The following is a 57,671-nucleotide window of genomic DNA, read 5'->3' on the forward strand; positions in this document are numbered from 1 at the left end:
CTTGCATCAAAACTCATTCCTTACCTACGTGAAAATTACCTTGATGCCGCGAGTAAATCGCGGCACGTAGACGAAGGGGGAATGAAACCAGCATTAAAACTTATCCTTGCATCAAAACTCATACCTTGCCTACGTGAAAATTATCTTGATGCCGCGAGCAAGTCGCGGCACGTAGCCGAAGGGGAGTGAAACCAGCATTAAAACTTATCTTTGTCATCAAAACTCATTCTTTGCCTAAGTGAAATTACCTTGATGCCGCGAGTAAATCGCGGCACGTAGATGAAGGGGAGTGAAACCAGCATTAAAACTTATTCCTTGCATCAAAACCCATACCTTGCCTACGTGCCGCGACTGGTTCGCGGCATCTATTAGCGCTAGGTAAAGGCGGTTATCTTCGATAGCACTTCTATCGAATTATGTCAAAGTAACTAAAGAAGTATTCACCTATGAACATTGCCTGGATGCGCGAATTAGTCGCGGCACGTAGGTGAAAAGGATTGGGATTTTGGTAATGCATTAATACAATCTTCAAAGAAGATTTGAAAATTAAAAAAAGTAAAAATTACTCTTTAAGATCTTTTTGCTCTTTTTTAAACCCACCTTTACAAACAGGAGATTGAGAAACCACTTCACCCCTGTCTTCCCATTCCTTGGGAGTAAATAAGTGCATAGTTAAAGCATGTAATCCCAGTTCAAACTCTTCTTTGAGCATTTGGTTTAACAGTCTATGCCGTGATATGCGGGACAAGTCAGTGAATCTCGTTGAAACAACAGTCAGTTTAAAATGAGTTTGTGCGCCCTCAGGTACATGGTGGTTGGCCGATTCGTCTTCAACTTTTAAATAAACCGGGGTTAACTCTTGACTCACCAACTCTTCAATACGATCTCGACGCGACATATATCAACTCTTTTTAGATAAAAATTATATAATGAATAAAAAAGCCGCTTTTGAAAAGCGACTTTTTTCGAGATAAGATTAGATTCTGCAGTTTGCCGGGACATATCTATCATCTGCAGCATTACTCACGGCACAAGTCCAGGTTATGGGTGCAGTGGGTGGGGTTCCTGCTACAAGTGGGGCTCCGTTAGATTGTGGGGTTAACGTTAAAACCACATTATTTGCTAAATTACTGTAAGTCACTGTGATTATTCCTGTATTCTGATCTACATTAACACTGTTTACATTCGGAGTGCCTGGCGGTGGAGTCCAACCCAAGTCTAACCGAGCTGCCCCAGAACTTGCATTTTCAGAAATTGTTGTTTGTGCTGAGGAAGCGAGACTTAAGCCTTCAGTAACGCGAGCTCTGACAACATAATCTTGATACGCTGGGATAGCTATAGCTGCAAGAATACCAACTATTGCAACAACTATCATTAATTCAATTAAAGTAAACCCTTTTTCTTTCATTATCTGCTCCTAAAAATTGGTACAACATCTATGCTAAATAAATGGCATTTATAATAAGTACAACAAAAATAGGCCAAAACAATGATACAACCTGCCATGGCAAGAAAAGGAAGTCCTCTTTACTCTCTTTCCTTAATGATATTGTAGCAGATGAACTCCAAGGTTGCTTAATAACTTGTATTAAAAAGACAGCTTTAGAATTCTTATCTAAATACAATGTCTTGGGCTATGGTTTAAATTAAGTCCATGTTGTTCATCTAAATGAAACTGTAACATAGATGAACTTAATTGCAGCACAGAAATGGATGCTCTATTCCTCACCCAATCGCTGCAATTGGTTCAAGCCAAGTTATTTTACCTACGCACTTCTTGGCCTTAGGACTTTTGGAACTAATTGGTTTTTTAAACGGACATAATCAGGTAATCCATTGACATAGTCTGGATAAGCCTCGCCTTGGATAAGAGGGGATAAGTATTTTCTGCAAGTATCTGTAATGCCCATCCCATCTGCAGTAATGTATTCTGCAGGCATCGATTTTTCTTGATTGGCTACTTTTTCTAAGTCAACATGTCCTATAGACCATTGATAAGGTTCATCATGTTCGCGAATGATGATGGGCATAATGGCATTATGACCTTTCATAGCATATTCTACTGCAGCCTTACCGAGCGCATAGGCTTGATCCAGATCAACTTTGGAAGCGATGTGCCGAGCCGCGCGTTGTAAATAATCAGCAACTGCCCAGTGATATTTTAAATTTAACTCAGATTTGACGAGCTGTGCGATGACGGGGGCAACACCACCTAATTGAGCATGGCCAAATGCATCCCTTATTCCTGCATCACTTAAGAATTTACCCTCTGTAGTACGTATGCCTTCTGAAACGACAACAACACAATACCCATAAGATCTCACACATTCATGCACTTTATCTAAAAATTTTTTTTGATTAAAAGGAACTTCGGGAAACAAAATAATATGAGGGGGCTCATCCGGTTTTTGGCTTGCCAACCCACTTGATGCTGCAATCCATCCTGCATGGCGACCCATCACTTCAAGTATAAAAACTTTAGTTGAAGATGCGGCCATAGAGGCGACATCAAAGCCTGCTTCTTTGGTAGAAATAGCAACATACTTCGCTACAGAACCAAAACCTGGACAAGTATCTGTATAAGGTAAATCATTATCCACTGTTTTGGGAATACCGATACATGTAATTGGATAACCCATTTTAGTACCAATTTGGGATACCTTATGAGCTGTATCTTGTGAGTCTCCACCTCCATTATAGAAGAAATAACCAATATCATGTGCTTTAAATACCTCTATAAGCCGTTCATATTCATCCCCATCATTTTTTAATTTATAACGGCATGAGCCAAATGCTCCTGAAGGTGTTTCTATTAACTTGGCAATATCTGCATCGCTCTCCAGTGATGTATCGATTAGTTCTTCATCTAAAGCACCTATAATGCCATTTTTTGCGGCATACACTTTGCCGATATGTTGAGGATATAGTCGAGCTGTTTGAATGACAGCACAAGCTGAAGCATTAATTACAGCGGTTACACCACCAGATTGGGCGTATATTGCATTTTTAATAGACATTCTTTCTCCTGTATTAAAGATTACTGCGTGTGTTTCAGTCAAACCTTACAAAAGATAAAAAGTATTTAAATTCTTACCTTGAGATTTTCGTACTCACTAATTACGGCATCGATACTTTGAATTAATTCTGCAAAAGGAGTCGCTAATTCTTCAATCGATGCAGCATGTGTCGCTAATTTTTCTACGTGGACCACTTTTTTCTGTAAGGTGGGAACCCCAGAAAAACAACAGGCTCCGTGAAGTTTGTGTGCCGCTTCCCCCAGTTTTTTAATATTTTTATTATGCATTAACTGGATGAATTCCTCACGATTTTTATGTAACTCTTCGACAAGACGGGAAAGAAATTCTTCTGCAAGTTACTTGATTTCCAGAAACTTTCTGTACGCATAATTGCCAATCTATTGCCGCGTGTTTCGCTTTATCCGCAATACGAATAATTTGCGAGAGTAATTGTTTTTCATCTATGGGCTTTTGCAAACAAAAGTCTACGCCGCATTTTTTTAGTTCTATGCTATTCACATCACTACCGTTCGCGCTTATTAAAACAATAGGCGTATGGCGGTTCAGTTGGGATTTTTTACGAATAAGACGTGCTGCTTCCAATCCATTTATTTTTGGCATTTGTAAATCGAGTAAAATTAAATCATATTTTTTTTCATTGCATGCAGATACTGCCATTTCTCCATCATCAACTGAAGTCATATTAGCATGAGTTCCCAGTAGAGAGTCCAAAAGCATTTTATTGACAGGATTGTCTTCAGCAATCAGTAAATCGGGTCGCATAAAACGTAATTGGTCCCTTAGACTATCTAACTCATGATTTACCGGTTTTTCTACATTTTCTTGGCTGGTGAGTAACTCAATGACGTCTTGCAGTTTTTGAATACTAATGGGTTTATATAAAAAGCCTTGCGCTCCAAGTGCGGTGTAGTCATTAATAAGCCATTTAGAAATCAAAACATAAGGAAAATAATTATATTCGGAGATGATTTTTGCAATCTGTTGCTCATAACCTTTATTGATATTGAGAAAAGCAATATTACAGTCTTTATTTTTCTTCAGTGCTTTGGTCAGTTGATTAAAGGAACTCACTGCCACACATTGGATGCCCCAATAACCTAATCCATTGCAAAGCGCTTCTAAATGAAGTGTATTGTCATCGAAGCACAACATTTTAAAATGTGCGAAGGGATGTATTTGATTTTTCTCAATTTCATATGCAAGCAGTTTTTCTACTTTAACATAAGCAGTAAAACTTGATCCTTTATTGAGTTCACTAGTAAAAGTAATACGTCCATGCATCTCTTCACATAGTTTTTTGCATATGACTAAACCTAGTCCAGAGCCGCCATAGCGACGAGTGATGCTGGTATCTGCCTGATTAAAGGCGGTGAATAATTTGCCTTGATCTTCTGGAGAAATCCCAAGGCCAGTATCAGTAACGGAAATACATAATGTATAATCCTTGTCTGTTTCCTGTTCTACCTTAGTTCGGACCAGCACGTAGCCATGATCCGTAAATTTGACGGCATTTGTAACTAAATTAGTAATAAATTGTTTAATTCTAAAGGGATCACCCAAAACTATTTTGGGGACATTAATATCGGTAATTGGGATTAAATCAATTCCCTTTTTATGAGCGTTTGGTGCCGCAAGAGTAAGAACTTCATCGATACAATGACGTATATTTAATGGAATGCAATCCAAGTGAAGTTTTCCTGCATCGATTTTGGAAAAATCCAAAATGTCATTAATAATGCCTAATAAATCTTGTGCAGAAGCTTTAATTGTTTTGACATAATCCAATTGGAGCGGATCAAGTTTGCTTTCTAATAATACATTAGTAAAACCAATGACTCCGTTCATTGGCGTTCGAATTTCATGGCTCATATTGGCAATGAATTCGGATTTTTGCCTGCTTTTTTCTTCAATTTTTTTCTTCTCGAGTGATAGCTCAATATTTTTTTCTTCTAATAATTCAAGACTTTGCTGTAAGTCTTCAGTAGCTACCTCTATATGCTGGTTTAGATCATGAATGGTTTCCAAATATTTTTTTTGTAAGTGGGCGCAACCTTGCTCAATGATGCCCAGCTCTCCTGGACTTGTTGTTTTAATTTCTGTTTCGAACTCGTTGCGCAAAATTTGCTTCATGCTTCGTCGTAAACGTGAGATAGGCAAATAAATACGTTTGGAGAGGAAATAGTGAATTGTTAAACCCATGAGTAAACCAAATAAAGTAATAAAAATGGTTACAATGAGCATTTGGTATCTTTTGATGATCATGGAACGTGTATCAATGTCAATGGATAGCCATCCCAGGATATCATCAGCTCGAGTGGTCATCGGACTTAATAAACTTTTAAAGGGAGAGTTGGAATAAAGATTGAATTTAGGGATGGTCACGGGTGCAATGAAATTGATTGTAAAAGGATTTATCTGCTTGCTTTCAATATAATCCCCCGTAAATTTAGGAGGGCTAAAGGGCTTGTTTAGAGAGTGTTTTCCTCCGCGATATGCGAGTAACTGTCCATCACTGTTGTAAAATGCCAAGGCTATGACTTCTGGATTTATAGTAGACGCATTGATTAATCCTTGCAAAGTGCGATCATCGCCGCGAAGCATTGCATATTGGGCTGCTGGTAGTAACTGTCGAATGTATGCCTCTCCTAACCGGGACATATGCTGTTTTAAGTCATTACCAAAGAGTCCATTATAAAAAATGGCGAGAAGCAGGGCGACTAAAAAGGCTGGAATCAGGGTGGTAATTCTTAGTTGATACTTAATACCAATGCTTTTCAAAATAACTCACCAAATAGTTCGTATAATACTTTTATTTTAGCCTGAGTAACGAATCGTGTAACCTGGTATGATTTATACAATTTACATTTTTTAAAACGCTACATTAAGGCAAATTACTTCATCGATGTGATGCTCGATTCTCCATGTACTGTCAGTACACTCCTGTTCTGCGCTCTGTTGATACTCTTAAAAAGGTTCAGTTCAGTGAGTTATAAAGAAGTCGAAATTCTCAAGAGAGTTGCTTCACCCAAGATGCAAAGTCAGTTATTATAGCCCGATTATTTTATTCCTTACAATGTGGAAGATATTATGACAGTTAGAACCCGATTTGCCCCCAGCCCTACTGGATTTTTACATGTGGGTGGCGTGAGAACTGCTTTATTTTCATGGCTTTATGCAAAACATCATCATGGTCAATTTATTTTGCGTATTGAAGACACAGATCAAGAGCGTTCCACTAAGGAATCGGTTCAGGCTATTTTAGATGGTATGTCCTGGCTGGGGATGGATTACGACGAAGGTCCATTTTATCAAACAGAGCGCTACGATCGGTACAAGCAAGTTGCTCAGCAATTTATGGAAGAAGGTAAAGCATATCGATGTGAATGCAGTAAAGAACGTTTAGAAGAATTAAGGACAGCACAGTTAGCTGCAAAAGAGAAGCCCCGGTATGATGGCCACTGTCGTGATAAAGATTTGCCTCAATCCGATAAACCTTTTGTTATTCGTTTTAAAAATCCCCAAAACGGAACGGTCTCTTTCCATGATGAAGTTTATGGTGAAATCCATGTAGAAAATAGTGAATTGGATGATTTGATTTTGGTTCGATCCGATGGACATCCTACCTATAATTTTGCTGTAGTTATCGATGATATAGACATGAAAATCACTCATGTGATTCGCGGCGATGATCACATCAATAATACACCGAGACAAATTAATCTTTTTCAAGCACTAAGTGCGCCCATTCCCATTTTTGCTCATTTACCCATGATTTTAGGTGAGGATGGTAAGCGTTTGTCTAAAAGGCACGGTGCTGTGAGTGTATTACAATTTAAAGAAATGGGAATATTACCTCATGCGCTATTGAATTATTTAGTACGGTTGGGTTGGTCTTGTGGTGATCAGGAAATTTTCAGCATGGATGAAATGATTGCGCTTTTTGATCTCAAAAATGTGAGTCGAGGAGTTTCCAGTTTTAATTATGAGAAGTTATATTGGCTTAATCAACATTATCAAAAAAATGATCCAGAAGAGGATGTTGCCCAAGCGCTACATTGGCACTTCGAACAGAAAAATATAGATGTATCTCAGGGACCTAAGCTAACCGATTTGGTTTCCATTCAAGCAGAACGCTGTAAAACTTTAGCAGAAATATGTGAGATGAGTTTATATTTTTATACAGATTCTATCGAATATGATGAAGATGCTGTAAAAAAACATTTACGCCCTGTGATTTTAGAACCATTAACTGCACTTTACGAACGATTACAATCGGTTGCCACTTGGGAAAAAGACCATTTACAAGAGTGCATCAATGATATCAGTGCTCAATTTGATATAAATATGGGTAAAATAGCCCAGCCGTTGCGCGTTGCTGTAACAGGATCAAGTATGTCACCATCAATTGATATGACTTTGACCTTATTGGGTAAGGATAGAGTGATAAAACGTCTCAAAAATGCTTTAGAAAAGATCCAAATCAGAGCTCAAGCTACTGGTTAATTTTAGCACTGCGGGCCACAAGGCCCTGCAGATTAAGCTCATCGAGAGCAGGGTTAATATCAAAATGATTAAACAAGGATGATAGTATGAAACTTAGATCACATCTCCTGGGATTTGCTTTTATTCTCTTTTATACCTCACCAGTACTTTATGCCAATGCCAATGATTCATTCCTCACATCACAATTACAAAAAGAAATAGAAGACTACTATAAAAAATACAGCAAAAAGGAAAAATTTACTGCCATTTCGGCATCGGTTTTAATACCTCAGAATCAAACAAATTTCAAAAAAGAAATAAAAACAGTCGTATATGGTACTCTAGGTTTCCCTCCTTTATCACAACCTGTAACCACAAAAAATTTGTATGATATTGGTAGTATCACAAAGTCTTTTACCGCATTAATTCTGCTGCAATTACAAATCGAAAATAAAATATCTTTAGATGACCACTTAGGGAAATGGCTACCGCAGTATCCAAATTGGAAAGATGTATCTTTAAGACAATTATTGAATATGACGAGCGGTATTCCGAATTACTCTGCTGATGATGAGTTTTCAAAGGAGATGGAGGCGCATTTGGACAGGATTTGGACTGATGAAGAATTACTTAAATACGCCCATCCTGAAAAAACACTTAAAAAGGAAAATGGCAATTCTTTTGAATATTCCAATTCAAATTATATTTTAGCTGCTTTAGTTATAGAGAAAGTGACTCAAGATACTTTTGCCAATCAATTAAAATTGCGAATCATGAATTCACAAAATGGATTAGACAATTCATTTTATCCTGCGGGACCTGATGGCCAAACGGTTGGAAAGTCAATTGAGCAGCGAAGAGTCCATGGATATTTTTATAATGAAGAGGATAATCGTTTAATAGATACCCTTTCTAATGACTTATCTTGGGCTGGTGCTGCAGGGGCCATAGTTGCTACGACCGAGGATGTCGTTCGTTGGGTTCAATTGCTTTATCATGGAGCTTTAATAAAACCCCTTTTTAGGGAACAAATTCTAGCTGAACTTGAATCGGTAGTTTCGATGAAAACGGGCAAGTCGATTCCTACGGTTACAAAAGAAGATCCCCATGGTTTTGGTTTGGGTGTAGGTTATCTTTATGATGAAGATCTCCAGCAACGCTTTTGGGTTTATAAAGGAAGTACGTTAGGATTTCGTGTCATGTATTTTTGGCAACCGTGCAATAATGTGGTTACTGTAGTTGCATTAAATAGTAAAGGAGGCGAGGGTAATCCTGATTCCAAATTGGGAGATGAAATCATGAAAGTAAACCAAAATTTATACAAAGTCATTTTGAAAAATTATCCTGAATTACAATGTATGTCCTGAAGTTTATAGGATGGGATCAACTTGTACTGCAATTAAATAATCATCAGGTTGTTTATTTAATATCATCGTGATAATATTTTCCACTTTGGATTAAATAGGTACATCATGGCAAGTGAAAAGAGACCATCCAATCTATCTGAAGAAGAGTACCAGCCTCCTGTCTCATTAGTAGTCAATAAAAAAACGGATCATTTTTTCATTTCGATTGTCAAGAAGGAAGGACATTCATTCATTATGCTGGGGGTATATGATAATACCAGAATTCGTCACGTACTTTGCCGAGTGGGTAAAAAACTAGATTGTGGACCTAAAAAAGATGCCGGATATTGTCATGATATAAGCATGCTCGGTAAAGCACTTTTTTCAGCAGCGGATGCCTTCATACAAGATGAAGGCGTTTCTCGTGAGAAAGCCGGTCACTTTCCAATTACATACCAAGCCTACGATATAACCTATGATCAATATTTAGAATTTGTAAGCGTTTTAGAATCCTTGAAAAATCATGACAGCTACAAATGTTATAAACCGGAGCTATCCTATGATGATGAGGAAGCCCAGAAAAGCCACATTCCTTCGTCCTCAGATGAAGAAATGGATCCTGATACAGTGCAATTAAAACTCAGTGAAGAAAAAAAATTGAATGCAGTTGATGTCAGTCAATTGAATCATCTCAATAAGTTAAATTTAGGAAATACATGCAGGCATTCAGCAATAAAGCTCGTCGAAGATGTGCTTCATGCCCCTGTTCCTTCTTCGGTTTCTTCCTTTTTTTTAATGAACCTCCCTTGTGAAACTCTATTAGAATATGGTTGTCCCAGCAAGAAACGGAATTTCTATGTGCTTCCTCCTCCGCCAGCCTGTTTTCATGAGTCAGATGCTGCCAAAGAAAAAGTATTGATGAAGCTTTATTCTCGAATGGAGGATATGCTTCTTCTTGAGCCTGAATCCCCTTCCACTCAAAAAAAATTTTTAAAATTAAAAGAATTATATTTAAAAATTGAAGGGCCAGATAAAAATTTAACATTAGATCAATTGTTATTGAGTATCCACGACTGGAAAAATACTAATGAATCGACTTTAAAAGTCCTCAGAAAAGAATACATTTGGGATTCTCTTTCTTTCATTAAAAGGGAATCTTCAACCATGAAATTATTCGCTGAAATAGAAGATTATTTAGATAAGGAAAGTACAAAAAGGCGCCAAAGCACGATAATGTGATCTCAGTAGTGTTCAATTGCCTACAAAAAGAATATGATATCTAATTGTTTTTTCCACATATAAGATAACCTTAACAAATTAAACCAAAGGAGTGGTTATGAAACTATATTATGCCAGATCAGCATGTTCCTTGGCGGTGCGAATTGTTTTAAATGAATTAGGGCTTCATTTTGAAGAAGAAGAAGTTGATCTGAAAGACAAAAAAACTCATTCCGATGAAAATTATTTATCCATAAATCCTAAAGGATCCGTACCTGCACTCCATCTCGATAATGGAGATTTACTCACCGAAAATCAGGTTATTTTACAGTATCTTGCAGATATTACTCCAAGCCAAAAACTATTAGCACCCGTTGGGAATTTACGAAGATACCATACTTTGGAATGGCTAAATTTTATTGCTACTGAATTGCATAAAACAGTAGGTATATTTTTCCATGCCAATTTAAATGAAGAAACAAAAAAATTGTTTACATCTATGGTTCATACAAAGCTTAAGTTTATTAATGAGCACTTATCACAAGGACCTTATTTAATGGGTAGCGAGTTGACACTACCTGATGCTTATCTTTTTGTCATTCTCAGATGGACCCATCATTTTAAAATGGATCTTTCTTCTTATAAAAATATAGAATCATTTATGAACGAAATGGCAGAACGTCCCGCTGTAATGGCCTCTTTGCAACAAGAAAATTTGTAATACTTTTTATTTATATTTCTATTATTTAGAACGTTAGTATTTTGCTTTGTTATTGAGCGTTAATACAGCGTTCTTTTATGTCCACTAAAGATTATCATTCTGTTCTTTTTAATAGAAGGAGCATTAGATATGCCTATAAAGCCTGCTTTTCAGGGAGGTTTAGAACTTAATTTTTCATCACAACGTGAATTCGAAACGATTGATGGGGTACCTTCAGACAAGCAGGCTCCTATTATAGCCCGGAATGCGGTACGGTTTTTAATGATGGGATGGACGGAGCAGTGGACAGAGTTTCTAACCCCCGCTGTGGTTCATGCTATTTTTGTGGCACGTGATTGGTCATTATTAAAAGAATTACGTGGTGCTTTTCAACAAGGTTTCATAGAACTATTCGAACAGTTAAAAGAAAAAGAATTAACAAGCCATCAAAAAGAACAAGCAAATCTTTACTTGAGCAATTGTTTAACACTTCTTCCATATGGAGATTTAACTCCTTATGAATCATTTAAAATACCACAATGCATTGAGGGACATTGGGAACTTATTGAGTATCAAGTAAAACCAATCGAATTAACCAATAGGTCAGGGTGGCGCCGCTTCTTCATACAAGATAAAGATCGTGTTTTTGCATATGGCCTTGAGCCAATTAATAATGAGAAAGCAGAATCTCACTTAATATTTATGGGCACAACTTATCCAGCCGGGCAAGGGTTCATACCTCAAATTAACGCTGACGCGAAAGGACTCGAAACCGTAGGAGAAACACTTTATCGGACGGGCCGAAAAAAAATACACAGTTGGTTAAGGCAACAGAAAAACAAAATTCACGTATGTGGTGTAAGTCTAGGTGGATCACTAAGTTTATTACTGGCAATTGATAAAGGAAATTATACGCTTTCACGTGTCGATGCATTAAATCCTGCCGGACTGCAGAATGAAGGATTCAAAAATCTGTTCGATCATTGGGACGAGTTGCAGCATAAACCAGAAGTGATGGTGCAAAAACAGGGTAGTGATCCTGTATCTGCCTTTGGAGTATGGAAAAATGACTGGTATATTATCCACGTGGCTCCACCAAAAAATAAACAAGGACCTAATGGTTTTTTAGATCATTTTTTAAACTATGCTGGTTTTGCTGATACAACTTTTACCTATCTTGAAGCAGCACAGGATAATGCCAAGAGGGAAGCGCGTAATTTCTGGATCTATACAATAGGTAGGAGCTTGGTTTATGGATTCTGCTTGGCTCCTTACACTTATGTTTTTAGACCCGTTTATTATTTTTTACTTAATAATTGGAAAATTGCTGTTCCATTCTTGGGAATTTTAATGAGTGCATCACTTATCGTATTAGGCATGATACCCGCACTCACTTTTTTAAGTGTTGCCGGCGGCATATTTCTAGGCATGTTGTTATTATCCAATAACAAATCCTCGAAACTTTCACCTGCTCAAGCTGAATATATGAGAAGGGAGGATCTTGCGCAAATGTATGATCCTTCACTTCCCCGTAATCAAATGATGGATATTTATAATGAAGAGGAACAAATGAATCTGAATATCACTTTTGAACAAATTCATACCTATTATTATGTCATGCGTTGTTTGGTCAAAGAAAAAAATTTTATTCCTGTAGAAGAAATAAATTCCAAACATGTTCGTGGAATTTCAAAAAAATTACTGCTGGAAGAATGCTCAAAAAAGGCGAATGCGGATCTGAATGTGACTTTTAAAGTTACTCGCGCAAAAGCAGCTCATATACGACATACATTAACTTTGGTTCAACAATTAGGTGTCGAGAATGAATCGCTTAAGTCATGCCTGGAAAAAGACTATGGCGAATATTGGATTGGTAAACATCAATCTCATTAATGAGTTGAAAGGGGGATCAATTATAAATAAAGTATTTTGTCTTGCCAGGAAAAAACAACTCAGATATTAGCATAAATCTGAGTTATGTCATTTCCATATTATTTTAAGAATTAAAAACGAAAAATGAGATGGGCAGCAACTGAATAGAGGAAAGGATAATAGGTGTCTGTAGGATTAAGTTGCGATTCTCCATAGCCTGCAGTAAAGGTTCCTGCAATTTCACCCATGAGCCTTTCTGTAAGTTCAGAATTGATTCCTACACTAAAAGTTGGACCTGGTCGCCAATCATCCACCACAATATCTTTACGATGTACACCGGCAACCCCAACTCCGGAAAAAATTTTCATAGAGGAATGAGGAATAGGCACCATCAGTTTTCCTATGATACTAATTGTCTCTGTTTGGGTCGTTAAAGTTTCTAAGCCATCATGATCGAAGCTGAATAAACTTATTGAATCAAAATGGATATTCGCTTCAGGTAAACGCATGTAATTCATTTCTAAGGCAAAAAAGTGAGTAAACTCAACGCCACCTAAAACACCCCAGACACTTCCACCCTCATCCACATCTATTGGTGTCGAGAGCATAAGGGCCACATTTTGATTTTCTTTCGTCGGTACTAAACCTTTCCATGTAGTCGATCCCCATCCACCAATTGCTCCGATATAAAAAGGATGCTTTGGCAAGCTATCAGTTTCTGAAAAACAAAATGAAGATGAAAGAAATAGGAATGAGAATATAAATAATTTTGATTTTTTATTATACACAATAATTCTCTACTAGGGTAGCTGTATACATTAGAACTATGTTGGGTTATCACCCAACATAGAAGCTATTTATTTGAAACGAATTAATCTACTGACAGGGTTTTTTAGTTGAACTACAGATTCTGCCACGAGAATCTACACCACCTAAACGGTAACAATTCCAATTATCGAGACAATCTTGCTTTGTAGTATATGGTTGGGCAGCACATGCCTTATCCAGGGAACCATACACGCTTACCATTCGTGCGTAGAGCATGTTCATATCTTGACACATTCCAGCAGGTAGACCAGAAGAGGTACAGTAACATGTCGCCACAACTTTAAAAGAAGAACAAAAATTTAAATCATTTGTAGGTAATGCAACGCCACAAGAATTACCGTAAGAAAAAACAGAGAAACTAAGCAAACACATTAACCCTGCAAAAAATCCTCGTATCATTTTTAACATCCTCTCTTTATTTAGGCATGAAATTTTTCAAATAACTCTATCAGAAAATTGATTCATCTGCAAAAGAGATGGCGATTATTATTCGCAATAAAATGGAGGAAATTTTCAAAATGCATCACTGTGTGTCAAACATTACCAATGTCAATTTATAAACTGGAGGGATTCTGCCTGTTCAGACTTTGTTTTGGTAGATTCAACAGAATGGTTATCTAATTCTAGTGTATTCATAATTTGAATCACTTCTTGTGTAATTTTTTCGCGAAAGACCGGTTTCAGATTCGCTGAAATAACGAGATGTCGTATATTTGTGTTCGCATCACGAATAAAACTCGCTTCAAAAATATAGTCGATGGATAATAAATCATACTTATTACCATCAATAGATTTCGTACTAAGCCCACAAAATTCTAAACTTTTATTCGAGGAATCAATAAAATTGCTACGGATATTGATGTTAATAAGGAATTCATTGTTCCTTTTAAATGAAATCATGCGACTTCCGCAATGTTGCAAGATCTTTCGATAAAGGGAGGGTATTTTAAGGAGTTTCATATAAAGCGGCGTGAGAAAATAAGCCAAAGCTTTTTTTATTTTTGTGGGTTTCAAAGAATTAATAGAACATAGTTTTACCAAGTTGGGACAATACTGATAACTGCTTGTATCAATCATCGCATTACGTATTTGCTGGGATAAGTGAATCAACGAAGTCTTTGCATCCAAAACAATTTTAGTAGGTTCTATCCTTAGAAAACAGCCAATCGTATTATCATAATTCGAATTATCCCGTGTGGACTGAATCCTATTTAAAAATGTACTGGGATTACCTTGATAACAATGGCCACAACAATTTCTTAAAGCCAATGCAATGATTGCGCATAATGCATTGTTCATACTGATATGGTTTCTTTCGCAAAAAAGTTTAAGACGCAGTAGCGATTCTTCCGGCAATATGGAATATGTTGAATAGGGCACGCCTTCAGCTTGCATGTTGGGGATGATGTGCTCCTCTGGGAAAGTAAATAAATTAGCATCCTGCAGATACTTTTCCCAAAATTGTATGTCTTCCTCTAAATGCATTTTCATTGCGGTTCGTTCATTAAAAATATGCTCTTTGAAGTGAGAATCTGTTTTAATTTCATTGATCGATAATTCGTTGTACTTTAAGTAAAATTGAGATAGCTCAGAGAATAAAATATCCGTACAGTGATCATCTGATATAAAATGCGGCATACAAATCTGGAGTTCAGATTCGTTATCAGGCAAGAAAAATAATTTGGCAATGACGAGTGGTGTTTTTTTCGGCCAAGGATAAAAGTTTATCAAATGAGCCATTGATTGCTGGAGTTCCATATCACTCTGATTAGAAGACAAGGTTGTTAAATCAACAACATCAAGGTTAAAAGACCAATTTTTTTGTATTTTTTGCGCTGGTTGTAACTTTAAAATTTGGAAAGTAAGGGCACGATGTTTTTTTAAAACAGCTTGAAAGGCAAATTCTAAAGCTTTCTCATTAAGATAACCTTGAAGCCGCTTCCTGTCTACAATATTCAATTTTCGTGCTCTGGGTTCAAATGTATTGGTCATCCAAAGCAAAAATTGAAAGTCACTCAGAGGAATATTTCTGGTTTTATAGTAATCGAAATGTTTGTTTCTTTTCCTCATATTTTTATTTTTGGTTTTTTTAATTTTAGATGCCAGCGTTGCGATGTTAGATGCTTTATAAAAATCCGAGATACGGATGTTTCTGGATAATTCAGCATTTATTTTGGAAATGATACGTGCTGCTGATAGTGAATGTCCGCCTAAATCAAAAAAGTCATCATAAAGACCAATAAGCTGAACGCCTAATTCCTCGTACCAAATTTGGGTAAGTTTTTTCTCTAAAACAGTGACCGGTTCGACATAATTATGATTTGTAGCCAATAAGGGCACGGGAAAAGCAGACTTATCCAGTTTACCATTTGCAGTAAGTGGAAATGACTCCATCCTTACAAATCCTGTAGGTATCATGTACTCAGGTAAATCTTTCTGCAAATACCGGCGTAACTGTGTGGTATTGATAACTATTGAATCTTTTTTGGGTATGTAATAAACAATGAGTTTTTGCTCACCGAAAGTATCTTTTTGTGCGAGAAGCGTTACTTCTTTAATGTCTGGGTGAGTCCATAAATGTTTTAAAATTTCATTGGGTTCAATTCGAAATCCTCGTATTTTGACTTGGTCATCCATACGTCCTAGATATTCGATCATTCCATCAGTACGTTTCTTGCATAAGTCTCCAGTTTTATAAAAACGGGTATCGTTGATAAAAAGGAAATGTTCCTGGGAAAATTGCACTTGGTTGAGATAACCACGAGCAAGACACTTTCCACTAATAAATAATTCACCTTCGTCTCCATCTGCTACGGGTTGGTGATTGGCATCAAGAATGGTAAAGCCCATGTTGGTACCTGCGATGCCAATTGGTACATTTCCCTCTAAAAGATGGCAATTTAAACGGTTTACCCCATATGCTGAAACCGCTACAGTTGCTTCTGTGGGACCGTATTCATTAAATAAAATATGGTTCGGGTACAAGTCCAGCCAAGATTGGCATTCTGAAGCCGATAAATTTTCTCCTCCTAAAATAATGGTGTTAAGATGAGGCAAGGGCATTGGCTCGTTTTTAGCTCCATGTAATAACACCTTAAAAAAGCTGGGTGTCAATTTCATGATATTAATGCGTGATTTTGCTAGATATTGCAAATAAGAGGAAATTTCTTTCTTTGTATTATCCTCACAAATAACCACTGTCAAACCCAGCATGAGCGGAACAATGGAAGTTGTCACCGACATATCAAAAATTGGATTGGCAGAAAAATCGATCCGTTGTTGGGGTTTACACTGTGAATAATCTGCAAACCAAAGGCAATAATTAACAACGGAATGATGTTCAATGAGTACACCTTTGGGTGTTCCAGTTGAACCCGATGTATAGATTATGTAAGCCAAATTCTCTGGTGTATTGTTTGATATAGGGTTTTCTGCAGCATAATTGTTGATACTTGTTCTCTCTTTATCCAATATAATCACATTTCCCTGAAAAGACGCAAATTGGTCTTGATACACAGAATGAGTAATGAGGATAGGGCATTGGCTATTATGGAGCAGAAATAATAAACGTTCTTGGGGTTGTGATGCATCTAGTGGCAGGTAACCACCGCCAGCTTTCAAAATGGCCATGAGTGTAATGAGAAAATCAAAGGAACGTTCTAAACAGAGCGCAACAGGAGTATCTGGTTTTATACCTCTATTTAATAAATATTGGGCCAGTTGGTTTGCTCGGTGGTTTAGGTCGCTATAAGTCAATCTTTCAGTCCCGCATTGGGCGGCGATATGATGAGGGAAGTCAGATGCATATTCTTCAAATAAGCCTTGTATTATTTTATTCGCCATTTTTCATCCTAAAGTAGGGCATTAAGGAATAATACGAAACCAAATCAGCGGCTGAATGTTTTTTGGTTATTTATCCAATATCTAACTAAAAAACTTTTAAATTCAGTATAGTAAACACTTCGGGTATATTCAAACAGACAGGAACTATAGCTTTGGCAAGAGACGATCCATCCATTTCGGTAGATACCATACCCAATTTTTAAAGATGGCCATTGTTGCCGGAACTAAAAATGTCCTGATGAGAAAGGCATCCACAAAAATAGCCACAGCGATACCCAACCCGAATGCTTTGACCATTAGTACATCTGCAATTAAGAATGAACCGCAAATTACAATGACTATTAAAGCAGCACTCGTAATAATACGGCTGCTTTTTTCAATACCGAAAATAATACTGTTCTTATTGTCTTTTGTAATTTGATGTGCCTCTTTGATTCTTGTCAGCAAAAAAACTTCATAGTCCATAGAGAAACCAAAGAGGGCGCAAAATATGATGACTAACAAGCTGATGTCGAGCATTTCCTGAGGCTGGAAATTTAGAAAGTTAGCCATATACCCCTCCTGGAAGACGAAAACCAGGGCCCCATAAGCGGCGCTAAGGCTAAGCAAAGTCATAATGATTGCTTTAAGGGGCAAAAATAAAGAACGTAGCAATAGAAGAAGTATTAGATAAGAAAAAACAATGACCCATAAGACGGCATAGGGTAAATAATGATAAATACTATTCAGCACATCGATATTACTTACAGCTACTCCGGTCAGCTGAATTTTTAATCCCGAACCTATTTTGAGCTTATGTAAGTCATTGACCAATTTTTGGGTTTCTTCTGATTGCACGGGATATTTGCTAATGACATTCAGGATGGTCATCTGTTTGGTGGTTGTGGTATTTAGTAACTGCTTCACTTGAGGGTCTAGTAATTTTTTATCGAGATGATAAAGGGTATAGTATTGGCCTTTTTTCAGATCAGAATCACTGCTTATAATTCCATCCACTTTCTTAACTGAAGGATTCTTTTTTATTTTTTTGACTAAATTATATATCTCATTCAGATTGGATCGAGAAAGGATAGATGAAGAGGATGATTCGATGACCAAAACAATTGGATTTAAGTCTTCAATTTTAAATTTCTGTGCATAGGTATCATAGAAAGCACGATTCGCTGACTTTTCTGGAAATATACGATAGTCTGAAATACCAAATTTGGATACCAGAAGAGGATAGCCCAAGACCAGTAAAAAAATCAGAATTGGAAAGAAAAACAGATAGGGGTGGTGAACCACCCGATTGGCTATCCATCGCCAAAAGCTAGTGCGATCTCTGTTTTTAAATAGACGTATTGAAAGGAAATCTATTTTAGTTTTAAGAACAGCAAGAATCGCTGGTAAACAAATCGTGGACATGAACACTGCAAAAAAAACTGCAGCCAAACCACCTACTGCAACTGAAAAAAGAATATTCACTGGAAATAAAAACAAAGCACTTAAGCTCACAAATACGGCTAAACCACTAAAGAATATTGCTTTACCTGCTGTTTCCTCGGTGATGGCTATTGCTTCTTCAATTTTTATTCCACTATGTAATTCATCACGAAAGCGGCTAATAAAAAATAAAGAATAATCAAGGCAAAGGCAAAGGCCCAACAATAAAGCGATATTAATCGTGAAAATAGAAAGAGCGAAGTAATGGCCTAAAAAATAAAGTGTAGTCAGTATAATGAGAGCACACCCACCTCCTAAAATAATTGGGAGCGTTGCTGCAACAACCGATCCAAATACAAAAATTAAAGTGACTATAGCGACAGGTGTCGCCACAAAATCTGCCTTATAGAGGTCTGTTTGGGTTTGTTTATTAACGTTCTGAACAAAAAGCGGTTCGCCACCCATCAAAATAGTCATGTTCGAAGGCTTTTTAATGGTTTTTTTAAATTGGTTTAATAGCTCCTCACCGATTTGATCTTGTGTTTTAAGAATAATGGCTACATAGGCTGTGTGCTTATCCTTTGAAATTTGATGTGTTCCATTGGGATAAATGATTTCATTTTTAATTGGAAATTTTTTTAAACCAGATAAGGATGTTTTCATTTTCTTTTTAAACTCTGGTTCAGTGGCCAAAAGCGTATCACTGTGATACATGATGAGGAACTTATTTTTATCGTCGTAGCCTAATTTTTTATTCATATAAGCTTGTGCGTGAGCACTTGTAGCACTTTCATCAATGAATCCAGTTGTAGTGAATGGGTCAATAATATGGGGTAAAAAGGGAATGCAAAGTAAAATGGCTAGCAACCATAAGACTATGATGGGCCAACGGAGTCTGTTTATTAATAATCCTAATCGATACGACAGGGTTTTTTTATTCATATTATCGTCGGAACTCCTAATCCTGGAATTCATAAATATAATGACTCTTTAAATATATTAGTATAAATTAGGCAGTATGTATAAATTTGTGAGTGAAATGCGATTGGTGCATCTATATCAAGATTTAATAACAATTTTTGATGAATGTTTCGGACAGGAATATAATACAAGACTGTTAAAGGGTGATGATGAGCCAATTTATATTCCTGCTGGTGAGCGGCATTCTTATCATGGTTTATATTTTGCGCACGGTTTTTTTAGTAGTGCACTACATGAGTGTTCTCACTGGCTTATTGCCGGAGAGGAACGGAGGAAACAAGTAGACTTTGGATATTGGTATATGCCTGATGGGCGAACAGAAGCACAGCAGGCTCTTTTCCAACAGGTGGAGGTCAAACCGCAGGCGTTGGAATGGATACTTTCAAAAGCTACCGGTTATAAATTTTATATTAGCAATGATAATTTAAATGGCGAAGAGACAGATACTATTGCTTTTAAAAAAGCAGTATATGAACAGGTAATGCATTATTGTAGGCAGGGTTTACCATCAAGAGCGAAAAAATTTAGGGACGCCTTATGCTTATTTTATAACCAATCCATGACATTCAGGTCAGAAGACTTTTCTTTCGAAGAATTATAACTAGTAGTGCTCAAAAATCGACAGATAGGATAGGGGAGGTTGGGCCATGGCCCAACAAAAAAAACTTTTATCTCTAAAATGAAACACCTATTTTCTTGTTAATGATGTAAAACAACGCCTAAAGTCCAATCCAGATTTTGATTTGAAGGCACATAATTCACCGTTTGATTTGCTGTTAATCCGTAGCCTTCTACCATAAGTGCATAATAAAAGGCAGGTAAAAGGCAATAGGATTCAATGTATTCATTATTAGGAAATTGGCTACTGAGATTTTCCCATTGTTGGTGACAAATGAGCGTATTGGCTTGTTGCACCAAGTCCTGGATGGTTAATTGATTGTTTTGAAATTGAAATGGTTTACTTTCTGCTACATTTGGAAATCCTCCAATCGCGTACCATTTTTTTATGTGGTTAGCAGAGAGAGTGGGTTGCACTTCCTCTTTGACTTTATGCATTTTAATTAAAGGCGATACTTCTTGTTCACAAATAAATGCATCACCTTGGCCAGAGCTACCATCAGAAAGAGGGTATCCCTCAGAAAAGCAGGAAGCAGTATCGAGAAGTTGATGCGTCATTTCATTCTGGCCAAGTCCTAGAAAACTATGTACTGAAAGACTAATATGTTGGCCGTATAGGTTCAATTCTACAGGTGTATCTTTGTTGTCCGTGTTTTTTTGAATTGGAAAAACAATTTGTACTGAAGCACCACCGATGTCCATAACCCCTACCGGGTCAGAAGCAGATTTGAGGGTTCCGATATGATAATTTACTGAAAGCCAGTCATATAATGCCTCATCATGACCTGTAATGGTTTTGGCTTCCATCAGCTGCCAGTCCGATGTCTGACTAAACCATTTTTGTACTTCTTGATAATAAATTTTTTGCTTGGTTTGTGGAACAAGACGCATTCCTGCAGTGGCATAGAAATATACTGGCATGTGTTGCGCTGGCGCTCCAGAAAAAAGTGTGGTGAGGTATGCATCTATGGTATATTGATTGGCTTCAATCGTTGCAAATCCAGGTTTGATCTTTTTAGACCATATTTCCGTTATATGAGATGGTGTTTGGGTTTCATCGAGATCATAGGCAAAAATGTGAAGCCTGGAGCCAGTACTACCCGCATCGACAACAGCAATACATTGGTGTTCCGTACATGAAGGAGATTCAGCGTAAACTTCAGGAATTGCAATCAGGAAACACGAAATAAAAAGAAAAAAACGCAACATACATCATATCTCAGCAGAAAGGGATGAAAATAATACAATATGTATTTATTATTTGCAATATGTTATTATGTGGAAAAAATGATACACTCATTTTAAAATTTTTATGCAGGTATTGTCTACCTGCAAACTTACAGGATTGGTTATGAAACCACCTGATTTTATATAAATCAGTTTTTCAGGCAGTATTATCATGATGATAAATCAAGAGTATCGTGGCTCTATTTGTGCTATTTTATCTGGATTTCTTTACGGTTTCATTGGGTATTTTGGTTTAAGCGCAATGAGTGGCAACCTCTCTGCGAGCACAATGTTGTTTTGGAGATTTTTAATTTCCAGCATTATTATTTTTCTTTTTCTGTTACCTCAAATTAAAAAGAACAATGATAGTTATAAAAATATGTTTATTGCTTTTTTAACCGGGACATTTTTTTATGGGCTATCCACTTGGATTTACTTTTTATCTTCGTTTTATATTGGTTCTGGGCTAGCTATGGTTATCTTTTTTACCTATCCAGTCCTCATTATACTTCTTAATTATTTTTTTTATGGCCATTCAATACCGCGAATTTATTATCTCGCCATAACGGTTATTTTAGTGGGTATGTCGCTCATGATTGATTTAAATGCCTTATCTTTTAATTTATGGGGTATTTTATTGGGTGTTGCATCTGCTTTTTTTTATGCCTGCTATGTCATTGGCAGTGAAAGAAACACGCTTTCACCAAATATGTCTACATTCATGGTTTGTTTAGGATGTATGGTAACAAGTTTCGTTGTTTCCATGTTTAATCACTCATTTGCTGTACCAATCTCATTAGAAGTCTGGAACAATCTTTTTGGTATCGCTATTGTTGCAACGGTGATTCCTATAGTGTTGTTGTTATACAGTTTAAAATACATCAGCTCAGAAAAAGCGTCTATCTTATCTGTGTTAGAGCCGGTATTTGTGGTTATTTTTGGAGTATTACTCTTGGGTGAAGAATTAAATCTCTGGGGTACGGTTGGTATTGTATTGGTATTAACGGGTGCGTTAATTACTTTATTCAGTGATAAGCTCGATTTTGGTCAATTGAAATTGCCGCTGGTGCGTCGTGAAGATATGGGTTAATCATTTCTGGTACCCGTTGAACGTAATAGCTAAGATGCAGGAAACGAACCTTTATAATTTTAGAGGATGTCTTGGTTCGATTCTCTGCATTCAGCTATATCATTTGCCATTTATTAAATATTATTTAGTACCAACTTCCATTACAACCCCCGCAACCACCACAATCACTAGCACAAGTTCCACAACAGGAGGAGCCACCGCAGTTGACTAGGAATGGGGTTGAGCACACCAAAAATACAGCCAGTATTATTTTTTTCATTATACCTGTCCTTGTTATGGTATGTATATTAACTATACGCTACGTTTTTAAATTTAACCAAATTTCTAACTAATTTTTTTATTTTTAACATTTAAATTCTTAATTTTCTGCACTTTGTAACCATTGCAATCTCCATAAATTATAGATAAACATTTGATTTTCTGGAGTATTTAAAAGTCCAATCACTGATTGATGGGATAAAAACCGATTATTTGCAACGAATGCAACCAAAGAAGGAGACACTCCAGAGACATCCCATTCACAACCATTAATGAAAAGTTGATATTTAGAATAATTCTCTGATTGTTGATATGCAAATCGGCATGAAGGATCCCGAGCAAGATCCAGCCCCATTTCTATTTCATGGATAAAACTTTGTAAATCTGTGGATTCATGATCTTCTAAAGGTGAAGGCAACTGAAGTTCTGCCTGATAATCAAGTTGTGTAGCAAAACACCCGAACCAGGACTTTATTATAGAATCCTCATTAATAAGTTGTTGTAGTAACATTTTGGCATTAAGCCAGGCTGGGGGAGTAATTTCAGAAGTATGCTGTAACTGAGACCAATCCGGGTCTTGATATAAATTTTTAAACAATCCCTTTTCACTTAAATAATCCGCAAGGCTTTCTAATAATTCTTGCCCTTGATAACTACGATATCCGAAAGAATAAGTCATGCAGTGTTGGGATAAGGCAATACCATAATGTCCTACATGGGGCGGGAGGTAAAGCATGTCTCCTTCTTCAAGAATAAAATGCTCTTCAACATCGAACTGATTCATAATACGAAGTTCCAGATCTTTAATGTAATTCTCTTTGTGACACATTTTAGTAGTAAGACGCCATTCCCGTTTTCCCAAACCCTGGTATAAGAAAACATCGTAATTATCATAATGTGGTCCCACACTTCCTTGGGATACAGCATAACTAATCATGATGTCATCAACTCGCCACTGTGGAATGAAATTAAAATGATTCAGCAATTCATATACTTGGGGAATTAATCTATCTACTCCTTGCACGAGCAAAGTCCAATGTGACGAAGGCAATTCATTGAATTCCTTCTGTGACAAAGGGCCTCGCTTTAAATGCCAGAAGGGTGCCACGTCAGGTGTTTCCATAACCAGGCGGCTCTCAACGTCCTCTTCAAGAGCTAAACCTGCCAATTCATCCGGTGATAAAGGATTAATAAAGTCTGGTAATGCCTTACGAATGACCAAAGGTTTTTTTTGCCAATATTCCTTGAGAAAAGTTTCTATAGAAATGTGCTGAAGATTAATCATATGCAGTAAAAACTCCTCTCAATATTTAGATCATTTATAGGTACATTAAAAATTTATAACGGACTATAAGCAAAATTGAGCTTCAGTTTTTTTCCGATAAGTACAGGACACCAGGTCTCAACGCAAAAATCAATACAGTTTTAACTGGATTGTAAAAGACGCTCTAACTCACCTTTTGCTTGTCGGGAGAAATTGATTAAATCACTTTCTTTTTCAAAAAAATCAAAAGACTGGACTAATGTCGTCTCGTCATGTTTTCTGAATGCTTCGGATTTTTTCAAAATATCCTCATCTTTGTACCCTAAAAATTTCATAATCTCTTTTGTCATACTCAAAGAAGAGTCAAACAACTCTCTAATAAAGTAATCGACACCCAGTCGATATAACTCATAAGCATGGCGTCGATTACGGGCTCTTGCAAAAATTTTTAAATGTGGAAAATGCTGCTTTGCTAATTTAACAATTTTGATGTTTGCTTCGACATTACCGACAGCAACAATGAGGAGTTTTGCATGCTCAGCACCGGCACTTTTTAACATATCCAATCGACTAGCATCTCCAAAATAGCCGATATAACCAAATTTGCGGAGCAATTCTATTTGTTCTGGATTTTTTTCCAAGACTGTCACTGTAATGTTTTCACCAGTCAACAAGCGTCCAATAATTTGGCCAAAACGGCCATAGCCGGCGAGAATAATTCCATTTTTTTCATTAAAAGAGTCATATTCCCGATCAGGTAAGAAGCTCATAAATTTTGGAATAACAAATCGATGGTAAAGAAGCATGAGGAAAGGTGTAGCCAACATGGACAGTGCGACAACTAAAGTAAAAAAGGAAGCAATTTCTGGGCGGATGACTTTTGTTAAACCTGCATAATCAAAAAGAACAAATGCAAATTCACTTCCTTGGGAGAGGGCAAATGCAAGACCTAAACTTTGGAGTTTGTTTAGATCAAAGAACAAACCTAAAATATACAAAACAATTGCCTTGAATGTGATTAGTGTAAGAACCGCAAAAACAATAAGCATTGCTTTATCGCTAAAGAGGGAAAAATTCATTCCCATACCGACTGAAATGAAAAATAGACCAAGCAAAATTCCTTTAAAGGGTTGTATGTCTGCATCCACTGCATGTTTGTATTGAGAATTAGCCAAAACAACTCCTGCAATAAAAGCACCCAGAGCTGGTGATACACCAATTGACTCCATTAATAGGGTAACTCCGACGACTAAAGCAAGAGAAAAGGCTGTAAATACTTCCCGTAGATTGGTTTTTGCAATTATTGAAAATAAGTGTCGGGATAAATAATGTCCTACTAAAATAACTGCGCCAACGACCCCTGCAACCAATATTGCATGCATCCATCGGGGAAGATGCACAATTAATAAGGATTCATCAACATGAACAGGTACATCTCCATATTGTTTTAATAGGGGAATGATAATTAATATAGGAATGACTGCGATATCCTGGAAAAGCAATACTGCAAAGGACGTTTCTCCCTCGGCAGTCTTCAACAAGTTTTTTTCTTGTAACATTTGTAAAACAAGTGCAGTAGATGAAAGTGATAAAGCCATACTAATCACCAAGGCTGCTCTCCAATCCAGGCCTATAAGGATACCAATCCCGGATAAGAGGAGGGTTGTTAAAAGGACTTGTAAGCCTCCTAATCCAATGATAATTTTTCGAAGCTTCCATAACATAGCAGGTTCTAGTTCCAAACCAATCAGGAACAGCATCATAATGACGCCAAACTCACCAAAATTCATAATTTGTTGTGAGTTACCTATCAGTTTTAATCCAAATGGACCAATAAGGATGCCTACTATGAGATAACCTAAAACAGATCCGAGCCTGAAACGACTTGCAATAGGTACCATAATGCTGGCTGAGGCGAGAAAAATGAAAATGTTAAGCATTAAATGACCTTTCATATTTTAACTCTGCTGTTATTTTGCATGACAATTTTTAAATTTTTTGCCACTACCACAAGGACAGGGCGCATTACGTGCAACTTTCAGTTTTTTGACTGGATTTAAATCGGATTTATGGACACCATTGACGTAAAACCATCTGTCATTTTCTTTTTGGAACTCACTGATTTCATGAATCGTTTGTATTTTACTTTGATCGGAAAAACGTGCAGCAAATTCCACAAAACCTTTTTCTGGATGAGGCATGCTTGAATCTATTACTTTTAAATGAATCCATCTAACAGTTTGTGCCCATTGCTTGGCTTCCAATTCATTAAAGCCGATTAATGCTTTGCCTTTCATTGTATTTTTGATGTAATCAATTTTGCCCATCGTGTATGCTGTATATCGTGATCGCATCAACTGCTCAGGTGTTTCTGGCAACTGTTTTTTATCGAGGTATAACCCACAACACAATTCATATGTATTTTGGGATCCACAAGGACAAAGTGACATGATATGATCCAATGAAAGTAAATTTAGATTTTTGGAATTATATTCGAAGTAGGCTTAAATTTTTACTTAATTCCACATTATTTAGGATAAAATAATGAATTCCTGTTTATTAACGCAAAAGATAGATGAAATTGATCATCAGAAAAGCATTCACTCGTTAGAGGAAGGCAATATTTTGTTTTTCCCTGATTATTGTTTCACATCCGTGGATTCCATTTTACTGTCTGAAAATATTCTTGATGGCAGTCGAAAGAACGTAAGTTATGACATTCGCAACAACAAGTTAAGTGCATTTAATAAGGATATTCATGGTTTGGATTCTATTTTGAGCCCAATGATGCATGGTTATGCTGAATTCTCCTACCAACTCATTCAAAATGTTTTACCGGCGTATATCCCTCATTTACAATGGGGAAGGACCAGCTTTAGGCCTGCGCAAATTAAAGGACGAGCATCTTCAAAACGAAAAGACGACACACGGTTACATGTGGATTCGTTTTCCGCTAGCCCTGTTCATGGATTACGGATTTTACGTGTTTTTTGTAATATTAATCCCGATAATGAGCCAAGGGTTTGGAATGTAGGAGAACCATTCCAGGATGTCCTTAACCGGTTTGCTCCTGGAATAGCCCCGTATAATAAAATAAAGGCACAAGTCTTGAAATGGATAAAAGCAACCAAAACGCTCCGTTCCCCTTATGACCATTACATGTTGCATTTACATGATAACATGAAGCTTGATGATACTTACCAAGCGAATGTGGATAAAAAACAAATAAATTTTCCAGCCAAAAGTACCTGGATTGTGTTTACCGACCATGTTTCCCACGCAGCATTAAGCGGCCAACATTTATTGGAGCAAACCTTTTATCTTCCAGTAGAGAAAATGTCGCAACCAGAGTTTTCACCCTTTTATCAATGGAAAAAAATGAGACCTGAACTAGCCCTGTCTCTTAATTAATTTCTTAATCCCGCCTATGGGCGGGTGATACCAGATGACTTTACCAGATTAATGACGCTGTTTTAAAAACTTTTCTATCCCTTTTGATGTTAAAGGTTTACTGAAAAAAAAGCCTTGCACTTCATCACAATGTTGTTTTTTTAAAAAATCTAATTGTTTTTGACTTTCCACTCCTTCAGCTAAAACTTTGAAGTTAAAACTGCGAGCCATTGAGATAATCGCCTCAATAATGACTTCATCACTGCGGGAAGCGGAAATATTTTGAATAAATGATTGATCAATTTTGAGGCAATCAATATGAAGTTGTTTTAAGTAATTAATACTGGAGTTACCGGTTCCAAAATCATCTAATGCAATTTGTATTCCTAATTGTTTGAGTTGGTTCAGCGTTTTCACAATATCACTATGGGTGATTACGACATTTTCTGAAATTTCGAATTCAATATATTGAGGATTAATCGAATGTTCAATTAACATTTTTTCAACCCAGCAAACAAAATCTGGATGTTGTAATTGACGTGTCGTAATATTGATAGCAACTCGGATATACGGTAATCCTTTTTCATGCCAGGCCTTGATTTGCCGGCAGGCTTCCTTAATAATCCATTCACCCATTGGGATTATTAATCCGCTTTCCTCCGCTAAAGGAATAAAATCTAAAGGCAGCATAAGCCCTTTTTCTGGATGATTCCATCGAATTAATGCTTCTACAGAAAGTAAATTTTCTTTGTCCAAGTTAAATTGGGGCTGATATAGTAAAAAAAATTCTTTATTCTTTATGGCATTGCGTATATCCGATTCCAGTTTAAAGCATTTATTTGTATATTCATGGAGTTGACACGAATAAAATGAATATTGATTTCCTCCACGTTCTTTTGCCTGATACATTGCTAAATCCGCATTTTTTAATAAATCATTGGCGGATTCTGCATCTTTTGGATAAGTGCTTATCCCTACTGCTGTGGTTATAGTAATCTCTCGGTTTGCTATTTTAAATGACTCCCTCATCGATTCTAAAATTTTGCTTGCAATAACTGCAACATCTTCATTTTTTGTAATATGGCAGATCATCACGAACTCATCCCCGCCAATTCGAGCCAAGGTATCTTCTTTACGAATTAGCTGAGACCAACGCTGTCCCACCATGCGCAATAATTGATCCCCCACTTCATGGGACAAGCTGTCGTTAATTAATTTGAATCTGTCTAAATCAAAAAACATAATGGCAAACTGTGTCTCATTTTTTGCTGCATATGCAAGACTGTCCTGTATTCTTTCAATTAATAACGCTCGGTTAGGCAGCTGAGTGAGGGGATCATGGAGTGCTTGGAATTTAAGCTGTTTCTCAAGATTTGCTTGTTCTGTTATATCACGAAAACTCCAAACCCTACCTATGGTTTCCTCATTTAACCTGTGGGGCAGGGTATAGCATTCCAGTATTTTTCCATTTTTAAAATTCACTATTTTTCGACTGATTTCATCTATATGTATTTTAAGATGTTCAATATGGTCCAAATATTCCTGGGGTTTCATTATCTGATTGAGCATATAGTACAAAATAATATTTCCGTCATTCGTCTCCTGCATGGAAGAGGGAATGTTCCATATAGAAATAAATTTAGAATTGCAGTCGATCAATTTATTGTACAAATCCAGCACCAGGATTCCATCTGCAGAGGATTCAAAGGTTGATCTTAAAAGGGACAAGGATTGTTGCAGCGATTCAGTTCTTTCCTCAACAGTTTTTTGCAATACTTGCTCATGATGTTTCGAGTCATTCGCTAAAATCCATTTTCTTGTCAATGCACAGGCCAGCTGTCTCACCGCAACGACATCGAAAGGTTTTTTCAAAATAAGGTAATTATCAGCCATGCCTAATTCTTTTACCGTCTCCTCCCAACTGTAATCCGAATAGGCAGTGCAAATCACCACTTGAATATCTGGATCAATTTTCCACATATGCTTGATTGTTTCTATACCATCCCAACCTGGAGGCATTCTGATATCAACAAAAGCTAAAGCATAATGAATGCCTTCATCCAGATCTTTTTGAATTTTTTTAGTTGCTTCTTCCCCTTGGCACGCAGTATTAAAAACAAACTTCGGCAGATAATAATCAATATCCGCTCTACATGATTCTTCCAAGGGGGATTCATCATCAAATAACTGTTTGTCTAAATGATTTAGTTCCGATTTACTATTTGAGGTCGCTAATACTTTAATAAAATCCTGATGAATTGAAGGATTATCATCAATAATCATAATATGTAACGATATATCATTCATCATGATCTCCTTGTTCATCTACATTTTGGAAAATAGGTAAGTTTAATATAAAGCGGGCACCTTGCCCTTCACCCGGACTCTCAGCTAAAAGAGAACCACCCATTTCACGGGCTGATAAAGAAGAACTGTGCAAGCCAAACCCGTGGCCATCCTTTTTTGTTGTAAATCCAAATGCAAAAATCCTTTGTAAATTTTCAGTATCGATTCCAATACCATTATCTTGAATAATGACTTGTACTAAATTTTTTTCTTTTTTTCGTATGATTAAATGAATTTCTTTAATGGGTGAGCGCGTGTATTCCTGTACCGATTCCTTTGCGTTTTGAATTAAATTAATCAAAATATTCAATAGCTTGGATTTATCCACATGAACCATCGGCGCTGGTTGAAAATCTTTGATGATGTGGATGCGACCGTTTTTAGAGGTACTCATCGTCATATTTACAGCAGTATCGATAAGTTCGGGAAGATAAATTTTTTCATTCATACTGGATAAACCACTAATCGATTTTTGTGTGTTCACAATCTCATTGATATGACGCAAATCATTTTGAAGGTTATTCACTTCCATATTGTTTTTTTCATTTTCTTCTGAAATAATTTTTGCAAGTGCCAGTAAATATTGTGGTATCACTTTGCCTTTTGGATCCTGCGTTAAAAATTCAGTTAGGTCAGTAGAATGCTGCTCCAGCATTTGCATTACCTTAACCAATTTCTTATGGTAATCTTGTGAAAAACTATTTTTTAAAAAAGAAATAGAAACATTAGAGCTATTTAAAATATTACCAATATTGTGCAAAATTGTGGTTGCGACTTCAGCCATGCCTGCTCTTCGCGCTGTAGAAGAAATTTGCTGATTTAATTCTTTGATTTTTTCTTCAGCTGTTTTACTTTTATGAATATCAATCACAATACCTTCAAGTTGTTTCGCACCATCCCGGCATTGTCCTATGACTCGATACCAGCGGTAATCACCCTTGTGATTTTTTACGCGTATCTCACATTCATAATCAATTTTTTTTTCTAAAGCGCGTTCTATTTTATCAACTAACTCAAAACGGTCTTGTTCATGGACAAATTCTAGAAACTCTTTCAACAGAGGGGGCTTTTCTTTAGGGTCCAAATGAAAAAGGTTAAATAATTCTTTGGACCAGATGACTCGCTCAGTGATGCCATCATAAGACCAATATCCTAATCCGGCAATGTGCTGGGCCATTTCAAGTTTTTCATTAAGGCCCATCATTTCCCGAGAAGAAATATTCATAGAACGTTCAAGCAGATACCGCTCCTGATCGACACCGTAGTAAGTATTATTAATACGCTGAATAAGGTTTACCCATTGCTCATTCGTTTCTGGTTTGTTATCCGGATCAATATTCAAGCGTTCCAATTGTCTCTTTAATAATTTATGAAGTTCCATAAATCTCTCTTAATGATTTTACGTCTCATAAATCGTAGTAATTGTCATGGTTTGGTTATGTAATTCACAATTACCAACAGAAAAAGGGGATAATTCACCATAGGAATAAAAACCAATTTGCGTCGAGCCTCTTGGCAAAGCAGACAGGGTAGATTCGATTTCTTCCTCCGTTCGTTCCCCTAAAAGAAGTCTTCTACCTACGCAGCTAATATCAATTGCCAATACTGGCCCCAGTTTATCTAGATTGTCTTCCAACATTAATTGGTTAGCAAGGAGTCCCGCTTCATTTGCGCTTTCTATTAATCTATCAAAGTTGGCGCGCATTAATTGTGCGTACCATCCCGTTGGAATATCTCCTGCAAAGACTAATGATTGCTCTTTTTCATCAATTGCAAGTATTGTTCGTACAAGTTGGGTATCTTGTTCATCTGGATTACTAATCGCTAAAGGGTAAAGTAATCCTGAAGAAGGGAGTTCGGCAGCTTTTTCCCCTAAATATTCTTTATACAGTTGCAGCGCTGGCTGGTAGTCAAGCTCGTATAAAATGTTAGATTCAGAACGGGTAATTCTACGAACAGGACCAAAAATATCCCATCCGCCTTTTGAAGCATGGCCAACATGAATATTAGAACCATAAAAACCCACAGCGACTACATAATGGTCTAGAATTTTATTATTTAAAATAGTCCATGTTTTTTGGAAATCGCTACCATCCGCAGCTAATCCGCCAGTCATAATCAAACGATTGATATTAGAGGTATTTAATCCTTTTACTAACTCAGAACCATTCACGTTAAGCCCATCAGACAGGATAAAAATGCTATGCAAATCTTTAGCTTTTAATTGTTCCGAGATTAATTGACCAGTATTTTTAGAATCATTATGGTGACCCACTTGGGCTCTTGCTATCTTTAACGATGTTTTAGCAAATTGAATCACAGCCACCGTAATACTATGATCGAACAAGTTATTACCAAGAATTTCTCCAGCTGTTGAGCATCCGATAATTTTGGATTTCGAATAAAAATTAGCCAATTGAATTATTGGTTCCTGATTCTCCAAGTATTCTGGTGCAGAGAAAATAAGAATCAAGGTATTTTCTGAATCCATATCCGGAAATTCATCAACACTCCAACCTTTACTTTTAAAGTATTGAAAGGTTTTTATTTCCATATATCTCTCCTGAGCTCCATCTATGTTCATTTTGATGAGTATATTGATTATTCTAGTACAAATAAAATACGATATGAATTAGAGATGATCAGTTAAGTCTTCACTGAAGGACATTATATACGATGCAAAAAAACACTGTTGCCTACTGCATTTCAAAATGTTGAACCCAACTTTATTCGATATGCCCTGGGAAACAGAAGCATCCGATAAACTTAGTGTAATTAAATAACCTAGGATCCAGCATAGGGCTGGAACTGTTACTTGGCCAATGGAATGGTTCCGAGCATTAAGGGGGTAAATGGTTGTGAAATATTCTAAAAAGACATTTTCAGTAAATTCCTTTATAAAACAAAGTCTTTTAATTGATTGTTAATTGCTCATCAAAGTTTAAGTTGCTAGAATACTTCACTATGCTGTCTGTCTGTAAGAGATTTCACTCTATGAAAGAAATCACCCTAACCGCGATATTTGAAGGAACAATCTATAGTATTGAAACCTCGAATACGCATTTGCACCAGGTTTTGTTTCAGGATTGCGAAGGGATTCGTATCTATTCTGCCAATCAAGTTACAGAACACCCTAATACAACTCATTTTAAAATGGGTTTTAATGGATGTGGGGTGGATTATGGTACCAAAGGACTTTTACTTGGTGCCGGAATAGAGGAACAGGGCGATCAAGTGGTCGCAGTGATTCTGAAACTAATCAAACTGGGTTACAAAGTGAAATTCAATGGCATCGGTTTAAGCCGAGGCGGTATAGCAGCAATTGGATCAGCGATTAAATTAGCTCATATTGACCGATATCATTTAGAAACGAATTTATTACTCTTGGATCCAGTTCCAGGTAATTTACTATTCACTCCTTTTTTAGATTTTTTTAAAGCCACATTGACCAATCGATCTATGGATTTATCTGCCTCTAAAAATTTAAATTATGTTGAAACTCTTTATCCTTATCTTGAGGTGGGAGATGATACAGGAGAGTGGTTAGATAAGGTTCTTTCCTACTTCCATATACCAATAAGACCTACTTATCCTAAAGGTTGCCTTGTAAGAGAAGAAGTTATTTTAGGCGCTCATTTAAAAGCATTTCAGGATGTGAATAAAGAAAACGATGAGGCGCAACTAAAATATTATGGAATCGATGTCATCCCTGTCATTAGAAAATTGAGCAGGGCAATCATGTATCAGTTCTTGAGTAAGGTAGGAAGTATTACCCAATCAGGAGAGAACGTTGCCCAAACTGAAATACTAAATGAATTTCAACGGGAGCGGGAGAAGTGGACCAATGTTTTATCACGGATTATCCTGAATATTATTCCTAAAAGCAGAGCATTACATTCTCAGGATTGTTCAAAAATAACAGTTTCCAATACCGCAGCCTATCTAAATAAAACGCACCGTGATCTGATACATCCCAACGCTCAAGATCCTCTGAATTTATGTTTAAAAGTAGAACCAGAGCGTACTTATGTGACTACAGAAAAAACCCCTCTAACCCAAGAAATTCTATTGAATTTAATAGAAAAAATTAATGAAACAATGACCGATAAAAGTAAGCAGGGTAAAAAAGGTAGTCTAATTTCTAATATAAAAACAGGTTTGGAAAGGGAGGAATTTACCGAAGAGCAGATGAGTTTTATTCTTAGAGATATTTTGGCTATTGTCCTGCAGCGTGATCGAAACAGTTATAGTTTTTACACTACAACCACCTCGGGTTTGGCTTTGGTTCACATACTAAATCAGCCTGAATTTAAAGCAATTCATGCATTAATACAATCTGAGGGAAAACCTATTATATACTCTAATTTAACTACTTTCGTCTTGTGTAGAAATGATTCGATGCATTTTAATAGTGATGCAAAAAATGAAAATCTATCTCAAGTAGAAGGTCATCTTCTTGGAGAGGATGGGTTAAGGATGTTAATTTGACTAAATCATTAATAAAAGGATTTAAATGTTTCATTGGTTAAAACAATGGAGACATGCGCATATTATAAAAAATTCCACTGTTACCCCGGATGAGTGGCATGAAGCTTTTCAAAATCTATCCTTACTGAACCGTTTGAATGCACAAGAAAAATTAAAGTTGCAACAACTGGCTATTTTATTTTTACACTATAAATCTTTGGAGGGTGCAGAGAATCTGCAAATTACCACGGGCATCAAACTAACAATTTCCCTTCAAGCCTGTCTTTTAATCCTGCATCTTGGTTTAAATTGGTATGATGGCTGGGTTTCAGTGATTCTTTATCCCGGATCCTTTTCTCATGAAAGTAAGATAATTGATGAGTTTGGCGTGGAGCATTTGGGAATTTCTTATTTAAGTGGAGAATCTTGGGAACAAGGGCCAGTTATTATTTCATGGGATGATGCCTTGCATCATGGACGAATGAATGGCCGAAATGTCGTTATTCATGAATTTGCCCATAAGTTGGATATGCTCAATGGCAAAGCAAATGGATTTCCTCCTCTCCATAAAGGGATGTCTGCGTCCTATTGGTCTGAGATATTCAATGAAGGTTATCATGATTTAGTCCACCGCATGGAACAAGAGGAATTTATTCCAATTGATACCTATGCCACTACCTCTCCGGCAGAATTTTTTGCTGTTTTTTCGGAATTGTTTTTTGAAAAGCCATCCATAATAAAGGACCATTATCCTGATATTTATCAATTATTAGTTCTATTTTATCGTCAGAATCCCTTGGGATAATCTAATGAGTATTCCTTTGGTATGAAGACTGGAGCACAGAAACTTGAGAAGCTTTTGAGCTCCGTTTTCGTTTGATAGCGGATGCTTGAAGATGGGATTTACCAAATAAATGTATATTGAGTATCTCTTGAACTCCATCCATCTGTTATATGGACTTCAAGTTGTTGGCCTGAGAGCAGATTAAACTCAATTAATGATCCCCAATATGGATTTTGGAATAGAAAAACTTGTTTGGTTGAGCCAATGGCTAATTTACAAGAAAGTTGCCGCGGTTCTGGAGCGCCTAGACCATCTCCATAACTTAAATCCAGTTGCGTTGAACCTTGCGAGTGAGGTGCGGAGATCACTTCATTGAGCCAATTACATTCAATTTTAGCTGTTTGATTATGTAGGTTTTTAAGTTTTAAACAACTTCTCTTCGTGCTGATGCATGGGTTAGCAAAACTTGTTACAGCAAATAAAACCATTAAAAGCATTGTATAGAATTTAATCATTATTATTGCCAATCAGTTTTGGGTGTGATGTTTTTATCATCCTTAATAAATGCTTGTCAATGGGTACTATCAATGATTATCTATGGAAAAACCATAAAATGATGCTGATTATGATGCTGATTAAAATACAGGTTGTGATCGGAAAATAAAAAGAAAAGTTTCCTTTTTGAAAGACTAGATCCCCGGGCAACTTGCCTAATCCTATTTTTTTTATCCAGGGCCAAAATAAGCCAATAAGAAGTAAAATAATTCCTGTAACAATAAAAATTTTTGAGATCATTTCTTTTTCCTAATTCGCACTCTCCAAACAGGTAATAAAATCAAACCTAAAATAGCTCATTTACTTGAAAGACAATATTGATTTTAAGGTGCCTTGTCTACAATAAATCAAAGCTTTATTTTTAATATCCACAGCTTATCATGGAGAATGACAGCATGCGAAATATTTCGGTCCCGCAGACGAGCCGCGGGATCGAGGTAAAAGAATGAGTAGCATGTCTCTACTCATGAGCTCCTTAGACTAGAATAGCTCGATTTATTTCATCGAGTTCTCTAGCGACATCGTGTTGCCCCTCTTTTTGAGGTATCCTTGATGTCTCCTTTGCCAGGCGCGCTTCAAAATCTAACAATTCGCTGGTCTTGAAGAAACGTCGTGTTTGGTATCTAGTCTTTTGAATCTCTGCCTTTTCTATTCTTTCAATAACAGGATCTGTATCTTGAAGCTCTTTTTCTATCGTATCGATCTGTCGATGGGCTTCTTCATTGAGATAAGCTGCAAGCTCGTCTTTAATTTGCTGCAAAAAGGTGGTTACTAAGGGTTTCCTTTGTGCATCTAATTTATCATTGTGATCTTGTAATTTTTGCAAACACTCTTTTTCTTCTTCTTGAATAGAATACAGAGTTCTATGCAGTTGCTCCAACTCTGATTGCAAAGATTGTACCTCTTGTCCACGAAGTAAATTTTTTCCACCAAGTTTTATCTTTTCCCAAGAGCTACATTCCTTTTCATCCATTCGTTTTTTTGCCGAATTAATCAGTTGCTCGACAGCTTTTTTATTTAAGTCTTGCTTAGTGATTTCACGACCTATCACTTCCAATTTTTGTCTGATATTTGATAAATCACTCATTATTGTAGATTGAACTTTCAGTAAATCAGAAATTTCTCTAGGTTCTATTCCTAATATTTCTTTGAGTCGTGGTTGATCTACAGGATTTAATTTCCAATCCCAGTGATTTATTTCATCAATATATTCCATTTTCCTTTTGATGCAATCAGGAAGCTCAGTTCTATCAAACAACACATTATTCCAATTGATAGCTAAAAGTCCCTTTAATCTAAATAATTTTCCAAATGCTACGCGATTTGATGCAGGTATAAACTCCATTGCTCGTATATCAGATAAATGAAGTAAAGCTTCTTTGTGTTCATCAAGCTCTTGTTTTACTTTTCTAAGCTCGGCACGCTCTGCTTCCACCCGGGTTAAAAATGTCGATCGATAACCTGTAAATTCTTCTTGTAGCGGGGCATCTTCAACTTGCATATCAATAAAGGATTGAATGCCATCGCTACCGCTTTGAATGTGGAGTTGTTTTGGATCAATTTTTAATAGTTTAGCAATTTGGATTTGTTTTTCTGCCAAAAGGCTTGCTTGAACATCTTGATGCAGTCCATCGTCCTGCCTCAACAGTTCTGTCGAATTCAAGAGTTGCTTTTTCAAAGCATTAAGTTGCTTTAAGTAGGGCTGATATGCTTCATATGTACTAAAACGTTGTACTGCCTCATACAATTCTTGAACAATATGAACCGGATTATGTTGGCTCTGCTGACTGATTTCCAAGAGGGTATTTGCCATATGATCCCAAACTGGATCATATCTTTTGAAAAAATAAGGTGAAGTGCCCATTAATAATTTACGAAACGCAATAACGTGATGTTCAGAAACCACTTTATCGTGGCACTTTTGCCGAAAATCTAGCGTACATTGGGGTGCATGATTTAAGGCCTCTATTGCATTAAGTGCATTGTAAATTACCTTACGTGGTGAGGAATGGGTTATAGATAGAAGGTATTTATCCTTTAAGTTGAGTTTATGCTGTTCCAGTGCTAAATACAGTCTTTGTACTTTATCTTGATCCTGAGGAGACTGGACCATATCTAAGGCTAACGTATAGATCTCCAATGCTGCATTTTTGGCTGAGGTTCGTTCAAAAAAGGCATGGAAAGAAAATGTTTTTTTGCTTGCCCAGGCGAATTCATGAATTAAATATTGGCCTAGCTTTTTCATGATATCTTCGTCAAAATCTTTTCGTAAGCCATCTAAAGCAGGGTCTTCTTCTAATCCTGAATTACGATATAGATTAGCATAGGTAAGAATTAATCCCTGCATTTTAAATTGTTCTACTAAAGAAATTTTCGAAAGATCACTACAATTTAAAATTAAGGGTTTCATTTGAAGTAATAAATCTTGAATGTCTTTACTTGCGGCATTTCTTAATTTTTGTTGATAAGCATGTATAATACTTTCGGCAACTTCCTGCTTCTCTTTGCTTTGCCAAATCATATTCTTTCGTTCGATTAATTTATCAATGGCATTTCTTATAACTTCCGGCACTAAAGATGATTTTTTTGATGTTTTTGGAAAAAATATTTTGATGGCATCTGGATTTATGGAGCAAAAATTCCCAATCAAATGAGGTAATAATTGTTTGCATTGCGCTAATTCTAAATTACTTTTTTCTTCCAATGATGGTTGGGTATATTCAAGAACTGCTCCTGCTTTGTCTGCAATAATTGTTTCCAAATTTTGATGTATTAATGCATTGACTCCCGCAGTAAATGGTTTACCTTTTTGTTGCAGTTTTGTTTGGATATTTATCTCTTGGCCAAAATCAAGTTGTTTTAAATACTTAAGCCTTAGTGATTGTTCTTGGCTCTTTTGTGTTGCTTTATCTGCTTTGGCAGCCCATTTCTCTTCTCGTACAGACTCCCAAAGCGTGCAGGATAATTTTTTAAACTGTTCAATGCTTTCATAGAGTGTACTTTGAGAAATACCTGCATCTTGGGAGCGTGCCAGTTCACTTAAAAGCATCTCACGCCATTGAAAAAGCTCAAATTGAATTTTGGCATCATCGGGAAAAAGTTCTAGAAGTAGCTCTTCCCATGCTTCGATTTGGCGCATTAATGCTTGTTCTACCTCATCAATGCTTTGAGTGTAAATCCTATCAACCGTTGCCTGAACCTGGATTTTCTCTCTTAAAACTTCAATAGATTTTTCATTGATTCGCTGTCTTGTCCATGGAAAAACATAATACAAAAATTTATTGAATAAATCTTGAGGCGGTTTTACTTGATAAATGGGTAGCCATTCCCCAGGTTTCCCATTGCGTGCAGCACGCCCTCCTATTTGAATAGTTTTTTGTAGCGTATCTGGATAGGTTTGCATGACAAACAAACCTCGAGGATGATCACCTGGATTAATGTCGATTCCTTCAGCCAACATTGCTGTTCCTACTGTGATGGTATTGGCCTGTCCGGCTTGTTTTATGAGTTTTTCCAGTTCCGCAGGCGATTCCTTACCTGTTAAAATTTGTATTTTGAAACCTTGCTCTTCGTATACTTTTAAGCTATCTCCGATAGCTTGTGCTTCATCGAAATCTTCATTCACAATAAGAATGGGTTGAGTTTGAGTGATGCTCCATGCATCAATGGCTTGTTTTCTTTCTTTAAGTAATTGTTCCCGTTCTGTAAAGGTTTGAATTTCTTCATCAGGGTTTATTGTCAGTTGGGGTTTGGTCACTGGTAATTTTATTTTATTGAAAGTTTTATGAATGGCTGTGATTGTTCCTTCACGGTTTAAAGTGAAAATAGGATCATGGTTTATTCGTTTGTCCCCAGCATGAGGGGCAATGCTGATCGCCTGTATTCCCAAAGAAGTATCTAAGCTTTCGAGTTCCTCTTTACTCCCTGGAGTTGCTGAAATTCCTAACAAACGACCTAGAGTTTTTAAAAAAAACTTAATTAAACCTTGAGCTGATTGGCTAGCTAATACTGAAGGGATGGGATCAATTACAATGTATTGAGCTTGCTCTTTTCGCTCCATTTTAAGACGTGCTTGTAACGCTTGTTGTACTTCTTCAGTGAAAACCGAACCTCCTTTGGGCGTACTGCGAATTAAAGGGATACAAGCAATTTTCTTTGTAAATTCCTGGCCTGATTCATCTTTTTCTTTGACCGGTTGTAATATAAAATGTTTGTTTTCTTTTAACGTAGCAGCAACACCGCTTGCATGTATCCATTGTTTCAATTGGGTATTACTTACTGCCATTAAATAATTTTGCTTTTCAATATCTCCGTTATACTGTTCATTGATTTGTTTGTTGAGAAATAATCGAAACTCATCCAAATCTTCATCTTCATCCCAAACTTTACTTATAGCAGGATTGGTATTTCGAAATGCTTCTTGTTGAATAAATTGATAAGCAATTGGATAAATCCATTGGGCAGGGTTATTCGCCTGGTCTTCTTCTGCCTCAGAAACCAACTTATAAAGCGTTAATTGATCAAGAAGTGCATTATGACATTCATCTAAAACGATATGAACAGGGCCAATTGTTTTCAGTAAATGTTCCTTTTTATTGATTTTAGCAGCTGAATGAAAACTAGCCATATCTTCAATAGTCGAGCAGTTGATTCCATTTGGTATAAATTGTTCAGTAGGTGTATCACTTTGAATAAGAGAAGATTTAATATCCAGGAAACTAAAAAATGGTTCACAACTGTTCTCATAATCTCGACCCAAAAGGGTAGGATTTGCAGTTAATTGCACCACAGTTCCACCTTGAGCCCACTGTAGGACAGAGAGCATGGGGGTATTAATACTTTTGCCTTCGCCTGTTTTGATACGCATCAATAGATTTAAAGAAGGATCCTGCAGCGCAAGCAACAAGATGAGCATTTGAGTGGTGTTAGGGAATAATCCAGTGGTTCGGAAGTATATTTCCCTTAAATAGGCTAAAAGTTCTAAATTGCTTACTTCAATTTGCTCAGGGGGTATCGTTTTTGACCTAAATTGCTGAAGCAACGTGGTGGCGCGTGTTTTTAAATCATGACGTGAGCATTGGGTTAATTTGTTTAATTTTTTGAAATCTTCGGGATTTTTTGGATTTTCAGGATTTAATGGATCAGTGTAACCTAAGGTTTCTATAAAGGTTAACTGTCTTGCAAGTTTTTGTTGTAATGCATGAGGAAGAAATTCTTCCTGCAATAAATCTTGTAAATTGACTAGAGCTTCTTTTATTCGATCAGTTGCAAAATGTTTTGCCAAGTCTCTCTTTTCATTATTTTTGGCACATGGGTTTGTATCAAATTCTAAGCAGTACTGATGTAACTTATCCAAGTCAGGTGCAAGTAATGCAGTATTTAGACCCTGAGCGTTAGGATAAGGAGTACTGGTAAATAATTTTAAAATCTGGTCAATATCTTCAGGAAGGCACTTTTTTAAACCTTTAGCTATATCGAGCAATGCAGGTAAATTGACAGTTGTATCTTTTTTATTATTCGCCAAACCGGTTAAAATCGTTGCTATTTTAGCTCTGCTTTCAAGATCGAATCCGTTTAATTCTTGAAGAATTTGTGGATAGGCCTTCAAATCATTATTAGGATTATCATGTGATATTCTCCTAAGTAAAGAAAGACAAAGATCAGACTGCTCTTGATTTTGGTTCAAGAATAACTTTGTTTGCTGAATTAATGTTTGGATGAGTTCCGAATCGGTTTTTGGTAAACCTAAAATTTGAATGATTTGTTTGATAAAGAGCGGTTTCGTAATTTCAGGAAGATTCGACTTCTTAAATTCATTTAAAGCAGCAATGGGAAATGGATTAACACTTTTTAAATTGTGTGCCATGCTCATTTTACTGAATTGAATTTGGGTCTCGGGCTGTAGATCGGGTATTTTAAAAACGTCGACTAATCCATTCACTGCACGTTCTATTGCCGTAGTATCTGCATAAGGGTTTTCTTCTAACGCCTTAGTCATCAATTTTAAATAAAGATCCAGAGTTTCAGAATCATCCTTGAACTGATTCACTAAATTATATTTTTGTTTGTAATTTAAGCGTGCAAGAGACCCTGTGTTGAGTTGCTTATATATTTTAGTAAATTGTTGGGGTAAGTGGTCATTGATCTCACCCAATAAACTGAGGTAATTGGCAATGGATTCAATTTTGATTTTATAACTTTGTAAAGCCTGATCCGAAGGCGCATTCTCATCAATGATCGCTGCTTCTTCCAATATGCTTTTTTCAAACTCTAAATCTTGTATATTAAGTTGTTGTAATGTTTTTTTAAGAGCTGGAATTACCTTTTTTTGAATTAACTCTTCTTTGAAAAAGAATATCAAAGAGTGAGTTTCATTAAAGGATGCCATCCAGGAGAGACACGTATTTAAATCCAAGTCTTTAACAATTTGTTTTTTGTCCGGATTATTAAAGAAAGACTTCATGGAAGAAACAAGAAGATTATGAACGGGAGCTAAAATAGCGGCTAAAGCTGTTTTTGTTGTCTGATCAGATTCTTTTCTTTTTCCTGTAAGTAAGAAACTTAATATATATTCCCCTTTAGTTTCTCCGATAATCCGATAAGTGGCATCAAGTAAAACAGGTTTTCTTTTTTCAAAATACTCCAGTTTTTCAATTACCTTAGAAAAAGAAGGATTTGGATCTTGCAACTCTTGAATCAGATCATCTACTGCGTCAAAGAGGGGCATAAGTTCCTGATCCAATTGTTCACGTAATTGCTGAGGAACAAGAAAATGATTTAGTTGCGTTTTAAGCGCTTCTTTTAAAAATTTAATATCAAATACAGCACTTCTTTTTTTAATAGCATCTGCTAAAGCATCCACTATTAAACCATCTAGATTTGAAATGTCCCCATTACCCAATATGCAACCTGGAAATGGATTTTTTGAAAGTATTATTGCCTCGAGCCAGGTTTTACGTTTCTCATGCGTATTACACTCGAGAGGAATGGTATTTTTTATCTCGGCAAGTGAGTTCAACAGCTCAATAATCTGTTCAATTTTGGGTAAAGATTTTGATTTGGAAAGGTTGATTTGACTTAAAGTATTTAATACCAAATGTTCAAAAACGTTGTCCGGGGGACTTTGGATTTTTTGAGCTGCTTCTAAGATCCTATCAATATGTTCTTGTGATAACTGTGGTTCATTGATCTTTGCGAGGACTTGAATCAGGTCAGGATTCAAGACATGACGATTTTGGTGCACGATCGTTGTGAAATTTGCTATGACTGAAATAGAAAACTTGGATTCGATAGCATCTTGTGCCTCTTGAGCAGCTCCTTCTTTATTTTCCGGGGCGTTTGGATCCGTTTTTTCTATGCGTTCCTGCAGTATATTAAATAGTTCAAAACCTTCGTGTTCCAAACATGAAATTAGGGGAACAATGAATTCTTCTTTCCAATTTTTCTCAGGAAATTCAGTTTTAAATTCGATGCAAAGTTTCATGAGTTCAGTGACTTGTATCAATGAAGGCAGCGGCTTAAATTTAAAACAGTGAGAAAATGCGCCAAGTAAATCGTTACGATCATCTTCATCTAAATTTTGTAACAATTGAATGCAACTAGTGAGGGTTTCTTTCCATTCAATTGGGGTTAGGGCATCTTTATTAGCAAAAGCACATGTTAATATATAGGTGAGCTGGTTTTTTTGGGCAGTACTCCAATGAACGAGTTTATCAATTTCTAGTAGCTGATCTTTAATATGGGATAAACGTATTTCAGACTTCCAATGCTGACCCATATACCGAAATAGCCAAGGTTTTAGTACAAGATCATCCTGATCAATTTTTTGATAAATCAGTTCAGGATCAGTAATGGTATGCTCGGCTTTGCTCATTTCCATGCAGGAAGCAACTTGCTGAAGCTGAGCTGAAGTTGGTGCCTGCACCATGGCAAAATGAACACCTGTTGGCCCCCAATTGAGCTCGGATAATGAAAGACCTTGCTCTTGTGGGTTTTTAGCGTGTTCTATAACATCCAGCACTCGATTCAAAGTGATGAGAAAATGACCCTGGTGCTGAACGGGACATGGATTCGGAAGAGTCAGGTTTTTTTCAGCAATACGAGGCAAATAGATTTGGGTATAAGCTTCAAAAAAAACATTAAAATCAAAACTATTTTTGTCATATTGGAGATGCTCGAGAACAAGTTTATTCCACCATTCTTTCTGTTCTGCAGGAAGCTGGATTAATTTTTGCAGATTTTTGATTCCACGTGTGCTTAGTAATGAATTTTGTACTTCGGGATATTTTAGAAATTCAAGATCAATTTTTTTATTGGAGCAAGCATGAAGCAATCTCACTAATAAAATAGTGTGTGATTCTCCACCCATTACGAATTGTTTACAAAGAAAGGGGTAGATGAATGCTTCATATTGTTCTAAAGCGCTATCCAATCCAGCGGTACGAGATAACTGAATCAATAAATTTTTAATTTCGCTTTCATGGGGAGATAGCAAACCCAATAATATATTTTTTTGATTTACTGAATAATTACTGTCCAAAAGAAAAGAAAGAGAGTCTTTAGAGAGGTGAGGCAAAAGGGTTGTTGCTTGTTCAATTGATGGTAAGGGTAAATCGTTCCGTTTTTTAAGGGTTGGAGCTAAGGCAGAAGGAAGTCTTTTTGGGGCATCAGTATAGCAAAGAGCTTTCTTTTCTTTATCAATATAAAATCCTTTGGGGAGATTCCCTGGAATAATACCGTCTCTAAAGGCGTATGAATGTTCCTTAATGATAGGAATTGCTGCATCTTGTAGGTGATGAATGTCTAATGCTTTAAGTTGTTCAACTAATTGAGGCAAGTCAGGTAAATCTATAGGTAATAAGGTAAGATTATCAAGTCTCAACTGTTCATTTTGTTCATGACGAATATCTTTTTGAATGACAGGGGGTTTAGGTAAGCGAATACTTTTTTGTATTTGAATACGAGCTCTGATAGCAGGTGCATTAGAACTTAATGCATATTTTATCGGATTTATTTTAGGTTCATTGGATGTATTTTTAAGAATATTTTCTGCTGATTTGTTCAATACATGACGACGCGCAAGGAAAGCAAGTCGGTTTGATTCTTCAGGGTTATCTGCAATTTTGAAAATAAATAGACGCTTGCGATTATCCGATAAAAATTTTCGGAGGCTGGCAAAATCTTCTTTTTGTGTGAGTTGTTTCGAGTCAAGTTCAATTTCTAAAGGATTATAATTTATTTCAGTTTCATAAGATGAAATTAAACTTTCGAGTAAAGATTGAAGGTTTTTGTTTTCTGAATATTGAGGCACAGCAAAACTCCTAAAATCAAAAAAAATATATAGTACATAGCTATTATTAACTGGAGATTAAGATCAGAAGTGAAATGAACTTATTTTTATTTCACTTTGAGATGAAAGGAGTATAAAGAAAAAAAAAGAATATATACAGTGCGATATGTAAATAAGTTATTCAATTTATAATGGTTGTTATGATTTTAAAGGGATGGATGTTAAATTTTTTATTGGATTTAAAAACCAAAAACAGTGCATGAATTTTATTTTAAATTGCACCCCAAAAGATATTCCAAAATTTTTTCAAATCTTCTTCATGAAAAAAGCAAAATTTACTTGACAGATCCTGGGTAGCTCATTAAACTGCGAACCTAATTTTGGGGTTATAGCTCAGCTGGGAGAGCGCTTGCATGGCATGCAAGAGGTCGGCGGTTCGATCCCGCCTAGCTCCACCATCAACATCTCTGATGTTGATGGAGAAAACGTTCAAGGTCCCCATCGTCTAGCGGCCTAGGACACTGCCCTTTCACGGCGGTAACAGGGGTTCGAACCCCCTTGGGGACGCCATTTTATGGTGTTGAAATTTGTAACAAAAAGTAGTAAATTAAAGATCCAGGTCCCCATCGTCTAGCGGCCTAGGACACTGCCCTTTCACGGCGGTAACAGGGGTTCGAACCCCCTTGGGGACGCCAATACACCATATCAGTGTACTCATTCTAAATTCTTTTAAATTTAATTCTATTGTTTTTCATTTCATGTGCTTTCAATAAATTGTCTCCCAAATAAGTGGGTCTGGAAAGCAATCATTTGCTTCCCGATAGAGCGCTAACATTCACTTGGAGGAATCTCGTGCTGTGAAAAAAATTGGCAAGCTCCAGCTATTCCCCCGTTACTGCTGTTGTATGCATAAGGAATAATGTTTTGTGGATTAGTTTATTATTTTAATAGGTCCATCCTAAGAATCAGAATGTTAGAGTTGTTTAAAGCCTTTCAAAAATTGTTCTCGTATTGAACCCAAACAACCGCTCATGCATTCGATAGGCATACTCATCTGTCATATTGGCAAGATAATCACAGACAACCCGATAAGCAGTAGTTTCATCCTGTGCTTCTTTAAACAAAATTCGATTTTTGTTATCTAATAAACTTCCAGGGTTGGAGCTAATTGCATCAAATAATCGGAGCACGACTGTTTGACCTCCATATTCAAAAGTACGTGCTTCTTGAGAGTCAATGACATTTTTATAGATACATTGTTTCAGATAATTCAAAAGCGCATCGGCTTCCGGGATAAGTGTTAAATTATATTTGAATAAATTATTCTCAAAATTTTCATGAGTAATAACTATTTGGGTTGAGGTAATAAAGTAATTGACCATCTCCCCTATTGTTTGCTTTCTTGAATAATGATCCGCAGAAAAAAGAGTGTCAATGATATGATTTTGTCGGTTAGTTAAAGCAGTGTTGTTTAATATTTTTCGAAATTCGGATGTATCTAGATGATCCGGGTTGATAAGGCGCAAATGGATAGCATCCTCAAGATCATGAACCCCATAAGCGATGTCATCTGCGATGTCCATAATGGAGCAATCGAAACTATGGTAAGCTGATTTTCCTGATTTAGTTCCTTGTGGCGCTTGCGATAGGGATTGAAATAATTCTTTATCACGGTCGCAAAAAGGAGCGAGCAACCAATCAATCTCAGGTTGTTCACAATCAAAATAGGCTTTTGGGGGCAACCAGTCATTAATTTTAATGGTTTTATGGATGGATTCATGAACTGGAGGTTGTTTTGGTGCAACCACGGTAGAACGTTTGACGGGATACTTTAACACGCCAAGGAGAGCACGACGAGTTAAATCCAGCCCATAGGGGCCATAGCTGCTTTCAACTTTTGTGAGTAGGCGTAATGTTTGTCCATTGGCCTCAAAACCTCCATAGTGACGCATCATGTAATTTAATGCGACTTCCCCCCCATGACCAAAAGGGGGGTGCCCAATATCGTGGAGTAAGCAGATGACTGAAATTAAGTCATCGTTAGGCAATAATCCAGAAAAGACAATATGTTTTTCCTCATTCATTAAGAGATTATGGACAATACTGCGCCCAATAGAATCCACTTCCAGGGAATGTGTCAGGCGTGTCCGATGGAAATCTCCTTCATCAGTTCCCAAAATTTGTGTTTTACGTTGTAACCGCCTAAACGCTGGACAGTGAATTACTCGTGTCCGATCTCGTTCATAAGGGTTTCGATGATCCAGGTTTCCTCTTTGATTGGTTTGTCCAGAACGTCGATGAGTCCACATAAGATTTTTGCCGAAGATAAAAAAAACAATTACTGTAAGGCATTATTTATTTCTTAACAACACAATTCCCTAAAGTTTTTTTAAAACAGGTAGATATAGTAGACAAGAAGAATCAAAAAAAGAACCATTAATAGGGGAGTTATAATGAATAATAATAAAATCAATTTATCGCTTGTGGTTCTGTGTGCATTGACATTGTCTTCCTGTAATACAGACAGCGAATACATTAATTATCCAACTTATTCCTACTCAAGTATAAACCAACCTTATAACATTAATAGTTATAATATGGTGAGCACTGACTATAAATATAATTCTGATTATCAATATCGTGAAAAACAGGAAGTAAGAGTTCCTGATTCTTATTATGTGGGTGAGTATCACTCACCTGTTTCTTTTAAGGATAGGGATCAAACTTGGGTCAATAGCCAAAACCCGCAAGGTTATACGATAGAGCTCACGGAAGGAGAGCGGGCATCACAAGTCGCTCAAGTTCTTTACAAAGCGCCAAAAAATGATCGAATGGCCCAGGTAAAATATGATCGGGATGGTAAAACGCGCTATAAAGGTGTGTATGGTACCTACAAATCAGCAGAAGAAGCACAAAAAGCGTTAAACTCTTTACCAGCTGAAATAAAAGGTGGTGCTTCGGTGATTAATTGGAGCAGTGTGCAGCAATAGATTAATCCCGCCACAAAGTTTTGGGTTGTAAAATCAGCAAGGATTCTATGCTGTTTTAGAAGCAGAACTGATTAAAATCATTAAACGCGTCACTCCTGGAGTTTTCGAGCGATCTGCTTCAAACTGTTTGACCGTGATGGCATATTGTTGATTTATTTTTTCGAGCCAGATGATGAATTGATTAAAAGCCACTGCGTCGAATGTAAGTTGGATATCTCCCGGGCCTGTTTGTTGTAATTGGTAAGGAAACTTCAGGGTGGGTTCATTTTTAAGCTGAGTAGCAAGTGTAGTTAGAAGCTGGCTATTATTTACCATTTTCTTCTGTTTTTGTTTCAAATGGCTTTGTTGTCTAATTTTTTGCATCCATTCCAATGTAGTTGCTTTTTCTGTAAGCTGTGATGATTTTTGATTTACCTGCTGACTGAGTGGGCTATATAAAAACAAATAATAAATATAAAGAAAAAGGCACAGGATTGCCCCTATGACCATCCACTTTTCCCTTTCATTTAATGTACTTAAATAGGCTTTCACATTAACTCCAAGGTTGCAACCACTTGTTGTTCACGAGTTGATGCTTGAGTTTGTTTTACTTTCAATTGTAATTTTTTTAATGCATTCTCCAATTCCTCCAGACTGGCGAAATCGGTACTAACCAAGGTCACAGATAGTATTTGGTTTTGGTAGCGTAACTGTTCGAGAGAATTATGATCATCACTTTTCATCACTTTTGCAAACTGGTTAAGTAAATACCAAAAGCGATTTTGTTCTTCAACATTATTATTTTTTAATAGTTGGCTAATACGAAATTTAGGACTAATTACTTGTTTGGCATCGGGAAAAAACTCATGGTAAATCACTGCAATTTGCTCATCTATTTTATGGGTTTGCTGGTTTAAAAAATGTAGCTTGATTCCATTGACCACAAGAAGAGAAACCAACCAAAAACAAAAAAGAGCAGCAACTATTTGATAACCTTTTTTTATAAAATCTGTTTTATTCCCATGTTGCATGTCTCCTTGACACAAATTCATTAATTTTGATTTGAGTATTCTTTGAGCAATCCATGTAAAGGAAGTATCTTCACTTTTGGACAGTGAGGAATCAATCAATATGTCGCTGTCGGCAAAGAGTAAAGGCTGGTATTGGGGGTGGTTTTTTAAATAAATATTAGCTAACTCACCAGATAAAGCGCCTTTAAAATCTTCTGTATTAACGAGTAAGGTAGATTGATTGATACATAATTCCTGAGGCTCCAATGCAAACCAATCTACAGTTATTCCTGAAAATTCTATACCTTGCTCATTCAAAAACAGCATCAGATATCGCAATCTTTGCTTGCTTATCACAGTGATTAAATATTGGTTGTTTTGATACCTTGTTTTATCAAAAGCAAAATGGAGTTCCTCAACAGACTGCGCTAACTTATCTTCTAAAGCATAGGGTATTGCTGTTCTTGCCTTTCGCTCCGGAAGCCACGAAAATTCCAAGTTTAGAATACTAACATGTTCGGCCGTTTCTATGACTAAGGATTTGCTATCAATTTGTAACGATTTAATTTCAGCAAAAGTGCGCTGGGCAGGTGAAGCAATTAATGTTCCATCAGCATCCAATTTAAGGCAGAAACATCCTGTTTCATTTAGATGTTTAGAAAAAAGAAAAAGGGTATCCATTCCTAAACAAAAGCTCTATGTTTTTTGAGATTCATTGCTGTCCATTGTTGTTTTAATTGTTGAGCCAGTAAATAGACTACAAGCGCATACTGAGGGCTTGAATTGTACCGAGTGATAACAAAGAAGTTGGGATAAGCTATCCAATATTCATTACCTTTGGCAGTAACCAATTCAATTAATCCAGCTCGAGAAGGATGATTGTGCGCTGCAGTGACTGGTTTCACTCCATGCGATACTAACTGTGAGTAATAATAATTAGCCCTCTTGGGATTGACTTGTATTTCCTTGTAACGCGAACCTACCAACTTAGCATACTGAGCAACCCCATCATTGGATTTCCAGCCATGCTTATGAAAATAATTAGCAATACTTCCTATAGAATCCGCATTGTTGGATACCAGATCACGCGAACCCTTATTTGTAAAATCAACAGCAAAGTTTCGATAACTACTCGGCATGAATTGAGGTTGACCAATTGCACCTGCATAGGAGCCTTTATATTGAGTTGCAGGTACTTTATGCTCACGGCAAAGAAGGAGGTATTCTTTTAATTCTTTAGTAAAATAGGGCGCTCTTTTAGGATAATCGAAGGCCAAAGTAGCTAAAGCATCAAGGACGCGGTATTCACCTTGGCGTTCTCCGTACAAAGTTTCTACACCTAAAATGGCAATAATAATTTCTGGAGGGACACCGTATTTTTTTTGTGCTTTTTCTAAGGCTGTTCTATTAGCCATCCAATAGTCAATCCCGCCTTTTAAACGTTTGGGAGTTAGGAAGATGTCTCTATAAACATCCCAATTTTTCTTTTCATAAGGCTTCTCCATAGACTCAATGATAGCGGGTTGAATCACTACTTGATTCATGATGGCTGTAAGTTCATTGGCATTGAAATGATGTTCTTTGACCATACTTTTGATAAAAAGTTGCACATCTTTTCTTTGAGTGAAGGAAGTATTGGCAAAAGTGGAGAATGAAAGAATGAGTAATATCAATGTCATAAAACTCAAACTTAGTATTCGTCGCATGGTGTATCCTAATTTAAGATAACAGGAAATGTTAAATTTTATTAAAAATGCTGTGTATTAGCAAATACTTTAAGGCGAAGCATATTTAAGCTAGAATGCGCTATTTCCATATAAGGGTACATGTGTTGAGTGATTTAAAGCGAATTCGTAATTTTTCAATTATTGCCCATATTGACCATGGTAAATCAACCTTGGCTGATCGATTTATTCAAGTTTGTGGCGGTTTAACGGAACGCGAAATGAGTGCCCAGGTACTTGACTCTATGGATATAGAGAGAGAACGAGGCATCACCATTAAGGCACAATGTGTGTCGTTAAATTATACTGCAAAAGATGGCAATTCTTATTTATTAAATTTCATTGATACACCGGGCCATGTAGATTTTAGCTATGAGGTCTCTCGCTCTTTGGCAGCATGCGAAGGGGCTATTCTAGTCGTTGATGCGGCTCAAGGTGTCGAAGCACAAACGGTTGCAGTTTGTTATACGGCCATTGATCAATCTTTGTCTGTTTTACCCGTATTGAATAAAATAGATTTACCACAAGCCGAACCCGATAGGGTTATCTCGGAAATTGAGGACATCATCGGGCTTGATGCCCATGATGCAATTCGAGTCAGCGCCAAAAGCGGCTTAGGCGTAGAAGATGTACTTGAGGCTTTAGTAAATCATATCCCTCCTCCAGAAGGAGACATCAACGGTCCATTGCAAGCGCTCATCATTGATTCCTGGTTTGATAGTTATCTTGGTGTTGTATCCCTGGTGCGTATTGTGAATGGCTCAATACGTAAGGGAGATAAGATGAGGGTAATGTCAACAGGTCGATCCTATGAAGTCGATCAAGTAGGGATATTTACACCGAAGCGTACGAAACTCGATGCATTAAATGCCGGAGAAGTAGGTTATTTAGTTGCAGGAATTAAAGAAATTCAAGGTGCTCCAGTAGGAGATACACTCACTTTGGAAAAATATCCTGCAGATAAACCGCTTCCTGGATTCCAACGAGTGAAGCCCCAGGTTTATGCCGGTTTATTTCCAGTGAGTGCTGATGACTTCGAGGCATTTCGTGAGGCTTTGGCCAAATTAAGTCTTAATGATGCTTCCTTGTTCTACGAACCAGAGTCTTCAGAAGCCTTAGGCTTTGGTTTTCGATGTGGCTTTTTAGGTATGCTGCATATGGAAATCGTACAAGAGCGTTTAGAAAGAGAATATAATCTTGATTTGATTTCTACAGCACCTACGGTGGTTTATCAAATTCTTACTCAAAAAGGTGAGACGCTGCTCATTGATAATCCCTCTCATTTACCTCCTCTGCCACAAATAAAAGAAATGTATGAGCCTATTGTGAGGGCAAACATATTAGTGCCTCAGGATTATCTGGGTTCGGTGATTAGTTTATGTATCGAGCGGCGCGGAGTTCAGGTTAATATGACCTACAGTGGCCGCCAAGTTTCTGTGACCTATGATATTCCAATGAGCGAAGTGGTCTCTGACTTTTTTGATCGATTAAAATCCATAAGCCGTGGTTATGCTTCCCTTGATTATAATTTTTTACGTTTTCAAGAAGCCGATTTAGTGAAGATGGATATTTTAATCAACAGTGAACGAGTGGATGCCCTCTCCGTAATTGTGCACCGTGCATCATCCCATAGCCGTGGTAAATTGATTGCCGAAAAAATGCGAGATTTAATTCCACGACAAATGTTTGATGTTGCCATCCAGGCAGCATTGGGAAGCCATATTATCGCGCGGCAAACAGTAAAAGCCTTGCGTAAAAATGTTACGGCTAAATGCTATGGCGGAGATATTACCCGAAAACGGAAGCTATTGGAAAAACAAAAAGCGGGTAAGAAACGCATGAAGCAAGTAGGGCATGTGGAAATTCCACAAGAAGCTTTTATGGCTGTTTTCCAAACAGATAAAAAGAAATAGCATGATGATGCTGTTGAAGAATGTAAGTTTAATTAGGATATAAATTTATGAATTTCGCTTTAATTTTGGTTGTCCTTTCTCTTGTCAGTGGTTTTATATATCTATTAGATGCGCTCTTTTGGGCAAAAAAACGCACTGCAGATCAAAAGCCAAATCGGATAATTGAATATTCGCGATCTTTTTTTCCTGTGTTTTTCATTGTTTTGATCCTGCGTTCTTTTCTTATTGAGCCTTTTCGAATTCCCTCTGGTTCGTTGGAACCTACCTTGCTTGTAGGGGATTTTGTGGCGGTTAACAAATTTATATACGGGCTGAGACTCCCGGTTTGGGAAAATAAAATCCTTTCTATTTCGGATCCTAAAACTGGAGATGTTGCTGTATTTCGTTGGCCTCCCGATCCCTCATATGATTACATTAAAAGAGTTATCGGTGTTCCAGGAGATAAAGTAAGTTATCATAATAAAGTACTCACTATTAATGGGAAAGAAGCAAAACAAACTTTTCTTGAATACACAATTGATGAAAGTTCAGGTAAAGCTGTGTCTAAATATCAAGAGAATTTAAATGGTACAATCCATAATATTTTCATTAGAACAGATATTCCAGCCGTTGACTTTGATATTGTAGTACCCGAAGGAAATTATTTCATGATGGGGGATAATCGTGACGATAGCGCTGACAGTAGATTTTGGGGTTTTGTGCCGGAATCTTACTTACGGGGTAAGGCATTTTTGGTTTGGATGAGCTGGAATGGTAAGACAGATAATGTACGATGGTCTAAAATAGGAAAATTGATTCCATAAGATTTAAACTTATCGACAGTCAATAGATGATTAGGGATTAATTAAGGACGGATAAATGCACAAACAAAAAGGAATGACTTTAATAGGGATGTTAATCACAGCAGTTGTGATAATTTTCGCAGCAACAGTTGTGATGCGCGTAATTCCAGTGTATTTACAGTATTACTCTGTACTTAAATCGATAAAAGGCCTCAATTCGATGCCACCTTCGAATTTAACTGGTGATCCTGTGGCTGATGTTAATGCCTTAAAAGGAAATATAGACAAGCGATTGTCTATAAATGGGGTAGATAGTTTAAAGGACAATCAATTAATGATTGAACCTTTGGGCAACAATAAATACAGAGTAAAATTACATTATCAGGTGACAAAACCTTTAATATCCAACATGAGTTTATTATTTGATTTTGAGCATACAGAAGAGGTAGTAGTCGGCAGTGAAAGTTAACTTAGAAAGGTTATGTAGGCGGTTAAATTATCAATTCAATCGTATTGCTTATCTCAAGCAAGCATTAACCCATTGTAGTGTAGGTAGTGACAACTATGAACGTTTCGAATTTCTTGGTGATTCAATTTTAAGTTTCGTCATTGCCAATGAGCTTTTTCATAGGTTTCCTATGCAAAGTGAAGGACAATTAAGTCGCCTTCGTTCTTTTTTGGTTCGTGGAGAAATGTTAGTTGAGCTGGCTAAAGAAATTGATCTCGGTGACTTCCTTTTTCTAGGACAAGGGGAGCTTAAAAGTGGTGGGTTTCGTCGTGCTTCAATACTTTCTGATGCCATGGAAGCTGTTTTTGCAGCCATTTTTCTTGATGGTGGTCTCGAGCCTGCTAAAAAGGTAATTTTAGGCTTATATCAATCTAGACTTGAAGATCCCCATTTAAATGATTGTCTCAAAGACGCAAAAACCCAATTACAAGAATTTTTGCAAGCGGAGAAAATTGCACTTCCCGAGTATGCTTTGACCAAAGTTGAGGGAGATGAACACAACCAAATATTTTATATTACCTGTTCCGTTGATGGATCGATGCAAAAAACTTTTGGACAGGGTTCCAATCGCAGAAAAGCAGAACAATTAGCTGCGAAAGAAATGCTCGATCTTTTACGTTCAAATAAACACTGATCAAATGGTTCTAAACTAAATCTTCTAAAGTACTACTAATCTCCAACCACTCTTCTTCAGCTTGGTGTAAAGAAGAATGTGAAGCTGTTCGTTGTTGGAGAAGTTGATTTAGGGTGTTTTGCTTTGTATTGTCCTCATAAAGACTGCTATCACCCAATTGTTTGTCCAGCTTTGAAATATCGTTTTGATATTGCTCAATAAGCTGTTCTAGTTTTTTTAGGCGGTTTTGTAATGCTCTCTTTTCCTTATAATCCAGTGCAGATGAAGAGGGGGCTGCACTTTCTTTAACAATATTTTTTGTTTGTAACCAGGAATAATAATCATCCAAGTCTCCATCAAAAGCCTGAACTTTTTGCTGACAAACTAAATAAAAATTATCTGCGCTCGTTTTGAGCATATGCCGATCGTGAGATATCAAAATTAATGCACCTTCATAGCTTTGCAATGCCAGCTCAATTGCAGAGCGCATTCCAAGGTCCAAATGGTTTGTAGGCTCATCCAGTAAAAGCAGGTTTGGTTTAAGCCATACGAGTTTTGCTAGAGCCAAGCGTGCTTTTTCACCACCGGAAAAATGTGCGATCGGTTGAACGGCCATGTCACCACAAAAATTGAAGCCGCCTAAAAAATCACGAATGCTTTGCTCGCGAGTTTCTGGTGATAAAGCTTGTATAGTTTCTACAGGGTTTAAATGACAATCAAGCTGTTCTAGCTGATGCTGGGCATAATAACCAATTTTTAAATGAGCAGATCGATGAATCGTACCGTTTAATGTTGGCAAAGAGCCAGTTAAAGTTTTTATGAACGTGGATTTTCCTTCGCCATTTGGGCCTAAGAGTGCTATTCGATCGCCAGGATTAAGAGACAGATTAATCCGTTTTAAAATTGGTTTTTCAAAAAGATAACCTGCATCCACCATATTACATTGAATTAATGGATTTCCTGCTCTAGGGCAAGGAAAAAAACTAAAGGAAAAGGGCGAATCAGCTTGTGCTGCAGCAATAATTTCCATTCTTTCTATGGCCTTAAGACGACCCTGCGCCTGTTTCGCTTTAGTGGCTTTAGCCTTAAAACGATTTACAAAAGACATCATATGTGAAATTTTTGCCTGCTGTTTCTCATGCATGGCTTGTTGTAAAGCCAATTGCTGCGCATGGGTTTTCTCAAAACAACTGTAATTCCCGCTATAAATACTTATATTTTGGTTTTCAATATGAAGAATATGGGTAACAAATGCATCTAAAAACTCGCGGTCGTGGGATATAAGAATAATGGTGCTGGGACTCTGCTTTAAAAAACGCTCTAGCCAAAAAATAGCTTCCATATCCAAATGGTTTGTCGGTTCATCCAATAAAAGCAAATCAGCCGGTTTCATCAAACAACGCGCTAAGCTTAACCGCATACGCCAACCTCCAGAGAAGCTATTTACTGGAGCTTGTTGCTGTTTCCCTTCAAAACCCAGCCCTGACATTATGGTCGCAGCCAGTGCTGGCTTACTGTATCCTCCGGTATGGCTTAATTCTTCATGACAGGCTAAAACTTCAGCGTCATTTCCTTTTACTTCCGCTTCATTCAGTCGCTGAAGGAGCGTCATATAGCTCTCATCGCCACCTAGAACAAAATCCAAGGCTTTTTCTTCACTTTCAGGTAATTGTTGAGACAGATGGCTAATCGAAAGCTGGGGATTAATTAGGAAGTCCCCTGTATCTGGAATTAATTTTCCGAGTAGAAAGTCGAATAATGTAGATTTACCGCAGCCATTATGACCGATAAGACCTATTTTTTGTTTTTCGTAGAGGGTGACACTCACCTTATTTAATAAAACTTTATTTCCACGGCTTAATGTAATTTGACGAAGAGTGAGCATAATAAATCTTATAAATTGATCTTGTTATGAAAAAATTAAATATTTTATCTTGTGTGCCGTCGAAGGGCATCCAAGAAATTATCAGGTACGCTTATACCAGGATTTCACATGCCTGACCAAAGGATTGCAACGACTTAATTCTACCACAAATCTGTTTAACTTGGTTCGGGCTCTATTGTTTTTTTCTTAGCCGATTGATAACGCGCTTGTTTCTCAATATCAATATACCGATCAGTTGTTGCGCTAGAGCTGTGGCCTGCATCATCTCGGACATGTTCCCGAGGGCGTATTTTAACATCCTCAGAAATTCCAGTATGTCTTAACCAGTGTACTGTAGCTGCAGCTAAATTATCAGACTCTTCTATATGTCCTTTCTGTCGCAGTTGTTCTCCAGCTAAATCAAAACAGCGTTGGATAATACGGCGTACTGGTGCAGTATCGCTCATTGGGCCATTCCCTCGAATCCTGGGAATCAGCGGGGAATTATCCGCTGGAGAGGGAAGAGGAGATAAACCTAGAAAGGATCTCCATCTCATTAAACTGTCTAACATGTCATCACTTACAGCGATTTGCCTTTCTTTATTTCCTTTACCTACGGTAGTAAACCACCAGTGTCCATGACTGTCTTTTGCAAAATCATTCATACTCGGGATCCAGCGATCATGAGCAACCAGTTCAGAAATACGTAAATACATGCCAAACAGCATGCTCAACATAAAACGTGTACGTTCATGTTTGATAGGCGATTCTTCTGCGAGTGATTCGGCGGCTTCTAATACAGCACTCCATTGTAATAAGCTAAGCCTGCGAATTGGCGCATTATGCTGTCTTTTACGAATGAACTTGCTTTTTTGGCGAATGAGGGCAACAGGATTTGAAACTAAGTATTCTTCTGCAATTAAAAAATTAAATAAGGTACTTAAAATAGCAAATATTTCCTGTATCGCCCCTTGAGAAAGGGTAAATTGCTCAATATTAGGTTTCTGTCCATTCTTTAAAGCCGATTTACTCAAGGTAACTACAAAGGGTTTCCATTCTTCATTAGGGATACGTTTTCCCTCTTTTTCTATAAAGCGGGGGACTTTTTTCAGACTGATCCAATTTTTGGGTGGGTTTTGACAAAAATGGATGTATTGTTCTATATCATCCCTTTTTAATTCTTTAATGGTCATTTTTTTTATTAACCAGGACCATTGCAACAAACGTTCAGTTTCTCTGCGGTAACTGTTAAATGTTCCTTGGCTCCCAG

General features: G+C 36.9%; 39 protein-coding genes, 3 tRNA genes and 1 pseudogene (1 of these 43 running past the window's edge). 19 read left to right on the forward strand and 24 right to left on the reverse strand.

The features are described from left to right. Positions 1 to 189: hypothetical protein (locus tag BU07_RS17515; protein WP_031565231.1), on the forward strand; the 189-nt coding region annotated here is incomplete at its 5' end. Positions 190 to 562: 373 nt separating this feature from the next. Here the strand turns inward: BU07_RS17515 and BU07_RS0108680 are convergent. The 4 genes and pseudogenes from BU07_RS0108680 to letS form a co-directional block, all read right to left on the reverse strand. Further along, positions 563 to 898: a BolA family protein gene (locus BU07_RS0108680; protein ID WP_031565233.1), complete on the reverse strand. Its 336-nt coding sequence runs from the start codon at positions 896 to 898 to the stop codon at positions 563 to 565. 78 nt (positions 899 to 976) lie between these two features. After that, positions 977 to 1,408, reverse strand: a complete 432-nt coding sequence (locus BU07_RS0108685) for a pilin (protein ID WP_031565235.1) — start codon at positions 1,406 to 1,408, stop codon at positions 977 to 979. A gap of 358 nt (positions 1,409 to 1,766) precedes the next feature. Then, complete coding sequence (locus BU07_RS0108690) at positions 1,767 to 3,017, reverse strand: 6-phosphofructokinase (protein WP_031565237.1); 1,251 nt, start codon at positions 3,015 to 3,017, stop codon at positions 1,767 to 1,769. A 65-nt stretch (positions 3,018 to 3,082) separates the two neighbouring features. Further along, positions 3,083 to 5,819, reverse strand: a pseudogene (letS, locus tag BU07_RS16760) (two-component system sensor histidine kinase LetS). A 306-nt stretch (positions 5,820 to 6,125) separates the two neighbouring features. Between letS and gltX the strand changes: the two are divergent. The 5 genes from gltX to BU07_RS0108720 all read left to right on the forward strand — a co-directional run bounded on the left by gltX (position 6,126) and on the right by BU07_RS0108720 (position 12,677). Further along, positions 6,126 to 7,541 carry a glutamate--tRNA ligase gene (gene gltX / locus BU07_RS0108700; RefSeq protein WP_031565239.1) on the forward strand — a complete coding sequence of 472 codons (1,416 nt, stop codon included), beginning with the start codon at positions 6,126 to 6,128 and terminating at the stop codon, positions 7,539 to 7,541. A gap of 86 nt (positions 7,542 to 7,627) precedes the next feature. Then, positions 7,628 to 8,887 carry a serine hydrolase domain-containing protein gene (locus BU07_RS0108705; RefSeq protein ID WP_031565241.1) on the forward strand — a complete coding sequence of 420 codons (1,260 nt, stop codon included), beginning with the start codon at positions 7,628 to 7,630 and terminating at the stop codon, positions 8,885 to 8,887. Positions 8,888 to 8,992: 105 nt separating this feature from the next. Continuing rightward, positions 8,993 to 10,105 (forward strand): hypothetical protein, encoded by a 1,113-nt coding sequence (locus tag BU07_RS0108710; protein ID WP_051635522.1) that lies wholly within the window; start codon positions 8,993 to 8,995, stop codon positions 10,103 to 10,105. 97 nt (positions 10,106 to 10,202) lie between these two features. Beyond that, the gene (gene gstA / locus BU07_RS0108715) at positions 10,203 to 10,805 is read left to right on the forward strand and encodes a glutathione transferase GstA (protein ID WP_031565245.1); all 603 of its coding nucleotides are present in this window, start codon (positions 10,203 to 10,205) and stop codon (positions 10,803 to 10,805) included. Between the two features lie 129 nt (positions 10,806 to 10,934). After that, the gene (locus tag BU07_RS0108720; RefSeq protein ID WP_031565247.1) at positions 10,935 to 12,677 is read left to right on the forward strand and encodes a hypothetical protein; all 1,743 of its coding nucleotides are present in this window, start codon (positions 10,935 to 10,937) and stop codon (positions 12,675 to 12,677) included. A gap of 110 nt (positions 12,678 to 12,787) precedes the next feature. On the opposite strand, the gene BU07_RS0108725 is transcribed toward BU07_RS0108720, so the two are convergent. The 4 genes from BU07_RS0108725 to BU07_RS0108740 all read right to left on the reverse strand — a co-directional run bounded on the left by BU07_RS0108725 (position 12,788) and on the right by BU07_RS0108740 (position 19,691). After that, the gene (locus tag BU07_RS0108725; RefSeq protein ID WP_242601928.1) at positions 12,788 to 13,363 is read right to left on the reverse strand and encodes a hypothetical protein; all 576 of its coding nucleotides are present in this window, start codon (positions 13,361 to 13,363) and stop codon (positions 12,788 to 12,790) included. Between the two features lie 169 nt (positions 13,364 to 13,532). Continuing rightward, positions 13,533 to 13,883 carry a hypothetical protein gene (locus BU07_RS0108730; protein WP_031565251.1) on the reverse strand — a complete coding sequence of 117 codons (351 nt, stop codon included), beginning with the start codon at positions 13,881 to 13,883 and terminating at the stop codon, positions 13,533 to 13,535. A 150-nt stretch (positions 13,884 to 14,033) separates the two neighbouring features. After that, positions 14,034 to 17,327 (reverse strand): amino acid adenylation domain-containing protein, encoded by a 3,294-nt coding sequence (locus BU07_RS0108735; RefSeq protein WP_084157824.1) that lies wholly within the window; start codon positions 17,325 to 17,327, stop codon positions 14,034 to 14,036. Positions 17,328 to 17,471: 144 nt separating this feature from the next. Beyond that, positions 17,472 to 19,691: an MMPL family transporter gene (locus BU07_RS0108740; protein WP_031565255.1), complete on the reverse strand. Its 2,220-nt coding sequence runs from the start codon at positions 19,689 to 19,691 to the stop codon at positions 17,472 to 17,474. Between the two features lie 106 nt (positions 19,692 to 19,797). Here BU07_RS0108740 and BU07_RS0108745 point away from each other — a divergent pair, with 106 nt between their 5' ends. Beyond that, positions 19,798 to 20,331: an elongation factor P hydroxylase gene (locus BU07_RS0108745; protein WP_031565256.1), complete on the forward strand. Its 534-nt coding sequence runs from the start codon at positions 19,798 to 19,800 to the stop codon at positions 20,329 to 20,331. A gap of 98 nt (positions 20,332 to 20,429) precedes the next feature. Here the strand turns inward: BU07_RS0108745 and BU07_RS0108750 are convergent, their stop codons facing one another. Further along, positions 20,430 to 21,557, reverse strand: a complete 1,128-nt coding sequence (locus BU07_RS0108750; protein ID WP_031565258.1) for an acetate and sugar kinases/Hsc70/actin family protein — start codon at positions 21,555 to 21,557, stop codon at positions 20,430 to 20,432. Positions 21,558 to 21,750: 193 nt separating this feature from the next. Between BU07_RS0108750 and BU07_RS0108755 the strand changes: the two genes are divergently transcribed. Then, on the forward strand, positions 21,751 to 22,665 hold the full coding sequence (locus BU07_RS0108755; protein WP_172459811.1) for a DMT family transporter: 915 nt from the start codon (positions 21,751 to 21,753) through the stop codon (positions 22,663 to 22,665). A gap of 358 nt (positions 22,666 to 23,023) precedes the next feature. Here BU07_RS0108755 and BU07_RS0108760 read toward each other — a convergent pair whose 3' ends face one another. The 3 genes from BU07_RS0108760 to BU07_RS0108770 all read right to left on the reverse strand — a co-directional run bounded on the left by BU07_RS0108760 (position 23,024) and on the right by BU07_RS0108770 (position 26,637). Next, positions 23,024 to 24,208: a cupin domain-containing protein gene (locus tag BU07_RS0108760; RefSeq protein WP_031565262.1), complete on the reverse strand. Its 1,185-nt coding sequence runs from the start codon at positions 24,206 to 24,208 to the stop codon at positions 23,024 to 23,026. A gap of 140 nt (positions 24,209 to 24,348) precedes the next feature. Then, positions 24,349 to 26,142, reverse strand: coding sequence for a monovalent cation:proton antiporter-2 (CPA2) family protein (locus tag BU07_RS0108765; RefSeq protein WP_031565265.1), 1,794 nt, complete (start codon positions 26,140 to 26,142; stop codon positions 24,349 to 24,351). 15 nt (positions 26,143 to 26,157) lie between these two features. Beyond that, positions 26,158 to 26,637, reverse strand: coding sequence for a YchJ family protein (locus BU07_RS0108770; protein ID WP_031565266.1), 480 nt, complete (start codon positions 26,635 to 26,637; stop codon positions 26,158 to 26,160). Between the two features lie 94 nt (positions 26,638 to 26,731). Here BU07_RS0108770 and kdoO point away from each other — a divergent pair, with 94 nt between their 5' ends. Continuing rightward, positions 26,732 to 27,598 carry a Kdo hydroxylase KdoO gene (kdoO, locus tag BU07_RS0108775; protein WP_031565268.1) on the forward strand — a complete coding sequence of 289 codons (867 nt, stop codon included), beginning with the start codon at positions 26,732 to 26,734 and terminating at the stop codon, positions 27,596 to 27,598. Positions 27,599 to 27,646: 48 nt separating this feature from the next. Here the strand turns inward: kdoO and BU07_RS0108780 are convergent, their stop codons facing one another. Genes BU07_RS0108780 through BU07_RS0108790 form a run of 3 tightly spaced genes read right to left on the reverse strand, consistent with a single transcriptional unit; the run spans position 27,647 to position 32,477 of the window. Next, the gene (locus tag BU07_RS0108780; protein ID WP_031565270.1) at positions 27,647 to 29,884 is read right to left on the reverse strand and encodes an EAL domain-containing protein; all 2,238 of its coding nucleotides are present in this window, start codon (positions 29,882 to 29,884) and stop codon (positions 27,647 to 27,649) included. Further along, positions 29,877 to 31,304: a sensor histidine kinase gene (locus BU07_RS0108785; RefSeq protein ID WP_031565271.1), complete on the reverse strand. Its 1,428-nt coding sequence runs from the start codon at positions 31,302 to 31,304 to the stop codon at positions 29,877 to 29,879. Before BU07_RS0108785 ends, BU07_RS0108780 begins: the two co-directional genes overlap by 8 nt. A gap of 18 nt (positions 31,305 to 31,322) precedes the next feature. Continuing rightward, positions 31,323 to 32,477, reverse strand: coding sequence for an FIST signal transduction protein (locus BU07_RS0108790; protein WP_031565273.1), 1,155 nt, complete (start codon positions 32,475 to 32,477; stop codon positions 31,323 to 31,325). Positions 32,478 to 32,917: 440 nt separating this feature from the next. Here BU07_RS0108790 and BU07_RS0108795 point away from each other — a divergent pair, with 440 nt between their 5' ends. Together BU07_RS0108795 and BU07_RS0108800 are read left to right on the forward strand one after the other, a co-directional pair. After that, positions 32,918 to 34,411: a hypothetical protein gene (locus BU07_RS0108795; RefSeq protein ID WP_031565275.1), complete on the forward strand. Its 1,494-nt coding sequence runs from the start codon at positions 32,918 to 32,920 to the stop codon at positions 34,409 to 34,411. Positions 34,412 to 34,436: 25 nt separating this feature from the next. Then, positions 34,437 to 35,195: a M90 family metallopeptidase gene (locus BU07_RS0108800; protein WP_031565277.1), complete on the forward strand. Its 759-nt coding sequence runs from the start codon at positions 34,437 to 34,439 to the stop codon at positions 35,193 to 35,195. Between the two features lie 98 nt (positions 35,196 to 35,293). On the opposite strand, the gene BU07_RS0108805 is transcribed toward BU07_RS0108800, so the two are convergent. The 3 genes from BU07_RS0108805 to BU07_RS0108815 form a co-directional block, all read right to left on the reverse strand. Beyond that, on the reverse strand, positions 35,294 to 35,689 hold the full coding sequence (locus BU07_RS0108805; RefSeq protein WP_031565279.1) for a hypothetical protein: 396 nt from the start codon (positions 35,687 to 35,689) through the stop codon (positions 35,294 to 35,296). 76 nt (positions 35,690 to 35,765) lie between these two features. Next, positions 35,766 to 35,969, reverse strand: coding sequence for a DUF2905 domain-containing protein (locus BU07_RS0108810; protein ID WP_031565281.1), 204 nt, complete (start codon positions 35,967 to 35,969; stop codon positions 35,766 to 35,768). A gap of 235 nt (positions 35,970 to 36,204) precedes the next feature. Then, positions 36,205 to 45,039: a coiled-coil protein gene (locus tag BU07_RS0108815; protein ID WP_031565283.1), complete on the reverse strand. Its 8,835-nt coding sequence runs from the start codon at positions 45,037 to 45,039 to the stop codon at positions 36,205 to 36,207. A 361-nt stretch (positions 45,040 to 45,400) separates the two neighbouring features. Between BU07_RS0108815 and BU07_RS0108825 the strand changes: the two genes are divergently transcribed. From BU07_RS0108825 to BU07_RS0108835, 3 genes are all read left to right on the forward strand, one after another. Continuing rightward, positions 45,401 to 45,476: transfer RNA gene (locus BU07_RS0108825), tRNA-Ala, on the forward strand. A gap of 36 nt (positions 45,477 to 45,512) precedes the next feature. Then, positions 45,513 to 45,588, forward strand: a tRNA-Glu gene (locus tag BU07_RS0108830). 49 nt (positions 45,589 to 45,637) lie between these two features. Beyond that, positions 45,638 to 45,713: transfer RNA gene (locus tag BU07_RS0108835), tRNA-Glu, on the forward strand. A gap of 288 nt (positions 45,714 to 46,001) precedes the next feature. Here BU07_RS0108835 and BU07_RS0108840 read toward each other — a convergent pair. Further along, a complete protein-coding gene (locus BU07_RS0108840; RefSeq protein ID WP_031565285.1) occupies positions 46,002 to 47,327 on the reverse strand; it encodes an anti-phage deoxyguanosine triphosphatase in 1,326 nt (441 codons plus the stop codon). A 144-nt stretch (positions 47,328 to 47,471) separates the two neighbouring features. On the opposite strand from BU07_RS0108840, the gene BU07_RS0108845 reads away from it, so the two are divergent. Further along, a complete protein-coding gene (locus BU07_RS0108845; protein WP_031565287.1) occupies positions 47,472 to 48,008 on the forward strand; it encodes an SPOR domain-containing protein in 537 nt (178 codons plus the stop codon). 45 nt (positions 48,009 to 48,053) lie between these two features. Here BU07_RS0108845 and lspM read toward each other — a convergent pair whose 3' ends face one another. Genes lspM through mltB form a run of 3 tightly spaced genes read right to left on the reverse strand, consistent with a single transcriptional unit; the run spans position 48,054 to position 50,703 of the window. Then, positions 48,054 to 48,539: a GspM family type II secretion system protein LspM gene (gene lspM / locus BU07_RS0108850; protein WP_031565288.1), complete on the reverse strand. Its 486-nt coding sequence runs from the start codon at positions 48,537 to 48,539 to the stop codon at positions 48,054 to 48,056. Further along, positions 48,536 to 49,678: a type II secretion system protein GspL gene (gspL, locus tag BU07_RS0108855; RefSeq protein WP_031565290.1), complete on the reverse strand. Its 1,143-nt coding sequence runs from the start codon at positions 49,676 to 49,678 to the stop codon at positions 48,536 to 48,538. The genes lspM and gspL overlap by 4 nt, the downstream gene beginning before the upstream one ends. A gap of 2 nt (positions 49,679 to 49,680) precedes the next feature. Further along, positions 49,681 to 50,703: a lytic murein transglycosylase B gene (gene mltB, locus BU07_RS0108860; protein WP_031565292.1), complete on the reverse strand. Its 1,023-nt coding sequence runs from the start codon at positions 50,701 to 50,703 to the stop codon at positions 49,681 to 49,683. 95 nt (positions 50,704 to 50,798) lie between these two features. Here mltB and lepA point away from each other — a divergent pair, with 95 nt between their 5' ends. From lepA to rnc, 4 genes are read left to right on the forward strand one after another with little or no spacing between them, the layout of a single operon-like run. After that, positions 50,799 to 52,634 (forward strand): translation elongation factor 4, encoded by a 1,836-nt coding sequence (gene lepA, locus BU07_RS0108865; RefSeq protein ID WP_051635523.1) that lies wholly within the window; start codon positions 50,799 to 50,801, stop codon positions 52,632 to 52,634. Between the two features lie 47 nt (positions 52,635 to 52,681). Next, entirely contained in the window at positions 52,682 to 53,437 is a 756-nt protein-coding gene (gene lepB, locus BU07_RS0108870; protein ID WP_031565295.1) for a signal peptidase I, read from the forward strand. 55 nt (positions 53,438 to 53,492) lie between these two features. After that, entirely contained in the window at positions 53,493 to 53,885 is a 393-nt protein-coding gene (locus tag BU07_RS0108875) for a DUF4845 domain-containing protein (protein WP_031565297.1), read from the forward strand. Continuing rightward, entirely contained in the window at positions 53,875 to 54,558 is a 684-nt protein-coding gene (rnc, locus tag BU07_RS0108880; RefSeq protein WP_031565298.1) for a ribonuclease III, read from the forward strand. Before BU07_RS0108875 ends, rnc begins: the two co-directional genes overlap by 11 nt. A 10-nt stretch (positions 54,559 to 54,568) precedes the next feature. Here the strand turns inward: rnc and BU07_RS0108885 are convergent, their stop codons facing one another. Beyond that, positions 54,569 to 56,422 (reverse strand): ABC-F family ATP-binding cassette domain-containing protein, encoded by a 1,854-nt coding sequence (locus BU07_RS0108885; protein ID WP_031565300.1) that lies wholly within the window; start codon positions 56,420 to 56,422, stop codon positions 54,569 to 54,571. A gap of 155 nt (positions 56,423 to 56,577) precedes the next feature. Next, positions 56,578 to 57,671, reverse strand: the 3' portion of a protein-coding gene (locus tag BU07_RS0108890) for a tyrosine-type recombinase/integrase (protein ID WP_031565302.1). It continues 130 nt past the right edge of the window; only the last 1,094 of its 1,224 coding nucleotides appear in the window; the start codon falls outside the window, past its right edge; the stop codon is at positions 56,578 to 56,580.

The sequence above is a fragment of the Legionella wadsworthii DSM 21896 = ATCC 33877 genome (genome assembly GCF_000701265.1).
Lineage (GTDB): Bacteria > Pseudomonadota > Gammaproteobacteria > Legionellales > Legionellaceae > Legionella > Legionella wadsworthii.

What these genes read in the sequence shown, in the direction of transcription:
- BU07_RS0108680 (WP_031565233.1), bottom strand. Translation starts at nt 898, where the DNA reads ATGTCGCGTCGAGATCGTATTGAAGAGTTGGTGAGTCAAGAGTTAACC.
- BU07_RS0108685 (WP_031565235.1), bottom strand. Translation starts at nt 1,408, where the DNA reads ATGAAAGAAAAAGGGTTTACTTTAATTGAATTAATGATAGTTGTTGCA.
- BU07_RS0108690 (WP_031565237.1), bottom strand. Translation starts at nt 3,017, where the DNA reads ATGTCTATTAAAAATGCAATATACGCCCAATCTGGTGGTGTAACCGCT.
- gltX (WP_031565239.1), top strand. Translation starts at nt 6,126, where the DNA reads ATGACAGTTAGAACCCGATTTGCCCCCAGCCCTACTGGATTTTTACAT.
- BU07_RS0108705 (WP_031565241.1), top strand. Translation starts at nt 7,628, where the DNA reads ATGAAACTTAGATCACATCTCCTGGGATTTGCTTTTATTCTCTTTTAT.
- BU07_RS0108710 (WP_051635522.1), top strand. Translation starts at nt 8,993, where the DNA reads ATGGCAAGTGAAAAGAGACCATCCAATCTATCTGAAGAAGAGTACCAG.
- gstA (WP_031565245.1), top strand. Translation starts at nt 10,203, where the DNA reads ATGAAACTATATTATGCCAGATCAGCATGTTCCTTGGCGGTGCGAATT.
- BU07_RS0108720 (WP_031565247.1), top strand. Translation starts at nt 10,935, where the DNA reads ATGCCTATAAAGCCTGCTTTTCAGGGAGGTTTAGAACTTAATTTTTCA.
- BU07_RS0108730 (WP_031565251.1), bottom strand. Translation starts at nt 13,883, where the DNA reads ATGATACGAGGATTTTTTGCAGGGTTAATGTGTTTGCTTAGTTTCTCT.
- BU07_RS0108735 (WP_084157824.1), bottom strand. Translation starts at nt 17,327, where the DNA reads ATGGCGAATAAAATAATACAAGGCTTATTTGAAGAATATGCATCTGAC.
- BU07_RS0108740 (WP_031565255.1), bottom strand. Translation starts at nt 19,691, where the DNA reads ATGAATAAAAAAACCCTGTCGTATCGATTAGGATTATTAATAAACAGA.
- BU07_RS0108750 (WP_031565258.1), bottom strand. Translation starts at nt 21,557, where the DNA reads ATGTTGCGTTTTTTTCTTTTTATTTCGTGTTTCCTGATTGCAATTCCT.
- BU07_RS0108755 (WP_172459811.1), top strand. Translation starts at nt 21,751, where the DNA reads ATGATAAATCAAGAGTATCGTGGCTCTATTTGTGCTATTTTATCTGGA.
- BU07_RS0108760 (WP_031565262.1), bottom strand. Translation starts at nt 24,208, where the DNA reads ATGATTAATCTTCAGCACATTTCTATAGAAACTTTTCTCAAGGAATAT.
- BU07_RS0108765 (WP_031565265.1), bottom strand. Translation starts at nt 26,142, where the DNA reads ATGAAAGGTCATTTAATGCTTAACATTTTCATTTTTCTCGCCTCAGCC.
- BU07_RS0108770 (WP_031565266.1), bottom strand. Translation starts at nt 26,637, where the DNA reads ATGTCACTTTGTCCTTGTGGATCCCAAAATACATATGAATTGTGTTGT.
- kdoO (WP_031565268.1), top strand. Translation starts at nt 26,732, where the DNA reads ATGAATTCCTGTTTATTAACGCAAAAGATAGATGAAATTGATCATCAG.
- BU07_RS0108780 (WP_031565270.1), bottom strand. Translation starts at nt 29,884, where the DNA reads ATGAATGATATATCGTTACATATTATGATTATTGATGATAATCCTTCA.
- BU07_RS0108785 (WP_031565271.1), bottom strand. Translation starts at nt 31,304, where the DNA reads ATGGAACTTCATAAATTATTAAAGAGACAATTGGAACGCTTGAATATT.
- BU07_RS0108790 (WP_031565273.1), bottom strand. Translation starts at nt 32,477, where the DNA reads ATGGAAATAAAAACCTTTCAATACTTTAAAAGTAAAGGTTGGAGTGTT.
- BU07_RS0108795 (WP_031565275.1), top strand. Translation starts at nt 32,918, where the DNA reads ATGAAAGAAATCACCCTAACCGCGATATTTGAAGGAACAATCTATAGT.
- BU07_RS0108800 (WP_031565277.1), top strand. Translation starts at nt 34,437, where the DNA reads ATGTTTCATTGGTTAAAACAATGGAGACATGCGCATATTATAAAAAAT.
- BU07_RS0108805 (WP_031565279.1), bottom strand. Translation starts at nt 35,689, where the DNA reads ATGATTAAATTCTATACAATGCTTTTAATGGTTTTATTTGCTGTAACA.
- BU07_RS0108810 (WP_031565281.1), bottom strand. Translation starts at nt 35,969, where the DNA reads ATGATCTCAAAAATTTTTATTGTTACAGGAATTATTTTACTTCTTATT.
- BU07_RS0108840 (WP_031565285.1), bottom strand. Translation starts at nt 47,327, where the DNA reads ATGTGGACTCATCGACGTTCTGGACAAACCAATCAAAGAGGAAACCTG.
- BU07_RS0108845 (WP_031565287.1), top strand. Translation starts at nt 47,472, where the DNA reads ATGAATAATAATAAAATCAATTTATCGCTTGTGGTTCTGTGTGCATTG.
- gspL (WP_031565290.1), bottom strand. Translation starts at nt 49,678, where the DNA reads ATGGATACCCTTTTTCTTTTTTCTAAACATCTAAATGAAACAGGATGT.
- mltB (WP_031565292.1), bottom strand. Translation starts at nt 50,703, where the DNA reads ATGCGACGAATACTAAGTTTGAGTTTTATGACATTGATATTACTCATT.
- lepA (WP_051635523.1), top strand. Translation starts at nt 50,799, where the DNA reads ATGCGCTATTTCCATATAAGGGTACATGTGTTGAGTGATTTAAAGCGA.
- lepB (WP_031565295.1), top strand. Translation starts at nt 52,682, where the DNA reads ATGAATTTCGCTTTAATTTTGGTTGTCCTTTCTCTTGTCAGTGGTTTT.
- BU07_RS0108875 (WP_031565297.1), top strand. Translation starts at nt 53,493, where the DNA reads ATGCACAAACAAAAAGGAATGACTTTAATAGGGATGTTAATCACAGCA.
- BU07_RS0108885 (WP_031565300.1), bottom strand. Translation starts at nt 56,422, where the DNA reads ATGCTCACTCTTCGTCAAATTACATTAAGCCGTGGAAATAAAGTTTTA.